The following is a 57,114-nucleotide window of genomic DNA, read 5'->3' as shown; positions in this document are numbered from 1 at the left end:
GGCGAGCGCGCCGCACCGGCCGACCCGACGCGCCGGCCGCCACCGTTCGCCGCGAGCCACACGGGGCCCGCCGCAGCCGTTGCCGTTGCCGTTGCCCCGCTAGACTGCACGCCATTCTCCCGACGATTCGCCTGCGACGCTCCCGCCGTCGTGACAGGACGCGACGGCCGCACGTGCGTCCTGCCGCCGTGCGCGACGCGCGCCGGGTGCCACGCACGGCGTCTCCCCGACTGCGCGCTTGCCGGCGCGCGGCGGCAGCCGGCACGCGACGCAGACGGGATGCCGGCGCAGTGCGTGGCGGTAGGTGATGAACGCCGCGCCGCAATCGCGGCATTGCGCGATGTCGAGCACGCCCGCGTCGACGAAGCGCACCAGCATCCACGCTCGCGTCAGGTCCAGCGGCAGCGCGAGACCCACGGCATCGCCATGTTCGGCGTACAGCGTATAGGCCTTGACGAGCGCCTCGAGCCGCGGGCAGCCCGCCCGGTTGCGCAGGAAGCGGTAGATGCTGTGGAACAGCGATGCGTGGATGTTCGCGAACCACGTCATGTACCAGTCGGTGGACGACGGCAGCAGCCCCTTCGGCGCGGCGCCGCCGCGCACTTCGCGATACAGGCGCACGAGACGGTCGCGCGGCAATCCGCACTCGATCTCCAGCATCTGCAGCCGCGCGCCGAGCCGGATCAGCGCCGCCGCGTGCATCGTCAGCTGCGCATCGTCCGCGAGGCCGTGCCGCCCGGCGTGGCCGCTCACGATGTTTCCTCGTCGGGTAGCGCAAGGCCGGCCAGCACCATCGCGGTATGCACGCGCACGAGATCGACCGGCGGCGTCGCACGGGTCAGCGCCGACAGCACGCCGTACCGTCCCGGCCGCAATGCGCAGATCAGCTGCCCCGTCGATGCGAGCTCGTTCATGTGCTTCATCGACAGCGCGGCCAGCGCGGCGGCGACGTCGGCGGTCACACCCAGGCGGAACATGCCGGTTGCGCGATCCGACTGCAGCAGCCGCTGCGCAAGCCAAAGATACGACATGTTCAGTTCCCACATTGCATCACTGTCGTTGGCAACCTTCATCGTTCACCTCGATTCATGCGCGATCAGGATCAATGATTCACCGTCAGAATACGTGCCGATAATGCGGTTATTACGAACCGTTATTTTTTCGTTCGGCGTGAATAACCGAAATTCACCGTCGCCGAACGACGCGCAGGATGCGCGTGCATCGCGCCGCCATTCAGTCCTGAAGCGGCCGCTTGCTTAGTCGTTCACATCGCGGCGATGCGGCAACACATCGTATGGCGTGCCCGCATTCGCCTGCATTGCGAACTGTCGTGATTGAGTCTCGGCGATATTCCGCTGAATGTAAACGCGACGTTAGACGCAAGACAAATGCCCGATAAACACGACTTTAGTATTAAGACTTTCGTCTTGTACAATCCGGTACATTCTTGCCGGTCCGGCCCCGGCTTTTCTTATTTAACCGTCCTCATGAAAATTCTGATCGTCGACGATCACGCCATCCTGCGGGACGGCGTGGAGATGCTGTTGCGCCGGGGTGACGGCGATACTGTCGTCGTCCAGGCGAACAGCGCCGACGACGCGGTGCGGCTGCTCGACGAGCATGCCGACCTCGACGCCATCGTGCTCGACCTGAAGCTGCAGGGCATGGACGGCCTCGACGCCCTCTCCGTATTCGCGACGATGCGCCCCGGGCTCCCGGTCATCGTGCTGTCGTCGTCCGAGGATCCCGGCGCCGTGCGCAGCGCGTTCGCGCAGGGCGCGATGGGCTACGTGCCGAAGTCCGCGAGCCCGCGCACGCTGCTGTCCGCCATCCGGATCGCACTCAACGGCGAACGCTACGTGCCGCCGCTCCTGCTCGACGACCCCGCGCCACGGCCGCCTGACGGCGCCGCTGCGGCACGCGGTTCGACGCTGACGCAGCGTCAGGTCGAAGTACTGCGGTATCTCGCGGAAGGCGTGCCGAACAAGGTCATCGCCGACAAGCTCGGCCTGTCGGAAAAGACCGTCAAGGCGCACATCACCGCGATCTTCAAGGCGCTGAACGTCATCAATCGCACCCAGGCGGCGGCGGCCGGCAGGAAGGCCGGCCTCCTCTGATCCGACGCCCGCACGCGTCGCGACATTGCCATGTCGCCGCGGAACGCCTAAATTTTTCCCATCTCCCCCGCCCGTTCGAGGAGCGTGCGCATGACGCGTGTCGACGAGCCGCCCGAAGCGCCGGCCGAGCATGAAGTCCCGTTCGACCTCGCCGCCGACGTGATCGCGCGCTGGCAGCGCCTCGTCGACCTGATGGCGGAAATCGTCGGCGTGCCGGCCGGGCTGATCATGCGTAACGTCGGCCGCGACATCCAGGTGCTGGTGGCAAGCCGCAACACCGGCAACCCGTTCTATCCGGGCGAATCGGCCGAGCTGCACGGCTCCGGCCTCTACTGCGAAGCGGTCATCGCGAGCGGCGACACGCTGGTCGTGCCGGATGCGCGGCAATCGGCGCAGTGGCGCAACAACCCGGACCTGCGCGTCAACATGGTCTCGTATCTCGGCCTGCCGATCCGCTGGCCCGACAACACGCCGTTCGGCACGATCTGCCTGCTCGACTGCAAGGAGAACGCGTATTCGGAGCGCTACATCCGGCTCGTCGAGGAATTCCGCGACCAGATCGAGATGCAGCTGCAACTGATCCGCGCGCAGCGGATCGCCGAACGCGAACGCATGCGCGCCGCGCAGCTGGCCGAGAACTTCCGGCGGCAAAAGGATCTCGCGACGGAGGCCGTGCACGTCAAGTCGAGCTTTCTCGCGGCGGCGAGCCACGACCTGCGCCAGCCCGTCCACGCATTGAGCCTGTTCGTCGGCGCGTTGCGACACGTGCCGATGCCGGCCGACGGCACGCTGCTCGTCGATCGCATCGACCAGTCCGTCAACGCGATGGATGCGCTGTTCACCGCGATCCTCGACATCTCGCGGCTCGACGCGGGCGTCGTGCCCGTCCATCGCCGGCCGTTCGCGATCGGTGCGGTGCTGGAACGCGTGTGCCGCGAAGTCGCCGCCGACGCGCACGGCAAAGGCCTGTCGCTGTCGTACGTGCGCAGCGCCGCGGTGGTCGATTCCGATCCCGTGTTGATCGAGCGCATCGCACGCAACCTGCTGTCGAATGCGGTGCGCTATACCGACGCCGGACGCATCGTCGTCGGCTGCCGGCGCACGCACCAGCACGTGCGCCTGCAGTTCATCGACACCGGGCGCGGCATTCCGGCCGACCAGCAGGCCCGCGTATTCGACGACTACTACCAGTTGCGCCATCGCGACGGCGACCACGAACAAGGCGTGGGCCTTGGACTGGCGATCGTGCGGCGCCTCGCGGGGCTGCTCGACTGCCCGCTGACGCTGCGCTCCGAGCCCGGGCGGGGCTCGTGCTTCGAACTGCAGCTGGTGCGGCTGGACACGGCCGTGCAGCCGAGCGTGGCCGCCGACGAGATCGCCGTCGACGAGGCGGCTGCCGCTGCGCACCTCGTGGTCGTGATCGACGACGAAAGCGCGATCCGCGCCGGCATGTCGATGCTGCTCGAACGCTGGGGCTACCGGGTCGTCACGGCCGCGTCGGTCGATGACGCGATCGCGTGCCTGGCATCGTGCGAGGTACGGCCGACCCTGCTGATCTGCGACCTTCACCTGCACGGCGACCAGAACGGGATCGGTGCGATCGCGCGGATTCGCGACGAATACAACACGGCGATTCCCGCGATGCTGATCACGGGCGACACGACCGCGCGGCGGCCCGGCCGGCTGAAGCACGGCGGGTTCGTGCTGCTGCACAAGCCGGTGCCGAGCGACAAGCTGCGCGCGGCGATGGCACGCCTGCTGCATGCGAAGGCGCCCGGATAGCGGTGCCGGGCCGGCACGCTGCGTCGCGCGAACCCTCCCGCCCGCCGGCCGCATGCAAAAACGGCGGGCACGTAGCCCGCCGCCGAGTCTGCGCACTCGCACCGCGTCAAGCATGGCGCGAGTGCGAGCCGCCGCTTACTTCAACCGCGTCGCGATCTCGTTCGCCATCGCCTTCATCGCCGCCTTCGTCGGCGCATCGTTGGCCAGTGCGTTCAGCAGGCCGAAATCGTGGATCGTGCCGTCGTAGCGCGTGGTCGTTGCCTCGACACCGGCCGCGTCGAGCTTGCGGCCGTACGCTTCGCCTTCGTCACGCAGCACGTCGAACTGCGCGACCTGGATCAGCGCGGGCGGCAGGCCCTTCAACTGCGCGGTGCTCGCGCGCAGCGGCGACGCGTAGATCTCGTTGCGTTGCGCTTCGTTCTTCGTATAGGCGTCCCAGAACCACTTCATCATCGGCCGCGTCAGGAAGTGCCCCTGCTGATATGCGTTGTACGAACCTGTGTTGAAGTTGTGGTCCGTCACCGGCCACATCAGCCCCTGGAAACGGATCGCGGGGCCGCCCTTGTCCTTCGCCATCAGCGCCACCACGGCCGCCATGTTCCCGCCGACGCTGTTGCCGACCACCGCGAGACGGCTGCCGTCGACGCCGATCTCGGCGCCGTGCGCGGCCACCCACTTCGTTGCCGCATACGCCTGGTTGATCGCGACCGGGTAATGCGCTTCCGGCGACGGCGTGTAGTTCACGAACACCGCGACGGCGCCCGATTGCACGACGAGGTCGCGCACGAGGCGTTCATGCGTCGGGAAATCGCCGAGCACCCAGCCGCCGCCGTGAATGAACATGAACACCGGCAGCGTGCCCGTCGCGCCTTGCGGGCGGACGATCGTCACCGGCACGGACAAGCCGTCCTGTTCGATCGTGCGGTTCGACACGTCGATACCCGACAGGTCGACCTTCGTGCCGTTCTGCGCATCGACCAGCACCTGGCGCGCCTTCGCGGGGCTCAGCGTTTCGAGGCCCGGGCCCTTCTGCCCGTTGAGCGCGGCGAGGAATGCGCTCGTCGTCGCATCGGGCCGCACGGCGTCGGCACCGGTGCCCGCGGCGAACGCGGTGGACGTGACGGACAGTGCGGCGGCGACGGCGGCAGCGATCAGCAGCGGCTTGACGATCTTCATGATGTAACTCCTTGGCTCAACCTGTGAATGACGATGTGACGATGGATGATTCGCAATGCGTACGATCAGACGAGCGTGAGCGTGACGTCGATGTTGCCGCGCGTCGCATTCGAGTACGGGCACACGAGGTGCGCACGATCGATCAGCGTCTGCGCGACATCGCGATCGAGACCCGGCAGCGAGATCTTCAGTTCGACTTCGATGCCGAAGCCGTTCGGGATCGCGCCGATGCCGACGCTGCCTTCGATCGCGGCATCCGCGGGCATCGCGATCTTGTCGCGCGCTGCGACGAACTTCATCGCGCCGATGAAGCACGCGCTGTAGCCGGCGGCGAACAGTTGCTCGGGGTTCGCGCCTGCGCCGCCCGCGCCGCCGAGTTCGCGCGGCGTGGTCAGCTTCAGGTCGAGGTTGCTCTCGGGCACCGTCGCACGGCCGTCACGGCCGCCGGTGGCTTTTGCATGGGCGCGGTACAGCACTTTTTCGATCGACATGACAGACTCCTTTTCATCAGTGAGTGAAACAGCCTTACAACCCGGGACCGCTTGCCGGCTGCTCCGCAACCGGCATCGCGTTTGTTTATCTACTCATAGATAGACAAACATCCCCGAAAAATGCAGGTGGTTGATCCACCTGCCCATTTTATCTATCTATCACCAGATAGATAACAAAACCCAACAAAAGGCGGCGAACCGCCCGACTGCCTGCGCGGCCCGTCAGGACCGCGTTTTCCAGACCGCCTCGACATCCTCGAGACGCGCCCGCGTGTGAAACAGCCGGCTGGCCAGCACGCTGCCCTGAAACGCCGCATACAACGTACGCGCGGCCGTTTCGGGCTTGCCGCTGTACTGCAGCGTGCCTTCCTTCGCGCCCTGCGCCAGCAATTCCGCGAGCCAGCTCTCGTTGGCCTTGAAGAATGCCTGCACGGCCTGCCGCACGTTCTCCGGCAACGATTCGATATCGGCCGCCAGCATCCCGCACAGGCAGATCATGTTGCCGTCGCCGAGCGTGCGGCCGAACATCTTCGTGTACAGGCTCAGCTTCACGTCGGCCGGCAGCGCCGGATCGATCGCCCGCATGGCCGAGAGGACGTCGTCGCTATAAACCGACACTGCTTCCAGCACGAGGTCGTCCTTCGACGGGAAGTAATAGTGGATGCTCGACGTCTTCACGCCCACCAGGTCGGACAGGTCTCGATAGCTGAAGCCGTTGTAACCGCGCAGCATCATCAGCGTGATCGCGTGGTCGAGAATCTGTTCGCGGACGGTCGGTTTCGTTTCCATGGAGCGAACTTTATCTACTCATAGATAGACAGTCAAGGACTTTTTTAAGGGCGCGATCTGTGCCCTGCCCGGCGTCCCGCCCGCGCTCACCGGCTCAAGGCCGCCCAACGCATGCATCGGGCTCGGATAGCGCACGTCCACCGGCCCCGCCACCCTTATTGCGGCTTCAACATCCGCTGAATGATCGTCCGCAGCATCGCCCGGTGTGCGCGCGGCTTGAACCCCGGCTCGAACACGACGCGCCCGACCGCGCCTTCCGCGAGCGCGAGCAGCCAGGTCGCGACCAGATCGGGCTTCAGGCTGCCGTCGATCTTCCCTTGCGCGACGCCGCGCTTGATCAGCGCGACCATCCGCCCTTTCACCTGCGCCTCGTTGGCCGCGAACAGCGCGGCGACATCCGGATTGCGCGTCGCCTCCGCCGCGGTCTCGACGCTGATGCGCGCATAGACGGGATCGCTCGACAATTCCATCAACGCCAGCGCGATCTCCTCGATCGCGGTCAGCGCATCGTCGGCGTTCGCATGCCGCGCGAACAGTTCGGCCATCTCGCGCTGGTCCTCCTGCGCGACCGCCTCGATGATCGCCGCCTTCGTCGGGAAATAGTGGAACAGGTTGCCGGGGCTCATGCCGGCCGCCTTGCAGATCGCGGCCGTGGACGTCGCATGGAAGCCGTCGCGCGCAAAACAGTCGATCGCAGCGTCCAGGATCTGGCGCCGCTTCGCTTCCACTCTTTCAGGGTCGATTTTTCTCAACAGGAACTCCGAACTCGACGATCACTCAAATCTTTATTAGACTGATTAGTCGATCTATTATCATGGCGACGCCCCGCAGGCGTCAAGGTACCGTACCGATGTACGTGCCGCCTGCGACGTCCGCCCACACCACCGCACCGAGGGCCTCTTGAAACGAATCGTCATTGCCGGCACCGCGCTCGTCCTGCTCCTGCTGGCCGCGGTGGGTGCAGTCGTGTTGCGCGGCCTGTCCGATTTCGAGTTGAAGGGCGCGGAAGTGTCGACGCTCGCATTCCGCGCGGGCGACGCCGACCTCGTCGGCACGCTCGCATTGCCGGCCCACGCGCCCGATGCGCCGATCGTGCTGCTCGTCCACGGCGACGGGCCGCGCACGCGCTTCTCGGACGACGCGATGCTGCCGCTCGTCAACAGCCTGCTCGACGCCGGCATCGGCGTGTTCGCATGGGACAAGCAGGGCACCGGCCGCAGCGGCGGCGACTGGCTCGCGCAATCGATGCAGGACCGCGCAAACGAAACGATCGCCGCGATGGCGCGCGTGCGCGCCGCCGTCGGTCCCACGCCGAAGATCGGCCTGCTCGGCTTCTCGCAGGGCGGCTGGGTGATTCCGCGCGTCGCGAATGCGGTGCGGCCCGCGTTCTCGGTGATCGTCGGCGGCGCCGTCAGCTGGCGCCGGCAAGGCACTTACCTCACGCGACAGCAGCTCCAGGCAACCGGCCTGCAGCCGGATCGAATCGATGCGACACTGGCCGCCGAGCGACGCGACAACGACGCGATCTTCGGCCAGGCGGACGTGCCGGCCGATCCGCGCCGCCGTCCCGACATCGAGCCGCGCCGCTTCGGCTTCATCGCGCGCAACTACCTGGAAGACGCTTCACAGGCGCTCGCGACGATGCAGGGGCCCGTGCTGGCGGTGTGGGGCGCGCAGGACCGCAATGTCGATCCGCTCGACGAGGCGAACACTTACACGCATGCGTTCGCGAACCAGCCCGACCGGCGCGTGGCGGTCGTGCCCGATGCGACGCATGCGCTGCTGCGCGCCGGCTGGTTCGACTACCAGCTCGAGTCCGACTGGCCGACATGGAAGCAGTGGCTGTACACGGCGCTCGGGCGCCATGCGTATGCACCGGACACGCTCGGCCCGATCGAGGCATGGATCCGGGCGCAGTGAACACGTGTGCAACACGGCGCCACAGCAAAGGGCGTCGTGCATGAAACGGGCAATACGGGCCGCGCCGGTCGGCGTGGCCGCATCAAGGAGAGGTTTCAATGTTTTCGTGGTTTGAACGGCGCCTGCCGACTTTCCCGCTCGAAGATCCCGTCACGCCGCCGCGGGGTTTCTTCTCGTTCGTCTGGGCGTGCACGAAAGGCGCGCGCAGCTGGATCCTGCTGATCGCGCTGACGTCGGCCGCGCTGGCCGCGTACGAAGCCGCGCTGTTCGCGATGATGGGCCGCGTGGTCGACTGGCTCGCGTCCGCGACGCCGGTCGATTTCGGCGGCCGCCACTTCGGCACGCTCGCCGGGTTCGCGGCGATCCTCGCCGGCAGTACGCTGCTGATCGCGCTGCATACGATGGTCAAGCACCAGGTGCTCGCGATCAACTTCCCGATGCGGCTGCGCTGGCTGTTTCACCGGCTGATGCTCGACCAGAGCCTGTCGTTCTACGCGAACGAGTTCGCGGGCCGCGTGACGACCAAGATCATGCAGACCGCGCTCGCGGTGCGCGATGCGTTGTTCATGTCGGTCGACGTCGTGATCGGTGTCGCCGCGTACCTGATCGGCATCCTCGCGCTCGCGGCCAGCTTCGACTGGCGGCTGATGATCCCGCTCGCGCTGTGGGCGCTCGGCTACGGCCTGGCGTGCGCGTATTTCGTGCCGCGCCTCGGTGCGGTCGGCAGCCGCCAGGCCGATGCGCGCGCGCTGATGACGGGCCGCATCACCGACGCGTATTCGAACATCACGACCGTGAAGCTGTTCTCGCACACGCGGCGCGAAGCCGACCACGCGCGGCGCGCGATGGAAGCGTTCAAGGCGACCGGCGACGCGCAGATGCGGCTCGTCAGCGCATTCGAGGTCGTCAACCACCTGCTGTCGACGCTGCTGCTGGTCGGCTCGACCGGCCTCGCGCTGTATCTGTGGATGCACGGCGAGGTGAGCGCGGGTGTCGTCGCGGCGGTGATCGCGATGGCGCTGCGCCTGTCGAGCTATTCGCACTGGATCATGTGGGAGATGACCGAGCTGTTCGAGAACGTCGGCACGATCCAGGACGGCATCAATACGCTGACGAAGGTGCGCAGCGTGGTCGACGCACCCGATGCGAAGCCGCTCGCGGTGCAGCGCGGCGGGATCGTGTTCGACAACGTGCAGTTCGCGCACGAGGACAACGACCGTGCGGTATTCGACGGGCTGAACCTGACGATCCGGCCCGGCGAGCGGATCGGCCTGATCGGCCGCTCGGGCGCCGGCAAGTCGACGCTCGTGAACCTGCTGCTGCGCTTCTACGACGTGGGCGGCGGCACGATCCGGATCGACGGGCAGGACATCGCGCACGTCACGCAGGACAGCCTGCGCAGCGGGATCGGGATGGTCACGCAGGATACGTCGCTGCTGCACCGGACGATGCGCGAGAACCTGCTGTACGGGCGCCCCGACGCGACCGAGCGCGAGATGCACGACGCGGCCGTGCGCGCGGAGGCGTCCGAGTTCATCGACCGGCTGCGCGACCGTCACGGCCGCAGCGGCTACGACGTCGAGGTCGGCGAGCGCGGCGTGAAGCTGTCGGGCGGCCAGCGGCAGCGCGTCGCGATCGCGCGCGTGATGCTCAAGGACGCGCCGATCCTCGTGCTCGACGAAGCGACCAGCGCGCTCGATTCCGAGGTCGAAGTCGCGATCCAGCGCAGCCTCGACGGCCTGATGCACGGCAAGACGGTGATCGCGATCGCGCACCGGCTGTCGACGATCGCGGCAATGGACCGGCTGATCGTGCTCGACGAAGGGCGGATCGTCGAGGAAGGCACGCATCAGCAACTGCTGCAGGCCGGTGGCATCTATGCGGCGCTGTGGGCGCACCAGAGCGGCGGGTTCCTCGGCGAAACGGCGGACGCGGAAGGCGCGGAGCAATAGGCGGAACCGCTGTGGCAACATGGCGGCGCAGCGATCGTCGGCAAACTCGACCGCGGTCGCTTTCCCGCCGGCCGGACGCCATCGCCCGGCCTCCTGTCGCCCGACGCAGTTTCAAGGAGCACGCATGACCACGCGACCGGATATCGCCACAGCGCTCGACGCGCCCGATTCCGTGCTCGACGAAGACGAGCAGCGCTTCGTGAACCAGATTCGCCAGCACGGATGGTTCCGCACGGAAGTGTTTGCGGAAGGGGACGACCCAGGGTTCTCGTTCACGACCGGGCTGTGGGTCAACCACGGCTTTCCGGAAATCATCGTGTTCTCGTTGCCGGCGCGCATCGTCCACGACGTGCTGTGGGACGTCTACCGGATGGTCGCGGCCGGCACGCCGCCGCCGGTCGGCGAAGTCACCGCATCCGTCTACAGCAACGCGAACGCGCTCCTCATGCCTGTCGAGAAAGCACACAATGAAGCTCATCTCGGCTGGAATCGCTGGTTCTACGGCAACGACGACTTCCCGTGCGTCCAACTGCTGTGGCCGGACCGCAACGGGATCTTTCCGTGGCGGCCGGAAGCAGACGACGCGTTGAATGCCGCGCAGCCGCGGCTGTTCGTATCGGGCGACGATCGACGCTGATCTGCGCACGGGATCGCGCGGCACGCCCGTCGCGATGCGCGCGTGGCCCGCGCCCCGGCAGCCCATCCGTTGCGCGCGCACCCATCTCCGCACCGCCTCATAACGATCCGACAATTTATTGGTTCCCTCGACGATGCGTCATCCGTATCGTTCACCGACTCGTCAGACCAATCGACCAACGGGGGAATCCAACAATGAAACAGATCCGTTCACTCGCACTGCTCGCGCTGCCGGCCGCGCTCTATGCCACCGGTGCGCACGCGCAAAGCAGCGTCACGCTGTACGGCATCGTCGATGCGGGCATCGCGTACGTGCACAACGCGCAGAACGCGAACGGCAGCAACGCGTCGAGCCTAGTCAAGTTCAGCAGCGGCAACCTGTCGGGCAGCCGCTGGGGGCTGCGCGGCACCGAGGATCTCGGCGGCGGCCTGGCCGCGCTGTTCCAGCTCGAGAACGGCTTCAACATCGGCACGGGCGCGCTCGGCCAGGGCTCGCGCGAGTTCGGCCGCAAGGCCGTCGTCGGCCTCGCGAGCAGCACGTACGGCACCGTGACGCTCGGCCGCCAATACGATCCGGTCGTCGATCTCGTGCAGGGCCTCACTCAGGACAACTACTTCGGCGGCGTGTTCGCGACGCCGGGCGACCTCGACAACTACGACAACAGCCTGCGCGTCAGCAACTCGGTGAAATACACGAGCCCGCTGATCTCGGGCTTCCAGTTCGAAGGGCTGTACGGCTTCGGCGGCGTCGCGGGCGCCACCGGCAGCGGCCGCACGTACAGCTTCGGCGCAAGCTACGCGAACGGCCCGCTGTCGCTCGGCGCCGGCTTCTTCTACGCGAACGGCGGCTCCACCGTCGCGAACGGCGTGCGCACATGGTCGAGCAGCTCGGACACGCTGTTCAACACCGTGATCAACCAGGGCTTCTCGAGCGCGAAGTCGATCCAGATCGTGCGCGTGGCCGGCCAGTACGTGGCCGGGCCGGCGACCTTCGGCCTCGCGTATTCGAATACGCAGTACGGCGCGGACACGCTGTCGGCCTTCAGCCAGAACGCGAAGTTCAACAACGGCTCGGCGTTCTTCAACTGGCAGTTCTCGCCGGCACTGCGCGCGGGCGTCGGCTACAACTACACGTCGCTGACGGGCCCGTCTTCCGCGCACTACAACCAGGTCAACCTCGGCGCGGACTATGCGCTGTCGAAACGCACCGACCTGTATGCGCTGTTCGGCTACCAGAAGGCGAGCGGCAACACGCTCAACGCGAACGGCGCGGTCGTGAAGGCCGCCGCGTCGGTCGGCTCGTACGGCGTGAACTCCGGCACCGATACGCAGGAACTCGCGATCGTCGGGATTCGCCACAAGTTCTAATCGCGTCGCCGCACGGCGACATCGACAACGGCGACAGCCGGCAGGCGCGCACCTCGGTGCGCGCCTGCCGCGTTTACACTGTCCGCGATCCCGTTCCGCACGACACAAGGAGGCCGGCATGCTGACCGTATGGGGGCGCCGCAATGCATTCAACGTCCAGAAGGTGATGTGGCTCGTCGACGAACTCGCGCTCGCGCATCGGCACGTGCCGGCCGGCGGGCAGTTCGGCGTGCTCGACACGCCCGCTTTTCTCGCGATGAACCCGCACGGGCGCGTGCCGGTGATCGACGACGGCGGCACGGTCGTCTGGGAATCGCACAGCATCCTGCGCTACCTCGCTGCGCGTTACGGACGCCCCGGCTTCTGGCACGACGACCCGGCCGAACAGTCGCGCGCCGACCGCTGGATGGACTGGTCGCAAACCACGCTGCAGCCGACGTTCCTGAACGGCGTGTTCCGCGGCTACTTCCGGACGCCACCCAAGCAGCGCGACACGGCGCGCGTCGAGCAAAGCATCGCGCAGTGCGCGCGGCACTTCCAGGCGCTCGATGCAGCGCTGGCCGGGCAGCCGTTTCTCGCGGGCGACACGCTCACGCTCGCCGACATCGCGGCCGGCACGCATCTGTATCGCTACTTCGAACTCGACATCGCACGGCGGGACATCCCGCACGTGCAGGCGTGGTACGAACGGCTGAAAGCGCGCCCCGCGTATCGCACGCACGTGATGATTCCGTTCGACGACTTGCGCGGGCGGCTCGATTAGCAGATGCGCTGGCGGCGGATCCGCCCGGAAACGCCGCCTAACAGCGCCTAATGTCGCCGCATGCCGCCGACTCCGCTCATGCCACCGAACTGATGCATGCCGCCGAATCCGTGGCCGACGGTGCCCGCCGGGGGCATGCCATGGTGAAAGCCGGCGCCGATCGGCACGCCGAAGCGGCGATGGTCCATCCCGTTGAAGTGGACGACGTGATCGAAGTGGTGGAAATGGTGGAAGCGATGGAAACGATCGACGAACACGAAGCCCACGCCCGCGCCGATGAACAGCGGCGGCCCCCAGTACCACAGGTCGGCATACGGATAGTCCACCGCCGGATACCATAGAACACTACCATCGGGACTCTGCACGAACTGCCATGTGCCGTCGTCCTGCAGGCACGCACGCCCCACGATTTGCTGCTCCGTGCCGTCGATGTTCGCCTGCGCGACGACCGCCCGGCAGTTCGTCGTGTTGTCTGCCAGATCGTCGTACGTTTGCGCGAACACCGCCGCGGAACAGCCGAGACAGACGATACCTATCCCGGATCGAAACCAGTTGCACATGATCGGCTCCTGCCTGATTGCCCCCGACCACTCGATCGCGGGCGCCGCTGGCGGCGCCCGGCCGATCGGATTGCCCGTGCACGATTCACCACGCGGTGCTAACGTGCCGCCGCTTCATATCGGGTCTCCTGACGGCTAAACGATGCAGTGCGCCGGCTTATTCCAGGGGTCTGGTGCAATTGACCGACGCGGGCAACTTCGGCAATCGTTGCAGCAGTTGGCGTCCGGCCTAGCGTCTCGCGAGGCGGTAGGCAGCCGCTGCCGTGACCCCGAATACCAGATGGGCCACGAGCGTGATCGCGCCGCGAACCGGGATGAACCACGGGAAGATCGCGGTGAAGGCGTACAGGTTGACGCCATACAGGATGAGGCCGAACGCGCCGCCTGCGAGTAGCGCGGCCGCGAGCGACAGGTTGCGAATCGCCTTCGCCAGCACGGCCGCATAGACCAGCGACAGCACCAGGTGCACGAGGGTCGCCACCGCCATGAGCAGCGGATCGAAGCCGGCGGACGCGCCGAGCACGCCGCGCCCCATCACGATGGCCGCCGTGAGGCGTGTGTCGCGCAACAGGTTGCCGATGGCGTCGTCGCCGACGATCGGCCAGAGCAACAGCTCGACGACGGTTGAACCGACCGCGGCACCGAACGCTGCCCAGAGAACCGGGACGAAACTGGCTCGTTTCAATTGGCGCTCCCGTCGCAGCCGGCCGATGCATCGGAGCGGCATGCGCCCCACCCGTTCCGATTCCGGCCGGGCAATGGTTGCCCGCGATACCGAACCGGGCGGCCACGCAAAATTACGATGCCCCTTCGCAATCCGTCCAGTACGCGAAAGGATCGCGATGTTTCGGATAGTTCTCGTCGAGCCATTTCAGCAACGTCGCCCGCGCATTGTCCATGTCGGCTTTCAGCGACGAGGTCGTCAGTTCGTGCACTTCGATGGACTTTTCGCGATCGATCACGAAGCAGTTCCAGTCGGGGCCGTCCAGATCCGGATCGTCGGACGCCTTCGACGACTTGCCCCAGCCGAACCCCTTGCGGGCGTCGATGTAGTACCGCGGATGCACTTTCAGGTACGACATCTCGCCGCCCTGCAGGCTGCTCTCCGCGCGCAGCACGTCGTGACCGTCGACGATCTGCGTGACTTCCGGAAGCCGGCGCGCCCGCCATCCGACGGGCAGCGTCGCGATGGCCTTGACGCTGTCGTACATCCCCCACTCCAGCCCCCAGGCTTCGGCCATGCGCTTCATGAATGCGTTCGCATTCGGATAGCCGCGCAACTGGATCCGGGTCGACAACGTGACTTCGATACCGCCGCGCCCGCCCGTGCCGGCGGATGCGTCGTCTGCGTTCGCTTCGAACGGATTGCCCGGACGCGACGCGCGCGTCGCATCCGCAGGCGCCATGCCCGAAAACAGCTGGTCGAGCGCGGCACGCGCTTTCGACGACTTGTCCGGCTTGTTCATTACTGACCTCGCTTGCATCCGCACGGATGCATACATTTAATCTCGTTCATCTCTCCACCTCATCGTTTTTCGCGGTCGCATTGTCGTCGATCCGACGGCCCGAGCCTAGTACCGCGTATCGCACAACACTTTCTTCGCCCCCAACAGCGTACGGTGGCGGGCCGTCACGATACACCAACCCGGGCTAGCCGCCTGCCCCCACCGCCGCCCGCATCCGCTCCATCAACGCCAGCACCTCCGGCCGATTCTCCCCCTTCGCGTGCACGAAGTAATACCGGAGCACCGAATCGACCTCATGCCGGCTCACGCGCACGAGTTCGCTGCGCTTGAAATAGGCGTCGGCGAGCGGCACCCGTGCCAGCGCCACGCCGAGCCCGGCCTCGGCCGCGGCCAGCACGAGGTTGTAATCCTCGAAACGGCGATCCTGCGCGCGCGGCTTGAACGGCACGCCCAATGCATCGAACCACGTGCGCCAGCCGGTCACATCGGAATCGTGCAGCAACGGCAGGTCGAGCAGCGCGGCATCGCCGCGCCGACGGCGCTCCTTCGCCAGTTGCGCGGCGAGCCGCGGATGCGCGACCGGATAAAGCCGCTCCGGCATGAACGCGCGGGTTTCGAGCTGACGCCAGTTGCCGCGCCCGTACCGGACCGACAGGTCCGCTTCGCCGCCGGCGATATCCACGTTGCGAAGGTCGATGCCGAGTTCGATCCGCAACGCGGGCGCCTCGCTCTCCAGCGCATGCTGGCGCTCGAACAGCCAGAGCTGCGCGAAGGCCGGCACCACGCTCATCCTGACCAGCCGCGGCGTACGCGGCGAGCGCCACTGATCGGCCGCACTGTCGATGATCGCGAATGCCTGCTCGATCCGGCCGACGAAGCGCTGGCCGTCCGGCGTGAGGCGCACGCCGCGCGCATGCCGTTCGAACAACCTCAGGCCGAGCCAGTTTTCGACAGCGGCCACCCGCCGGCTGATCGCGCCGTGCGTCACGCCGGAGACGGCGGCCGCGGCCAGGAACGAACCCTCGCGCGCAACCGTGCACACCGTCTCCAGGCTCGCGAGCGGCGGCCGCGAACCCGGCGCCGGCGCTGCGGCGGGCGACGCCGCTGGCGCGCGCTTCGCGCGGGTTGAAGCACCGGCCGGCCGCCGGCTCGAGCTGTGAATCATGGTCATACCTGCGTGCTGATCTGTGCGCTAGCTTAGCATCTTGCCACGCCGCATCATTGCCGCATGAACACACTCTCCACACCGTCGTCGCGCCCTGCGCGGCAGCCGCTGGTCGCGGCCGGCGCGGTTGCCTTCACGATCGTTTCGTGGGCGTCCGCTTTCCCGTTCATCCGGATCGGCCTGCACGGCCTGACGCCGCTGCAGCTCGCGGCGGCGCGCTTCGCCACTGCCGCCGTGCTGATCATCGCGTGGCTGGTGGCGCGACGGCCGCGCGTGCCGACACGCGGCGACGCGCTGCGCTTCCTGCTGTGCGGCTTTCTCGGCATCGCGCTCTACAACGCGCTGCTCAATACCGGCGAGCAGACCGTATCGGCCGGCGCCGCAAGCTTCATCGTGAACACGCTGCCGATCTTCACGGCGCTGCTGGCCGCCGTGTTTCTCGGCGAGCGCTTCAATCGCTGGGGCTGGCTCGGCTCGCTGGTCAGCCTCGCCGGCATCGCGGTGATCGCGCGCGGGCAGCCGGGCGGCCTCGTTCTCGGCGCGGGCAGCACGCTCATTCTCGGCGCGGCCCTGTGTTCGGCCAGCTATTTCGTGCTGCAGCGTCGGCTGATTCCTGTGTACGGCGCGCTGGCCTGCACCGCGTACACGCTGCTGGCCGGCGCGCTGCTGCTCACGCCGTGGCTGCCGGGCGCGCTCGTTGCGCTGGGCAGCGGGTCGCGCGATACGACGCTGGCAGTCCTGGTGCTCGGCATCTTCCCCGCTGCATTGGGCTACGCGACCTGGACTTTCGCACTCGGCTACTTCGGCGCGGCGCGCGCCGCCAACTTCCTCTATCTGACGCCGGCGGTCGCGACGGTCCTGTCGATGGCGCTGACAGGCGAGCGGCCCGGTATCGAGACGGTGTGCGGCGGCCTGCTGGCGATTGCCGGCGTGATCTTCGTGGCGCTGCGCGGACGTACCTAGGATCGCAGCCGCACCGGGGCGGCACGATCGGCCCGGCGATCCGCAGGCGAGCCGGTCGGGACGACCCCGGCATCTGCAAAGCGGAGTGCGTAGCGTGGGCTGTCGCTCTGCACCAGTTTGCCGACGCTGCGGGGCTTGACCGTTAGTTGCGTTAACACGATGACATCGATCCCGATGAAACATGGCCCTGCAACCGGATGCGCAATCGAAATCGTCCAAACTGTGCAGACAAATCGACCGAACAGTTCCGGATTGACCGTACATCAGTGTCCATGGCTTCGTCCCGGCCGCCGGCCGAATAATGGATGCGGCCGTAAGGCCGTCGACAGCGAATCGCAGCCTGTGGCCTGCCGCGGCGCACGATTTCCGGCATCCGGCGCCTTCGAATGTCGGGCGCCGGACGCGCCGCAGCCGCCCCGCTACGTGATTCGCTGCAGCGCGCAAAATCGGCTTCATATATATTCATACGAATTGCACCGTATCAGGCCCCGATTCGCCCGCTTTCCCGGTCGGCACATCGCGGGGCAGGACGCGACGCAAGTGAAGCCCATGACGGGTACGGAGACTCGTCCGATCGCCCCGACCTCGCCGTCGGCCGGTCGAGACGTCAATAGCAAGAAAATTCAATTCGGAGATGGCAGATGGAACGAAGCACTGTCGGCATGCGCTGCAAACCCCTGATCACCGTCGTACTGGCTGCCGCCGCGTTCGCGGCCGCATCGACCGCGATGGCCGACCAGGTCGTGAAGATCGGCAGCGTCGAACCGACGACGGGCGGCATCTCGCACCTCGGCAAGGACAACGAGAACGGTGCGCGCCTCGCGGTCGAGGAAATCAATGCGAAGGGGCTCACGATCGGCGGCAAGAAGATCACGCTGCAACTCGATGCGCAGGATGACGCGGCCGACCCGCGCCAGGCCACGCAGGTCGCGCAGAAGCTCGTCGACGACAAGGTCGTCGCCGTCATCGGCCACCTGAACTCGGGCACGTCGATCCCGGCGTCGAAGATCTACAGCGACGCGGGCATCGTGCAGATCTCGCCGTCGGCCACGAACCCGACCTACACGCAGCAAGGCTTCAAGACGACCTACCGCGTGGTCGCGACCGACGCGCAGCAAGGCCCGGCGCTCGCGAGCTACGCGCAGTCGAAGGGTGTGAAGAGCGTGGCGGTGATCGACGATTCGACCGCGTACGGCCAGGGCCTCGCGAACGAGTTCGAGAAGAAGGCGAAGGCGCTCGGCCTGAAGGTGCTGTCGCACGACGCGACCAACGACAAGGCAGTCGACTTCCGCGCGATTCTCACCAAGGTCAAGGGCGAGAACCCGGACGCGATCATGTACGGCGGCATGGACGCCACCGGCGGCCCGCTCGCGAAGCAGGCGAAGCAGCTCGGCCTGCGCGCGAAGATCCTGTCGGGCGACGGCGTGTGCACCGACTCGCTGGCCGATCTGGCCGGCCCGGCGGCCGACAACGTGCTGTGCTCGCAGGCCGGCGCGGCGCTCGAGAAGATGCCGGGCGGCGCGGACTTCCTCGCGAAGTATCAGAAGCGCTTCAACCAGGGCATCAAGTTCGATGCGCCGTTCGCGTATGACGCGGTCTACATCGCGGTCGACGCGATGAAGCGCGCGAACTCGACCGACCCGGCGAAGATCCTCGCGGCGATGCCGTCGACGAAGTACGAAGGCGTGATCGGCACGACGACGTTCGATTCGAAGGGCGACCTGACGCACGGGATCATCTCGATCTACGGCTACAAGAGCGGCAAGAAGACCTTCCTCGACCAGGTGAAGATGTAACCCGCCGCGGCGCCGGCACGACGGGAACGCCACCCGTCGGCGCCGGCGCCGCGCGGGCCGATTTCTGATTCACGGAGACGAAGCATCATGTGTGCAATGGCGTATGCGGAATTCCAACAGGAGTTGAAGAAGGCACAGCTGACGGCGCGCGAGTTCGCCCGGCTGATCCGGATGAACGAAAGCTCGATCACCAACTATTCGAGCAAGGGCACGGTCCCGTCCCACCTCGCGGTCATCGCGAAACTGATCGGCACGATGGCTGCGCACGAGATCGATTTCCGGCGCGTGATCCGGCAAATGCGGATCGAACCGAAACGGCCGCGCGGCGGCGGTGCGTTTCCTGCGGCGGAAAAGCCGCGTTCCGAAACGACCCACGACGTCGAGTCGTGAGCTGCGGGCGGTTCGTTCCGCGCCGATTGCAGTTGCCAGTGCATCGTCGCCGCTAAGCGACACGTGATGGCGTATCGCCGCGGGATTCCTGACATCGTCATTCGCAGATCAAAATGAAATAGTCCCCGATTGCGAAGTAAAGATGTCACTTGCCGCCTGACATTGAAGGCAAGGCGCGAAATCGCGGTGCAATCATGGTATTACGCGTCGCAGATTGACGTTGTCACTGGCCGCGGCGTCGCGAAGCCCCCGGTCAACTCGTCACCACTCTGTCGCGGCCAGCGCGATCGTGGTCACGCGTTTCCCGGATCGCCAGTTTCGGCTCACGACCATACTGGCGTGATAGCAAGGCTTCTCATCGTTCGAAACTCTTCACTCTCACCTCCGACCTGACGTCGTCGGGGACTTCGAGCTGCAACAGCCACGCGCGCCAGGCCGCCACACGCTGCCCGATATCGGCCGGCTGGCTGCCCATCCTCGAGACATGAGATCGGTTGCGACGGCAAGGACACGAACAGACCGAGCTTCTTGAGGTGTTTTTCGCAGAGCGGCGTGTTGGCCGCGCGGCCGAAATGGCGTCCACACGTCTGGCAGTCGAACATCGGCAGCCGGCCGATCTGACAGGCTTAGAAGCCGGCGCTGACAATGTGGCCGCCGCCACAGCGGGGGCGCGGTTCGCGGACAGGATGGCGGAGATCTGTACTGTCAGAAACACCGTCAGTCCCAGGTCCTCGCCTGTCGCCTCGGCGTAGTGGGCGGTCGAGCGGCTCGAGCGCGTCTTCATCAAAACTGGGCCGTCAGTTGAAACCCTAGCGTCACCCGGGCTGTCGGGAAACCGGAGGGCTTGTACACCGGCGTGCCAGCGAACAGGTCATAGCCGTAGCCACCGAAGCGCGTCGCGACGCTGCCCTTGACGCCGATCACCGCCCCCGCGAGTTGCGTGCCAACCAGCGCGATCGGCTGCGGGCCCCATACTCGTCCGTAGTCGAGGCCCGCGTAGGCCGCCAGCCCGGTCTGTCCGATCGGCATTTGCAGCTCGTTGCGCCAGTAGAGGCCGCGCGCGGCCGCCAACATCGTTTCGCCGTCGAAGCCGCGCACCGTATAGCGACTACCGATGGTCAGGTCATCGATGTAGTAAAGCGTATTGCCGGTGAACTGGCCGTGAATCGATCCGACGTAGCGGAACGGCTGCTTGCCGATCGCGAATGGGACCGACAGGTTCGCATCTACGACCGCCATCTTGTATCGGTAGGTCGGGCCGCCGCCTGCCGCGAGCAGGTCGTCTCGTGCACCGAATGCGCCAACGCCCTGACGGTACGCGAGTGTGCCGTCGAACTGCGCGCCGGCGAAGTAGTGGCGATCGGTCAGACCGAGTTCAACAACCGTATTGTTGCGGCGCTGCTGTGGAATTTCCGTTGCTTCGATGAAGCTTTCGCCGAAGCGGCGCGACAGCCGGACGTAGGCGCCGAGTACGTCGTTCTGACTACGTGCGAGCACGCGGGCCAGTTTGAAATCGATCGTTTTTGAATTGCCGCTCGCCACGAACGTCTGGTTCACACCGGCAATCTGCTGATAGTAGGTGTTCGTGTACGCAGCCAGCGTCGCGGTCCAGTAGCCCCATGGAATCGAATAGAAGCCGTTCCAGCCGTGCGAGCCCAAACGCTTGTCGCCGAATTCGAGATCTTGACTCACGCCGACATTGAAAATGTCGTTCAGGCCAAGCGGGTTGTCGATGCCGATCGACAGGTTGCCCTGCAGCCTGCCCGTCGCGCGCGTGCCCGAATTGTCGATCGACGCGACGACGGTCCAGGGTTTGCCGCGCTTCACATCCAGCACCACGTCGCTTTCGCCGGGCAGGTCCGCCGGCACAATTTGCATCGACACGTCCTGGCTGGTGACGCGCTTCATTTGTTCCAGGCCTTGTTCGAGGTCGCGCAGGTTCAACAGGTCGCCGTCACGCGTCGGGAATGCCGTCTTCCAGGTGCCGCGCAATTTCTCGTCGGCGAAGCGGACATGCCGGATCGTGCCGGGCACCAGTGCAAGCTTCAACGTACCCGTCGTTAAGTCTTGTTCCGGCAGCAGCACACGCGTCGTGATGTAGCCGCGCGCCAGGACCGCGCGAGACAGACCCTTGACGATCGTATCGATACCTTGCTTGCCGACGCACTGGCCCGCGTAGTGGGCGAGCCATTCACGCGCGAAGGCGAAGCGGTCCATCGGCAGGGCGGATGCCCCGATTGCCTTGGCGGCATCGGGTAACGAATCCGGCACGTCGAGCGCAAACCGATCGATGCGGAAACACGGCTGTTCGGCCGGCAACGTCGGATACGTTTCGATCTGCGGCACGTCCGACCGGACGGAAGGGGCACGCACCACAGCTTCACGCTGCTGTGCGTCACGTTGTTGTTGCGCCTGTCGGTCCTGTTCGGCGTTCGCGCGCGCGGCAGCGGCTTGATCGGCGGGCGTTGGCGCCTGTTGCGCTTGCGCTGCGATCGACACCAGCGCCGAAATGGGCAACACCATCAATTGCCGTTTTAATTTCATTTATTCTAAATTTATCCAATAAAACAAGCAAAATCTCATGTGCGCCGACGATCAACTTTAAAGCAATGCGATCAACTCAGAATCGGTCATGCTGGCATCGCCGAAATGGAAGAGATTGACCAAGGCAGCCGCAACTTCAGTATAGATTGCCTCGCTGGAGCCCATTAATCCATGCGCCGCGCAGTTGATGACAAGTTTTCCTGTTGCTACTGAATCGATGCGCGAGCAGGCAGCATCAATGCCAGCGATAACCCCACCAACATACTCAGCAGGCAAGCCTACGCGTACTTCATCGTTCAGACCTGCCAAATTCTCAGAAAGGATTCGCTCAGAAGAGGATGACAAGTAAATCTCGACAGACAAACTATCACTCTCTACTGGCTCAAAATACCCACCGACCAACCCGTACATTGATCTGGCGCCAAGCGGAACGAATAGTTCGACCGCGCCGCTCCGAACTTTTGCGAGCCCCGGATTTTTCACTGTGACGACGTGAGAGGCCATATCCAATGGGTGGTATGTGGCATCAGGAAGCTCGTTAATCCAAAGTCGGGCTTTCCGAAATTTCTCGAGATTAAATGTCTTCATTTTTTAGGGGGAAGGCCAGCGGCGGCTCTCCAGGCGTTATTAAACAAACTAGGATTGGCATCAATTACTTCGGGGGCATATAGCTGGAATGGCGAAACACCATATTTCGTCACTGCCGCTGCGTGTGCCACATCATAACTCATGCCTTGCCGCATGAGGGTTGACTCTGTTAACTCGTGCAGATAGAAATTTGCATCAGCACCCGTAACACTTTGACCGTTGGCGAAAGCGCTTTGCAAGCGCTGCAACATACCCGCATTTGCTGCATCGTCACCAAATTGGCTCAGATGGCTAGAAACGATCTCCAACCCTTTTTTCGAAACGGCCACGCTCTCAGCACTTACTCCCGAGACAAGTTGCTTAACAGCATTTCCTTCACCGAAGGTTAGAACACCTAGAGCGGCATCACCAATCGAACCAACTGCCAGCGCGACCCCCATACCCACGTTGCCGTTGGCAAGTGCCGTCTGAGCTTGGGTCGCCATCTTGTGGCCAGGCACTATCTCAAGAGCGGCGTTACCGAACTGTTTAGCGTAGCTCAGTCCCTTGTCAAGGAACTCACTCCCAGTTCCTCCCGTACCCGTAGCGTTGCTCTGGTCGCGGTTGTACAGGTCAGCATTCGTTGCCGTGAACGCGCCCGACGTTCCGCCGATCAAAGCGCCGCCGGCACCGGCTAGCACGTTCGACAGAACGTTGCCGGTCAGCATCGAACCTGTACTATTGCCGACCGAATCGGCAAGACTGTTCAGCTTGCCTGCTACTGCCGACGAAAGGGCAGCACCTGCGGCACCCGCAAGCGCGTTACCGCCGCCCAATCCCGCAAGGGCCGCACCACCAGCCGTATGCATCAGTACGCGATTCGTGCCGCCTTCTGCCCATGAATCCGCCTCGGCTTGATAGGCGGCCTGTGCCGTCGTGTCGCCCGCTGCCTTGGCGGCATCGGCCGCGCGTTGTGCGTCTTTCTGCTTCGTATCCGCATAGGCCCCGATACCTTGCGCGACGACCTGACCAGCCGCCTGTCCCGCATTCATCAGGTCCGCCTGCCGGTCCAGCAGGTTTTGCACGTCCGGTGTCTTCGATACGCTTCCGTTCAGGTTCGACGTGTCGCGATTCAGGTTTGCCACGTCCTGCGTCTGGCCCGCCGGATTCGTGATATTTATCGTGCCCGCGCTCACGCCGCTACGCGTGGTCGCGTTCTCGCTACCGCTGTCCGACTGCGAAATCATCGGCGTGACGCCGCCCGAACCGCTGACCGACCCCGGTCCGATGGCCTTGCCGGTGACCCCGACTCCGGCACCCGCGCTCAGGCCGCTGCTGTCCGCGTTGTAGGTTGAATGGTTTTCGATATCGCGAGTGGTCAGCGTGCCCGTCGTCAGCGAGTTTTTCGACGCGTCGGCCGTGCTGGCGATCTTCGCGCCCGTCAGGTCCGTATTGTCCTTGACGTTCACATTGAAGCCACCGTCGCCCGCCTGAATCCCGGCCTGTTCGTTCACGCCCGCGTAGTCGCCGTTCGCGTTCCCCTTTGACGAACTGAAGCTGGCACTGCCGCCCATCGTGCTGACACTGAGGCCGCCGCCTGCGCTGCTTTGATGCGCGCTGCTGACGGTCGTATCCTGCACGCTGCGCATGTTCAGATTGCCGCCCACGTCCGCCGTGACCGTCCGGCCCGAGACAGTCGAGCCAATCACGTTCGTGTCGCCGCCGCTGATCATCGTCACGCTGTTCGCGCCGGTCACGTGCGAGTTGTTCTGCATCACGGCGTCGCTGTTGCCGTCGCCGTGTGCGCGCGACATGGCTGCTGACACCCCGATACCGTTCGTGCCGATCGATACACCAACGCTCGCGCTTGATGACGAATTCGAGCTGCGCGTTGAATCCGTGTTCGTCGTGTTTTGCAGGTCGATCTGATTCTTCGCGGCCAGCAACACGTCGTTGCCCGACACGTTCGAACCCGCCACCGTGATATTGCCGCTACCCGGCGTGCCGTTGCCGGTTGCAATCAGCGAAGTGGTGCCGCCGGCCGTGACGTTCGAGCCGCGCTGCGTCGTCTGGCTTTCCGACGTATCAAGACGGCTGTGACTCGATCCGACGCTGACCTGAACGCCAATGCTCGGGGTGCCGCCGCCCGCGAGTGCGCCACCGGTCAGGCCGGCCACGCCCATCGCGGCATTTCCGGCCGCTGCAAATGCATGCAGGGCAGTGGCACGGCTGTCGCCGCTACCGCTCCTGGCCGCCTGCGCCTGCTGATACGCACCATTGATCGCATCGCCGACGCTGCCCGACAGGCCGAGCGTGACGCCGCTACTGCTGGTTGTCTCGCTATGCGTCTTGCTGCCGGTATCCGTCGCCGAATCGATCACGATGTTCGATGCCGTACCCGCCAGGTTCTTGCCGGCGATCAGGTCGCTACCCGTGACGTGCAGAGTATCGCCCGCCGTCACATTCAGGTTGCCGTTGAGCGAACCCACCGTGCTCGCATTGTTCGTGACGGACGACGCGTGATCCGTGTCATTCTTCTTCTGTGTGCCGATACTCACGCTCAGGCCGCTCGTTCCCAGACCCGAATGGGTTTCGCGGTAATAGCTGTCCTGGGTGGTCGTGTCCTTGGACGTCGTGATATTGACGTTGTTCGTCGCGCTCAGATTGACATCGTTCGTGCCGACGATCGTGCTGCCTTGCACCATCAAATCATGTCCCGCCTGGACATTGACAGTATTGCCCGACACGGTACTGCCGACGCCGACATTCGAATGCCTGTCTTGCATCGAATCGGTCTTCGTGCTGCTGACGAAACTACCGCGCTGAACTTGCACCGACTGATACGCGTCGTGTTCCTCGCGTGCTTCGTTGATCGTGACGTTGCCTGTCGCCCCGATGTTCGCCGCACCCGCACCGTTCTCGACACCGTTCGTCATGCCAGCGGTGACGGACGAACCCGTGAGCGTCACATTGCCTTTCGACGCGTCGGCGCTCGCCGCCGCAAGCGTGGCGTTACCACCCGCCGTGAATTGCGTACCAACGGCGTGTTCGTCGTAGTTGTGATCGACTTCCTTGCGCGTCTTGCTGTCCGCCGCGACGTTATCGAGCTTCGCGGTATCCGTGACCGCCGTCGCCACCATGTTACCGCCTGCGAGCACCGACAAATCCTTACCGGCCGAAACGGTCGCACCCTTGAGCGTCGTATCGTTACCGCTTTGCATCCCCAGGCTGCCGCCTGCGGTGACGCCGCTCGTCACGTTCGTCGTCTTGGATTCTTCCCAATGATGCTGGTCGTTCAGATACATCGACTGGTTCGTAGTCGACTGCACCGTATCGACGTTGATATCCCGGCCCGCCGTCACAAGGGCATTGCCGCCGGCCGACAGGTTCGCGCCGTGCAGCGTCAGGTCGCGACCCGCTTGCGCGGACAGATCGCCGGTTGCCGCAATGGTGCCTTGCTGGCCGATCAAGCTCGTATTGACCTGGCTCGCCCCTGAAGCACCAGTGGCGCCCACCGCATCCACCAGTGTCGTATTGACGATATCGCGACCGGCCGACACGGCAACCCGGTTGCCGGTGATCATGCCCGACGCGTTCACGACATCATTGCTCGCCGACACGACCGTCGTGCCGTTCGTGCCGCTACTCGAAATCGTGCCGCCTCGATTCAGGATATCGGTGGCAGAAATGACGGTCTTCGTACCACCCTTGATGACACCCGAATTGGTCGTGCTGCCGATCGTATGAATTTCCACATCGTCGGCCGCGATCAAGCCGCCAGTCGGCTGCAGGTCGTTCGCATGCGTCTGCGCCATATAGACGACCGGGGCCAACACGTGCGTCGTGCTGCCGTCCGGAAGCGTCACGGCCTGGTCGACCAGCCACACGATATCGCTCGTCAGCGCATCCATTTGCGCGGCCGTCAGTGCCATGCCCGGCACCAGGCCAAACTCGTTCGCGTAGTTCGCACCGTTCGTCATCAGCGCCCGATACTCGTCTTCGGCGCTTGCGTAACCCGGCAGGAAAGTGCGCCCCGTCAACTGCGTAATCTGGTTGCGCACCATTTGCTGTTCATACATCCCGTCGCCCAGCCGCTTTTCGATGCTCGCGGGGTTCAGGTTCAACTGGCCGAGCATGTAATCGCTCGAGATGAAATTCGTATAGCTCGTCAACCGAGGATCGGTCACGACCAGATAGGGCTGGCCCGGTGCGGAATGAATCGAGTACATGCCGCTCGTCGGCAACGTGATCGACAATGCGCCGGTTGCACTTGCGACCGATTGCAGCGCTGGGACCGTGGTCGAACCGCTGGCCGTGCTGACCTTGGTCAGGTTGCCGCCCGACACGCCTTGATTGGCCGAATTGTTGCCGAGCGTGCCGCCCGTCGCGCCGGTTGCGGAATTCTGCGCGGCGACGTTCTGGTTATTGACGCTCTGCGCGTCGATCGACACCGACTGATTCGCGATGATCGTGCCACCGGTTCCGCCGATGGCCACCGGCGTGTGGACCACGGGCGGTTCAACGATCGTGCCGCGATCCTGCGTCGTGTCTTCGTTCCACGCATACATCGACACGATGTTGTCGGTCTGGTACTGATACAGCGTTCGGCCAACGTTGTTCACGACCGTGCCGCCATAGCTGCCGCTACCAACGGCCCCGTTTTGCTGCGTGCTACCGATTTGAATCGACTTGCCGGCCGCGATCGCGCTGTAGTCGTTGTTGATCGTGCCGACGTTCGCCATCGTGATGCTGCCGCCCGCGACGAGTTGCGCTTGCTGTGCCTGACTCGTCACCTTGTCCTGCTGAGTGGTGGAAGTCGTATCGCGCCAGATTTCGACCCGCTGATAGCCGTTGTGGCCGTCGCTGCGCGTCGTGTATTCCGTATCCGGGACGTAGTTCACGTGCGGGTCGTATGCGTCCCAATAGTTGACCGTAACCGATCCGTCCGCGTTGGTCGTCAGCGTGTTGTAGTAAATCGTCTGCTGCTTGCCGTTCACGTTCACGACCAGCACCTTGTCGGTCGCGTTCGGTCCGGACGATTCTGAGACAACCTGCGAAGGGCTATAGCTCGAAGTGAGAGGCGTCTTATAACCGTTCACCCACATCGCCTGCGAGCAGCCACCGTTCGGGTCCGCATTCATCGTCGCGCAAACAATGTATTTCTGACGCTTGGTTTCGTGCGTGGTCGTCGTACCGGTCGTTTCGGTCGTCACCGTCGGCGCGGGGCGCGTATTGGTGAACGTGCCTGCCGCGAGCTCGATGTTGCCCTGCGCTTCGATCGTGGATTGATCGTTCAGCACGTTTTGCGTGCGGTTCGCGAGCAAGCCGTTGGTGTCGCGCTGGCTGTTCGCCGCGATATTGATATCGCCAACGCTGTACAGGTTTGCGCCACCCGTGTTCGACAGTTGGTTCGACGCATACAGGTTCAACTGATTCGCGGCAGCAAAGACGGCAGCGGCCCCCGTGTTGTTGATCGTCGCCGCGTTCGCCGTGACGTTGTTTCCGATCACGGTTCCCGTATTATTCAGCGTCGCGCTGTGGGTCGTGACCGTATCGCCTTCGATACGGCCGGCGTTATCGATCGTGCCGCCATTCGCGTTGACCGTCGTGCTGGCAGAATTCAAATCCGCGCCGCTCTGGTTCTCAACGTTCGCAGCGCTCACCGTGAGCGCGCCGTTGGCATCCATCACGCCTTGGTTCGTCAACTTGCCCGACGTGGTGAAATTCAGATCACCATTCGCGTGCAGCTTGTTCGCGGCTGTCTGCGTGTAGTCGCCGGTAAGCGAAACCGAACCGTTGCGACCGGCAACAATCGAACCGTCGCCCGTCAGCGTGCCCGCTGTCAGCGACAAATCCTGATCGCTGCCGATCGCACCTCCCGAATTCGACAACGTACCTGTTTGAATCGCAATACTGCCGCCGCTGCCGGCGTCATTGCCGATCTTGCCCGACGTGTTGTCGATCGATGCCGTTTGCAACGAAAGCACACCGTTGGCGTGCACCGATCCGCCCTGATTCGACAGAGCAGCGTTCGCGCCGGTGAGCGTCAGCTTGTTCGCGGCCGACAACACGCCGTTCCCATTATTGACGCTGCTTGCGACGATCAACGCCAGGTCATGCCCGGCCAGCGTCTGACCGCCTTGCGCGTTCGTGAGGGCTTGTGTCGTCAGCGACACATCGCCGTTGCCGCCGATCGTGCCTGCGCCGGCCTTGCCCGATGCATTCGTGTTGGTGATCGAGGCGCCGCCGTCGATCGTCGTCGCCCCGGTGCCGATATTGACGATGCGGCCGTCGCTGTTGTCGATGGTCGAACCCGACAATTGGAGCGTCGCCGTTGTGCCGTTGGCTTCGATTTCGCCGCCCACGTTGCTCACCGCACCCAGGGCCGCGACCTTCAGGTTGCCGTTCGATTGAACGAGACCCGCCGCGTTCGTGAACGAACCGTTCGACTGCACGGACAGCGATTGTGCGGCCAACAGCGACCCATTCGAATTATCCGCACTACCAGCCTGAATCGACACGTCGCCGTTGCCGCCGATCGTGCCGCCTGCTGTATTGGTCAACGCGTTCGTCGTCGTGACGGACAGCGCATCCGTCCCGAGCGCCTTAATGGCACCGCCGTCGTTTGCCAAGCTGTCGGCCGCGACCGTCACACCGTGGTTCGCCTCTACCGTACCCGCACGGTTGTTGATCGCCCCGTGCGATTTCAACGTGATGCTGTCGGCACCGATGTAACCGCCCGCACTGTTGTCGAGCGATTGCACGCCAAGCGTGGCCTGCCGTTGCGCGGACAAGGTACCGGCCTGATTCGACAGGGCAGCGGCGGTCAGCGCAAGCGCACCGTTGGTCGCGATCGAACCGCCTTGGTTCGACAATGCACCGGTTCCGATGGTCAGCGTCCCGCTCCCGGCGTGCGCGATTCTGCCGTGGTCGTTGATCAACGCGGCAGGTGTGAGGCTCAGGTCGGTGCTGTTCGTCTGCACCGTTCCCGAACTATTGTCGAGCGTACCGGAAACGGTGACCGTGGTCGGGTTCGTCCCGGTCTGCATGATCGAGCCTGACCGGTTTTCAAGGTCGGTCGCCGTCAGCGACAACCGGCTGGCCTGTATCGCGCCTGAACTATTGTCCAAATTGGCCGCGCGAACGTTTGCCTGCGCGCCGGCAGCAATGCTGCCGGATGCATTAGCCAGGTACGCGCCCGCATCGATCGATGCGTTCTGCCCGGCTGTCAGCGAACCGCTGCCGTTGTCCACGGATTGCGCAACGACGGTCAGATCGGTTGCGGCGCTGATCGATCCGTGATTGGCAAGGCTGCCGGCCTGTACCGACACATTGCCGTCGCCGCCGATCACGCCGCCTTGCGCGCCGTTCACGGTCGTGCCCGCTGCGTTCGTCAGTTGGCCGCTCGTCGTGACGGACAGGCCGTCGCTGTTCAACGACGTTACCCGCCCGGCGGCATTCTGAAGCGAAGCACCGGCCACCTTCATTTGACCGGCGCTTTGGAGGATGCCTTGCTGATTGTCGATCGCACCGCCTTCCACGTCCGCGGTGTTCTGCGATACCAGTGTGCCGGCCTGATTCGAAAGCGCTCCGGTCGTGCGAACGGTCAGTGGCCCCTGCGACGACACCGTGCCGCCCTGGTTTGACACGCTGCCCGCCGTCAGCGTCGCGCTGCTCTGGCTCGACAGATTGCCGTGGTCGTTGATCAACGCCCCCGATGCGCTCGCATTGAGCGGGCCCTGTGCGCTTGTCGTCGCACGCGAGAGGTTCAGGTCGCCTGCGTTTGCGTTCAAGGCGAGGCTGCCGTTCGCCGCCGTTTGACTGCCAGCGAGATTGACTCCGCCGCCCGTGAGGGTCGCATTGCCACCCGCGAGGTTTTGGCCGGTCGCGTTCAACTGGCCGGTCGTCGTGATTTGCAGGTTGCCGGGTTGCGTGACCGCGCCGTTGCTGTCGACGCCGGCACCGATACCGCCCGTCGAATTCAGCGATCCCGCATTGATGCCGACGTTTTGTTGCGCGGCAAGCATGCCGGTGTTCGTCACGTCTGCGCCGGTACTTACCGACACCGATTGTTGACTGTACGTCGTGCCGCTGTTCTGGACGCCGCCTGCCGCGGTTACGGCGACGTTGCCAAGCGAACTGATCTTGCCGGACTGCATCAACCGCCCATCGGTCGTGAGCGTCATGCCGGCCGCGTCCGCCGAAAGAGTGCCGGCATTCTGGACACCCACGGCGCTCCCCGAGCTCACCAGAAAGATGCGGTTACTGTACATGCCGCCGAGCTGGCCCACGTCGATCGCAACCGCCGGAGCCGCGCCATCGCCCTGAATCGGGCGCGCCGCGAGCGTGTCGTGATTGACCTGGTTCGCACCGGCGATCACATTCAGATTTTTGGCGTAAATCGCGGCATTCGTTTGAATCGCACGCGATATAATGTCGACCTGATCGATATTCGATGCGTTCAGTCCCGATCCTGCGACAGTGACGAGACCGCGATTAACATTAAATCCGGCCAGCGAGCCGTCGGAACCGTAGTACGGTACGCCCGTGGTCAGGACGGCGCGTGAGGTATTAACAAAGCCCGCCCCATCCAGAAAAATCCCCGAAGGATTCGCAATCACCAGTTCGGCTTTCTGGCCGGCAATCTCGATCGCGCCGCGAATTTGGGATGCGTTCGGGCTGTTGACCTGGTTGACGATGATGCGCGCCGCATCGTTCGGTCCGAAATTCGGGTTGCCGTTGATATAACCCGCTTGTTGCGTGTTAACGATGGTGGGCGAGTTATTGAGTATCGCGCCGGGTTTTTGTACGTCGAATTGATTATAGGTGTTTAATGAAACACCTGAACTTCCAGGCTTATTGATATTGACTTGTGGCAATCCATTTTGCGTTTGGATCACTGACGGCGCATTCGCGCCGCCGCCCACAATCTGTGCATTCGCCCAAATCGGCGTCGCGCCCGCGGCGACCAGTACCGCGAAGGCGGCATGCCGTAATGCAAATCGCGCGCGCGTGTGCGGTACGTGCGCCACGACACGGGCTTCGCCTCGGCATGCCTTACCAGACGTGCTGGCGGTTTCTTCAACGGCAACCAGCATACCGCGAACACGACTGAAGACCAGTCGGTAGTTATTCTTGTTCATTCTGGTCTCTACTCGCGAATCGCACTTCGGATTATTTGACGGTGCATCATCTCGTAGAATGCACGTCCGCGTCTCGCGCAGGTAAGTTAACAATTGTCAAACGTGCCGTAAGCGGGACTCAAGTGCCGCTTTTAACATGCATCCGATTGACCTGCGCGTGCCGCCCATCACAGTAGTGCGCAAGCGCTTGTGCATCTATCGCCATCGATTGGATTACGGCGTTATTGGTTGGCTCCACTTCGCATAATGCGTATTCGCCCAATTTGATTCAGACACCGGTGAATCGACGAGATTGTTCTGGTGGAGCTGTCAATAAAACCCTCAACTCAGGGGGCGAACGCCTTGATCGACGGAGATCCTGGCGCGGCGGAACCAATTTGCTTCACGCCATTCGCGCCGATCGCGATCCCGCGACAACCCCGTCGCACCCTGCCGCGCGGAAGATGCGAAACCGCCCCTCCGCGCCGCGCCGCCACTCGCCTGCCTGCGTCGACCCGACGCTAGTGCGGAGCGAGATACGCTTTCACCGCCGGTAGCGCCGGCTTGCCATCGAACGTCGTGACGCCGGCCAGCCACGTGTCCAGCATCGACGTGTTCTTTTTCAGCCACTGCGCCGCGGCCTGGTTCGGATCCTGATGGTTCATGATCGGAATCATCAAATGATTCTCGAGCTCGGTCGTGAAGTGCAGGTTCGACGCGAACTTCGCGACGTTCGGGCACCGCGCCTCGTAATCCGGCGGCTCGACCGTGAACACCTTGGCCTCACCGTAGTTCGGGCCGAACACGTCATCGCCACCGGACAGGTAATTGATCCGGTATTGCGCATTCATCGGATGAGGCTCCCAGGCCAGAAACACGATCCACTGCTTGTCCCGAACGGCCCGGTTGAGCTCGACGAGCATGCCCGCCTCGCTCGACTCGACCAGCTTGAACTTGCCGATCCCGTCCTTGTTCTCCCGGATCATCTTGCCGATCAACTGGTTGCCGTCGTTCCCCGGTTCGATCCCGTAAATGCGGTTCTGCAGCTTGTCCGCATACTTCGGCAGATCCGCGAACGTCCTGAGCCCCGCCTGATACACGTAATCCGGCACCGCCAGCGTGAATTTCGCGCCTTTCAGGTTCGGCTCGGGAAGGACCTTGATCGAGCCGCTCTTGACGAACGGCGCGATGATCGGATCCATCGACGGCGACCAGTAGCCGAGGAAAATGTCGATCTGCTTGCTCTTGACCCCGGCAAACGTGATCGGCACCGATGCGATGGTCTTCGACGGGTTGTAGCCCAGCGCGGTCAGCATCGTGGTGGCCAGCCCGGTCGTCGCCGCGATGTCGCTCCAGCCGACATCGGCCATCCGCACGTTCCTGCAGGTCGCCGGCTCCGCCGCGCCGGCGGAATGGGCTGCCGCGGACATGCACAGCGCGGCGACCAGTGCAGCCATACCAGTTCGATTCATGGTGATACCTCGGGTTGCGTCGTTGAAATGATCGGGATCAGGCCAGCGCACCGGCCGATTCGCGGGCCCGGCGTTCGTGACTCGGTGCGTGTCCGAAAAAAGTGCGAAAGGCCTTGCTGAAATGCGTCACGCTCTGGAATCCGCAGGTCTTCGTGACGTTCGCGATCGACATGTTCGAGTAGCGGATCAGTTTCCGCGCACGCTTCAAGCGCAGGCCGACGTAGTACTCGTGCGGCGTCATGTCCAGTGCCTCCCTGAAGACGCGCTGCAGGTGGCGCATCGATACGCCTGTCAACCGGGCCAGATCCGGCACGGTCAGCGGCTCCTCGATATTCGCCTCCATCAGCCGCACCGTCTCGATCAGTTCCTCGCGTGAAAAACCCACCCGCGACGCGATGGGAATCGGCTGGGGATCGGTCACGGCCCTGACCCGCTCGATCGAGAATTGCTCGGAGATGTGCCGAGCCATCGGCGGCCCGAGATCCGACGTGATCAGGTGCAGCATCAGGTCCAGCGGTGCCGTTCCACCGGTGCAGGTGAGGCGATCGCGGTCGATGGCGAAGAGTTCGTCGACGAAACGGACGTCCGGAAACTCGGCATGCAGCTCGGACAGCACCTCCCAGTGAACCGCGCAGCGATAGCCGTCGAGCAGGCCGCTCGCCATCAATGCATAGGCCCCCGTGCACAGCCCGCCCACCGCGACCCCGCGCCCGGCCAGGGTCTGCAGCAGTCGTTTCGTTCCGTCGTCCACGGCGTCCCGGACGTCCCATCCGCCGCAGACGAACATCACGTCGGGCATGCTCGCGGCGAGGTCCAGCGGACACGCCGGCCCCGCGACGATACCGTTGCTGGCGCGGATCGCCGTTTCGTCGACCGAGTAAATCGTCCAGTCGTAGCGGGAGAAGCCGAGCAGCTGGTTGGCCATTCGCAGTGCCTCGATCGCACTCGTCAGCGCGATCATCGAATACTTTTCCAATATCAGGAATCCGAAATGACTGAATGTCGATTTCATCGCATCGATCCTCTCAACCTCTATTCAACCGGCATCATGCCTGCCGGACGGCGCCCGCTTTCACCCGCCGCCGGCCGCCCCTATTCCGTGCATTGCCCGACGATCCAGTCGCAGAAGATCCGCGCCTCCGGGCTCAACAAGGTATCGCTCGGGTGCAGCAGATAAAACCCGCGGCCGGTCCGCACCGAGGTTTCGATCGGCCGCACCAGCACCCCGGTCGCCAGCATGTCGTCGGCCAGATAGCGCCACCCCATCGCGATGCCCTGCCCGCCCATCGCGGCCTGCAGGACCGCCGGATAGTTGTTGATGTAGAGATCCTGCCGCGGTTCGGTCAGCGCGATGTCGTGATGCGCGAACCAGGTCGCCCAGTCCATCCAGTCCCAATGACGCGTCTCGAGATGGATCAGCGTCGCGCGCAGCAGATCCCGCGTGTGCGCCATCGGCGCGAGTCGGGCCAGATACGCCGGCGTGCACACCGGGAAGATCTCTTCCTCGAGCAGGAAGCGCGCGTTGCAGGCCGGCCAGTAGCCGTCGCCGAACTGAATCGCCAGGTCCGCGCCTTCCCGGATGTTTCGCGTGTCCTCGTCCGACGCATCGACGTGAATGATGATCTCCGGATGCTCGGCCCGAAACTTCGGCAGGCGCGGAATCAGCCAGTGCGACGCGATCGCCAGATCCGCCGACACCGTGACGGTCGACGTAGACGCCTGCACGCGCAGCTCGTACGCGGCGGCAGCCAGCAGATCCAGCGCCGCATTGACGGTCCGCTGAAACTTCCGCCCGCCGTCGGTGAGCGACACCGCCTTGTGAGACCGCACGAACAACGCGCAGCCCAGCGTTTCCTCGAGCAACCGGATCTGCCGGCTGATCGCGCTCTGCGTCACGCACAGTTCCTCGGCGGCACTCGTGAAGCTTTCGTGCCGGGCCGCTGCCTCGAACGCGGTGAGATACGACAGCGGCGGGAGGTGCTTCAAGCGGCTAACCATGTCGGGGGCTTCTCTCGGGACGGAAGTCGGTCGTATTGCGGCGCGTCGAAGCGGGCGGGCCGCCGCGCCGGCGCAACGCGCGTTGCCGCCCGAGCCGCGCAGGTTCATCGACGCGAACATCACTGCCCTTTCACCAGTGAAATGCCACGACCCGCCTGCACCGGCCAGCGGGTATCTCGCTGCGCGGCGAACAGCGCTTCGAGCCGCGCCAGCGTCTGCGCGCGAAACGCCGTGCTGCGCCGAAGCGTCATGTCGACGTGCAGCAAAAGGGCTTCCATCGTAGCAAAGTGTTCGGCGTCGATCGGGTGCCGCATGGTCAGGAAAACCCGACATTTCTTGCTGTCGTGCTCGAGCACGCGGGCCGTGACGACGAACGGCGCGCCCGTGCCGATTTCCTTCAGGTAATGAACGACGGTCTGCAGCGTATAGACCGACACCCGCTCGCGAGACCGGAATGCGTCGTCCATCCCGATGCTGTCCAGCCACCGGTCGATCGACTCGCTGAACACGCGCACGTAGCACGCGTCGTTCATGTGCCCGTTGTAGTCGATCCACTCCGCGCGTACCTGCCCTTCATGGACCACGAGTTCCGCGTGCATCTGGCTCCATCCTTCGACGTGTCGTCAACGTAGGCCGGGCGGCGGCTTCCCGGCCGGCGCCCGGCGGGTTTCATCGGGCCGCAACCTTCCGCTCGCCCACCACATCGATCGCGCGGGTCGGATACGCCGCATCCGTGATCGCCTTGCTCGCTTCGACGATCTTGCGGTCGCGCTCCGCCGCCAGGTCGTGAAACTGCCGGCCGTCTTCTTCCGCCTTCACGCCGTCGACCAGCATCTGGATCGTCTGTGGATCGAGCGTCGGATGGCCGAGATCGTCCCACCAGCGATGGAACGACGGCGCAAAACGCTCGCAGAAGACGCCGAGCCCGTGGCCGCCGCTGCCGAGGTTGAACAGCATGTGCGGCCCCATGACCGACCATCGCAGGCCCGGGCCGGCGGAGACGGCCTTGTCGACGTCGCCGACCGTCGCGACCCCTTCGACCACCAGATGAATCGCCTCCCGCCACAGTGCCGCCTGCAGCCGGTTCGCGACGTGGCCCGGCACTTCCTTGTTGACCCGGATCGTGATCTTTCCGCATGCGGCATAGAACTGCTCGGCGAGCTCCAGCACGCCGGGCTCGGTCTTCTCGTTGCCCAGCAGTTCGACCAGCGGAATCAGATGGGGCGGATTGAACGGATGCCCGAGGATGAAACGGCCCGGATTCTTCCAGCCCGCCTGCATTTCCTTCACCAGCAGGCCCGATGCGCTGGAGCAGACGATCGCGCGGGGATCGAGATGATCCTCGATGCGCCGGTACAGCGCGTGCTTGACGTCGATCCGTTCGGGCACGCTTTCCTGCACGAACTGCGCGCGGGCCACGGCTTCCTCGGGCGTCGCCACGAAGCGCAGCCGTCCCGGGTCGCCCCGCCGCGCCAACCCCAGCCGCTCCAGGCTCGGCCACGCGTGACGCACATAGTCGCGAACGAACGCCTCCCCTTCCGGCGACGGATCGTATACGTCGACCTCCAGCCCGGCCGCCAGAAACAGCGCGGCCCAGCTTGCGCCGATCGTGCCGGCGCCGAGAATGCCTACGACTTCGATGCCATGAGGCATGTCATGCAGCGTGCTCATCGTGCTCTTCCATCCTGAATTCGAGTATCGGGAGACAGGCGGCCGATATCCGCCCGCCGGGGTTTTTACAAGTCCAGCACCAGTCGAGGCGATTTCGACCGGGAACAACACACCGCCATCACGTCGTTCGCGCGCTTCTCGTCGTCGGTCAGGATGTGGTCGCGATGCTCCGGCACGCCGTCGACCACGTCGGTCAGGCATGCGCCGCACACGCCTTGTTCACAGACCGTGCTGATGTCGAACCCCGCCTGCTTCAACACCTGCAGAACGCTCTTGTCGGCGGGCACGTCCAGGTCCAGGCCGGATCTGCACAGATGAATCCGGAACGCCGTGTTCTTCGCTGCGTCTGCCGTCTCGGCCGCGAAGCGCTCGAAATGCACGGTTCCCGCCGGCCAGTGCGATGCCGCGGCTTCCACCGCGTTCATCAGGCCGCCGGGGCCGCAGCAATAGAGATGGCGGCCTTCCGTCACGTCGGACAGCAGCGACCGGACGTCGAGCCCCTTGCCCGGATCGCCCCCGTCGAAATGCAGGTGGACGTGCGCCGCGAACGGCACACCGCGCCGCAGGAGATCGACGAACGCCGCATCCTGCTCGCGCCGCGCGCAGTAGTGCAGCGCGAACGGCTGCCCTTCGCTGAACAGGCGAGTCGCCATCGACAGGATCGGCGTGATCCCGATGCCGCCCGCGATCAGCAGCGACGACGTCGCGCCGGCCGCCATCGGAAAGTGGTTGAACGGTCCGCTGATCCGCACCTGCGCGCCGACACCCACCTGGTCATGGACAAAGCGCGAGCCGCCACGGCTGGCCGGATCCTTCAATACGGCGATCCGGTAGGTGTTCCGGACCCCCGCTTCTTCATAAAGCGAATACTGTCGGGTGATGCCGTTTTCCAGATGGACGGCCACGTGCGCGCCCGGTTCGTAGGCAGGCAGGTCCGCATCGTCTTCCCTGGCCAGCGCGTAGCTGCGAATACCGTTGGCCTCGTCGGCCACGGCCCGCACGATCAGCACCTGCCGGTCCAGTGCGCCGCTTTGATGTTGCGTCATCGTTACCTCTGGAGAGTGGATGCCGGGTCGCCGCCGGTCCGCCGGCAGGCGATACCCGCTCGCCGAAAATCGTCCGCTACACGTGTGCGATCTGTACGTGCCGCACGGTCGTGTAGTTCTCGAGCGCGTAGACGGACATGTCGCTCCCGTATCCGGAAGCCTTCATGCCGCCGTGCGGCATTTCGGCTGTTGCCACGCCATGCGCGTTGATCCACGTGATGCCGCACCGCAGGCGTGACGCGACCGTCATCGCCTTGCCCACGTCGCGTGTCCAGATCGACGACGCGAGGCCATACGGGCTGTCGTTCGCGTGATGAATCGCCTGTTCCGTCCCGCTGAACCGCGTGATGGAAATGACCGGGCCGAACACCTCGCGCTGAACGATCTCGTCGTCCTGCCGCGCATTCGCGATGATCGTCGGCTCGTAGAAGTAGCCGCCGCCGGCAACTTCACGCCCGCCGGTCACGATCTCCACATGGCGCAGGTCGCGCGCGCGGTCCACGAAGCCGGCGATACGCCGGCGATGGCCTTCGGAGATCACCGGCCCCATTTCGGTACGCGAATCGTCCGGTGCGCCGAGCCTGATCGTCGCGACGCGATTCCCCAGATCCGCGACGAAGGTGTCGTAGATCCTGTCCTCGACGTAGAGCCGGCAAGGCTGCGCACAATCCTGCCCGGCGTTGAAGAACGCCGCGCCGCGTATGCCTTCGACGGCCGCATCCAGGTTCGCGTCGTCGAACACGATGACCGGCGCCTTCCCGCCCAGCTCCATGTGCGTATGCATCAGCTTGCGCGACGATGCCTCGAGAATCCGGCTCGCCGTCGCGGGGCCGCCGGTCAGCGACACGAGATCGAGCTGACGATGGTTGATCAGCGCGTTGCCCGTGGTGGCGCCGCGGCCGACGACCACGTTGACGACGCCGCGCGGAAAGATGTCGGCCGCGAGTTCCGCGACACGCAGCGACGTCAGCGGCGTGAGTTCCGACGGCTTCAGGACGACCGGGCAGCCGGCCGCCAGCGCCGGCGCCAGCTTCCACGCCGCCATCATCAGCGGATAGTTCCACGGCGCGATCGACCCCACCACGCCGACGGCATCGCGCCGGATCATCGACGTGAACCCGGCCACGTACTCGCCCGCGCTGGATGCCGACACGCACCGCGCCGCGCCGGCCATGAAGCGAAACACGTCGACGGTCAACGGAAGCTCGTCCGCCTTCACCGCGTGCAACGGCTTGCCGCAGTTCAGCGATTCGAGCGCCGCGAATTCGTCCGCGCGTTCCTCGATCGCATCCGCCAGCGCGAGCAGGCCTGCCGCGCGCACGCCCGGCGGCGTCGCGGACCACGACGGGAATGCCGCGGCCGCCGCCGCGACGGCCGCGTCGACCTGCTCGGCAGACGCATCGCGCATCGTGACGACGGTGTCGCCCGTCGCCGGGTTGACGACCGGAAACGCTTCTCCGTCGCCCGCTACCCGCTCACCATTGATCAGGTTCATCGTTTGCATGACTAATCGACCTGTTTGAGATCCGGAAAGATGTTCGACCGCCGTCAGAATCCGACCTGGTCGCGGCCCTTCAGGCCCAGCCGCGCGCGGGCTTCGGCAGGCGTCGCGACCTTGAAGCCGAGTTCCTCGACGATGCGCCGGATCTTGCGGACCTGGTCGGCGTTCGACGCCGCCAGCTGGCCGCGATCGATGTACAGGTTGTCCTCGAGCCCGACCCGCACGTTCCCGCCCATGACAGCCGACTGCGTCGCGAATTTCATCTGGTTGCGCCCCGCAGCGAGGACGGACCATTCGAAACCGTCGCCGAACAGGCGTTGCGCGATGCTGTGCAGATGGCTCAGGTTATCCGTATCGGCGCCCATCCCGCCGAGGATCCCGAAGATCATCTGGATGAAGAACGGCGGCTTCAGCAGCCCCTTGTCGACGAAATACGCGAGGTTGTACAGGTGGCCGAGGTCGTAGCACTCGAACTCGAAGCGCGTCCCGTGCGTATCGCCGAGTTCGCGCAGCGTGTATTCGATGTCCTTGAACGTGTTCTTGAACACGAAGTCGCGCGTCATGTCGAGGAACGCGGGCTCCCAGTCGTGCTGCCATTCGGTGTGCTTCTGCAGCATCGGGAAGATGCCGAAATTGAGCGACCCGCAGTTGAGCGAAGCCATCTCGGGCTTCGCGACGAGTGCCGCCTCGAGACGCTGTTCGAGCGTCATGCCGAGGCCGCCGCCGGTCGACACGTTGATGATCGCGTCGCTGTTCGCCTTGATGACGGGCAGGAACTGCATGAACACTTTCGGGTCGGGCGTCGGCCGCCCCGTTTCCGGGTCACGCGCATGCAGATGGATGATCGATGCGCCGGCTTCGGCCGCCGCGATCGATTCCGCCGCGATCTGCGCGGGCGTGATGGGCAGGTGCGGCGACATCGTGGGCGTGTGGATGCCGCCCGTTACCGCGCACGTGATGATGATGCTGTTCGACATGTTGATGGCCTTGACTGGGCAGGTTGGCCGGTGTTGCCGCGATCCCGTTCGCCACGACACACCGGTGTTCGCAATACGATTCGACCGCGCCGGCGTGGCGCGAACGCGTTACTTCAGCGCGTCCTGGTAGGCCTTCAGCACCAGCCCGTGGAAGTGATGAAGCGCGTGCTCGCTCATGCCCGACTGCTGCGGATCGCTCACGATCCGGCCGCTTTCGAACGCGGGCGTGCTCATCCCGCGCTGCACGCTCTCGACGAGGTCGATGTCCTCCTGCTGCAGCACGTCGCGGACGTAGTTGATCGCCTCGATCTCCTGCGGCGTCGGCTCGGCGGATTCGAAGTAGAAGTCGTAGGTCTCGATCGTGCGATCGGGCGCCACCGGGATGATGTTCAGCACGAGGAAATTCGCGCGGCCCGGGTAGCGCAGCAGGCACGTGTTGGGCCAGACCCACCACACCGCGTGGTCGTCGCAGGTCGCGCCTTCGACGCTGTAGGCCGTATTGCCGGCGTTGCCGCCTTTCGCCATGTGGCTCGAGTAGATCCCGTGCGTCGTCACCTTGTAGGTGTCGAACTGGAGCAGGCTCACGAAATCCTTGTGGGCGGTCGGGCAGTGGTAGCACTCGAGGAAGTTGTCGACGACGTTCTTCCAGTTCGACCGGATGTCGAACTGCAAACGGCGCGCGAACGTCAGCGTGCCGACGTCCGGCGCGAACCGGTCGATCTCGGCCTTCAGATCGCCGCTTTGCGACGCGAGCGATGCGGCGCCCGGGTCCATGTTCACGTACACGAACCCGCAGAACTCCTCGACCTGCACTTGCGACAGGCAGATGTCCTCTTTCCTGAAGTCGACCAGCGTCTCCGTCATCGGCGCCTGGCGCAGGCCGCCATCGAGGTTGTAGCTCCACGCGTGATACGGGCACGTGATCACGCGCGCCTTGCCTTCGCCGGCAAGCAGGTGATGCGCGCGGTGCTTGCAGACGTTGTAGAAAGCGCGCAGGCTGCCGGCCCGGTCGCGCACCACGGCGATGCTCCGGCCGGCCACGTCGGCCACATAGTAGGCGCCCGGCTCGCGCACCTTTTCCGCATGACACACCCACTGCCACGATCGGCGGAAAACGGCGTCCATTTCCGCGTCAAAGTACTTCGGGTCCGTGTAGCACTTCGCATTCAGCGTCGACGAGGCGGCGACGTCCTTCGCATTGAATGCACGGCCGGCGATCTCGAGGTCCTGCTGCGCGAGACATTCGCTCATTGCATGCTCCTGAAAGGGGGACGGGATTTTCGATTCGGCAAGTTGCGCTTCGGTGCTGAAGTTACGCATCGGCGATTGCCTTCGCAAACGATGAAAAAAAAGCCATTTGCCCCAAAAAAACTTGGGCAGGACGAACGCACGCGCGGCAACGTCACGAGCCGGCCGATTTTCATAACTTGATGTCGCAATTGCCGGTTTCCCGTTCCGGCGGCTTCGCTAGCATGGTGTGCAGCGCGGTTCCACTCTTCACGCGCGAACATGGGTGCCTTTCGAAACCGTTGCCCCGTCAATCCTTTCTCCCGGCCCGAACATGAAATCCAGAATGGCTCGCATGCTGACAACGCTGGTCCTTGCGTCGTCGCTGCCCGGCATGGCTTCCGCGCAAGACGACGCAGCGTGCCGGCCGGTGCGGCTCTCGAATATCGGCTGGACCGACATTACGGTCACCACGGCGCTGGCGTCGCTGCTGTTCGAGAGTCTCGGCTATCGTCCGGCGACGACGCTGTCGTCCGTGCCGATCTCCTTCGCCGGACTGAAAAGCCGGCAGATCGACGTGTCGCTCGGCTATTGGTGGCCCATTCAGGACAAGCAGATCCAGCCGTTCCTCGATTCGCATGCGTTCGTCAAGCTCGAGCCGCCGAACCTGTCCGGCGCGAAAGAGACGCTCGCCACGGTCGATTACGCGTACCAGCGCGGCCTCCGGTCGTTCGACGACATCGCGAAGCACCGGGCCGAACTCGACGGCAAGATCTACGGGATCGAACCGGGCAGCAGCGCGAACGCCACGATTCAACGGATGATCGACAACAACGAGCACGGCCTGCGCGGGTTCAAACTCGTCGAATCGAGCGAAGCCGGGATGCTGGTCACCGTCCAGCGCGCAGTGCGCGAAAAGAAGTGGTTGGTATTCATCGGCTGGGCGCCTCACCCGATGAACATCCAGGTGCCGATCCAGTATCTGTCCGGCGGCGACGCATCGTTCGGCCCGAACTACGGGGAAGCCAGGGTGTATACGCTGACGGCCAACGGCTTTGCGCAACGCTGCCCGAATGCCGGGCGGCTGGTGTCGAACCTGCGCTTTACGACCGACATGGAAAACCGGTTGATGCTCGACGTGATGAACAAGACCCGGCCGGACGACGCGGCAAGGGCATACCTCCGGCAACATCCCGACGTGCTCGACGGCTGGCTCGACGGTGTCACGAGCTTCGACGGCAAGAGCGGGCTTGCCACGGTGAAAGCAGCGCTCGGGCTATAGGCCATGGATGGCGCGGGCGACAGACATCGCCCGCTTCGCAAACGGAACACCGGAGAAAACGATGGCCGATCGATGGAAGGGTTTCCTGCTCCGCCTGCCGGCGCTTGCCATTCATTGCGCAGCGCTGCTCGCCCCGCATCCGCTGGAGCGGTGGTGCTCGATGGTGGACGAAGCAGGGAACCGGCGATAAGGCAGCGGGGCGACGCGGGGCAAGACACGGAGGCAGCATTCGAAGCCGTGCCGAACATTCGCCTCCCTTCGGCAGGCGCCGAGAAATCGAGGCTCCATGTGAATGCGCTGCCGGTCGGCAGCCGCATGTCTGCGGCGACGGACGGTTCCCCCGATCGTCACCCCGCCGCCCTTACATGATCGAGCAGCGCCTGCAACGGATGCCGCACCTGCTTCGACGACATCCGCTTCACCTGGCTGCGGCACGAATAGCCGGTCGCCAGCGCCTCGCCTTCGTCCTCCGGCCCGTCCACGTGCGCCGCCCACGACTGCGAGTAGATCGTCTTCGACATCGCAAGATTGCGCGCCTCGTGCCCGTAGGTGCCCGACATCCCGCAGCACCCGGCCGCCTGGACCTGCAAACGCAGCCCGCGCCGCGCGAACACCTGCGCCCATTGCTTGCCGCTGTCGGGCGCATTGGTCTTCTCGGTGCAGTGCGGCAGCAACCGGTACGACGCGGGCACGCCGCCGGCATTGTCACCGGCTTCCGGCAGCGCCTGCAGCAGCCATTCCTGCGGCAGCGCGACCTTCGGCACATCGGTGAGCCCCGTCACTTTCAGGTATTCCTGCCGATACGTGAGCGTCATCGCCGGATCAAGGCCGACCAGCGCGACGCCCGAGCGCGCCAGCGCGGCCAGCTGCGTCGCATTGCGGATCGCCACCTGCTCGAACGCGCGCAGAAAGCCCTGCACGTGCAGCGCCTTGCCGTTCGGCGCGAGCGGCGCGAGCCACACCTGAAAGCCCGTGCGCGCCGCCAGCTCGATCAGCGTCGCCAGTTGCTCGGGTTCGAAGTAGCGCGTGAACGTGTCCTGCACGATGACGACGCTGCGCGCGCGCTGCGCGTCGCTCAGCGCGGCAAGCGCCTGCGGGTCGGCCGGCTTCACGCGCCATTGACGGATCACGGCCGCGAGATCGAAGCGGCTCAGCAGCGGGCTGTCGACCATGCCGACGTGCCGCTCCAGCACCGTGCGCACCCATCCCGAGCGCATCAGCCCGTTGTACAGCGCGGGCACCCGCGCCATCCACGGCATCGTGAATTCGAGCGAGCCGATCAGGTAGTCGCGCAGCGGCCGCAGATAGCGCTGGTGATACAGCTCGAGGAAGCGCGAGCGGAACTCCGGCACGTTCACCTTCACCGGGCACTGCCCCGCGCACGACTTGCACGCGAGGCACCCTGCCATCGCGTCGTACACCTCGTGCGAAAAATCGGTTTCGCCGTTGCGCGCCGCGCGGCTGTTGCGCCAGCGCGCGGCAAGGCCGCTCAGGAACGGCTGCCGCGCGCGCGCCGCCGCGACGACGTCGACGCCGGCCTGCCCTTGCAGGCGCAGCCATTCGCGCATCAGCGACGCACGCCCCTTCGGCGATTGCACGCGTTCGCGCGTCGCCTTCCACGACGGGCACATCGCATCGTCCGGATCGAAGTTGTAGCACGCGCCGTTGCCGTTGCAGTGCATCGCGGTGCCGTAGCTCTGCCACACGCGCTCGTCGATCTGCCGGTCGTGGTCGCCGCGCGTCGGCACCTCGTCGATCTTCAGCAGCCGCATCGTGTGGTCCGGCGGCGTCGCGATCTTGCCCGGGTTGAACTGGTTGTACGGATCGAACGCGGCCTTCAGTTGCTGCAGCGACGGATACAGCTCGCCGAAAAACGCCGGCGCATATTCGGAGCGCACGCCCTTGCCGTGCTCGCCCCACAACAGGCCGCCGTGGCGCTGCGTAAGCTCGGCCACAGCGTCCGACACGGGCCGCACCAGCGCCGCCTGCTTCGGGTCCTTCATGTCGAGCGCCGGCCGCACGTGCAGCACGCCCGCGTCGACGTGCCCGAACATCCCGTATTGCAGCCCGTGGCCGTCGAGCAGCGCGCGGAATTCGGCGATGTACGCGGGAAGGTTCTCGGGCGGCACCGCGGTGTCCTCGACGAACGGCTGCGGGCGCGCCTCGCCCTGCACGTTGCCGAGCAGGCCGACCGCGCGCTTGCGCATCGCATACACGCGCTTCACCGCGTCGTCACCGGCCGCGAGCGTGTGGCCCAGGCGCTCCACGCTCGTATCGGTGCGCAGATGGACGACGAACGCGCGAACGCGCGCGTCGACGTCATCCGCATCGTCGCCGCTGAATTCGATCAGGTTGATGCCGAGCGTCGGCCGAGCGTCGTCCTGCGGGAAATACTCGGACACGCTGCTCCACACGAAGTCCTTCATCGCCAGCATCAGCACCTTCGAGTCGACCGTCTCGATCGACAGCGGCTCGTGCGCGAGCAGCGCGCGCGCGTCGCGCAGCGCGTCCATGAAGCCCGCGTAGCGCACGTTGACCAGCACCGAATACTTCGGGATCGGCAGCACGTTGAGTTTCGCCTCGACGACGAAGCCGAGCGAGCCTTCGGCGCCGCACAGCACGCTGTTCAGGTTGAAGCGGCCGTCGGGTTCGCGCAGGTGCGCGAGGTCATAGCCGGTCAGGCAGCGGTTGAGCTTCGGGAACTTCGCTTCGATCAGCGCCGCCTTGTCGTCGCTGATGCGCCGCGCGGTGCGGTACACCTTGCCGATGCGGTCCTCGCGCGCGCAGCGGCGCTCCAGCTCGTCGCCGGCGAGCGCGTCGCTGTGCAGGTGCTCGCCGCCCATCAGCACGAAATCGAGCTCGAGCACGTGGTCGCGCGTCTTGCCGTACGTGCAGCTGCCCTGCCCGCTCGCGTCGGTGTTGATCATCCCGCCGACGGTCGCGCGGTTCGACGTCGACAGTTCCGGCGCGAAAAACAGCCCGTGCGGCTTCAGCGCCGCATTGAGCTGATCCTTGACGACGCCCGCCTGCACGCGCACCCAGCGCTGCTCGACGTCGATTTCGAGGATCCGGTTCATGTTGCGCGACAGGTCGACGACCACGCCGTCGGTCAGCGACTGCCCGTTGGTGCCCGTGCCGCCGCCGCGCGCGGCCACCGCGACGTCGCGATGCGCAGGCTCGGCGAGCAGCCGCGCCAGCAGCCGCACGTCGTCCGCATGCGCGGGGCAGATCACCGCTTGCGGCAGACGCTGGTAGATCGAGTTGTCGGTGGCCTGCACCGTCCGGTTCGCATGGTCCGCGCGGATTTCCCCGGCGAATCCGGCGGCCTGCAGCGCGGCGAGAAAGTCACGGTACGCATGCGCGGGCGGGCTGGCGGGGCGGGGCAACGGGGCGATCGACATGGGGTAAAGGCGCAGTGTGGGTGGAGCCGGCCGGTTCGCGTGGCCGAAACATGATTTTTTAGCAAGTTTCCACGCGACCGGGAATTCCAGTATCTTTGGATACTTCGCGAGAAACAAACGAATTCTGCTCCGCCGAATATTGCATAAAATTCATGAATTACCGTCGCCTCACCCCGTCGATGTCGCTGCTGCTCGTGTTCGAGGCCGCCGCGCGACATGAAAGCTACACGCGCGCGGCCGAGGAGTTGTCGCTGAGCCAGAGCGCGATCAGCCGGCAGGTCCAGACCCTCGAGGATCAGCTCGGCGTGCCGCTGTTCCGGCGCGAGGGCCGCTCGGTGAAGCTGACCGAAGTCGGGCGCCGCTACTTCACCGAGCTGAGCGGCGCACTGGGGCGCATCCGCGGCGCGACGCTGCAGGCGATGTCGCACCAGGCGGGCGCCGGCACGCTGCGGCTCGCGACGCTGCCCACATTCGGCTCGAAATGGCTGCTGCCGCACCTGCACGACTTCTACGCCGCGCATCCGGGCGTGACCGTGCACCTCCATTCGCGGATCGGCGGCATCGACTTCCTCAACGACGACCTCGATGCGGCCATTACCGTCGGCGCGGGCGACTGGCCGGGCCTGCATGCGCACCGGCTGTACAACGAGTTCCTGATCGCGATCGCGCCGCCGGACACGGGCACCGGCAGCCGCCGCAAGGCCGACGTGCGCACGCCCGCGTGGGCCGCAAAGCAGACGCTGCTCGGCGTGACGAGCAACCAGCAGGCGTGGGCGGAATGGTTCTCGCACTATCGGCTCGACCATCGGCAGATGCGCATCGGCCCGAGCTTCGAGCTGACGTCGCACCTGATCCAGGCCGTGCGGGCCGGAATGGGGATCGGGCTGGTGCCGAAGGTGCTGGTGGAAGACGAGCTGAGCCGCCACGAACTCGTGTCGATCGGCGACGCGATCACCAGCCAGCGCAGCTACTACCTCGTCTACCCGCCGGGGAACGAGACGCTGCCGTCGCTCGTCGCGTTCCGCGAATGGCTGCTGAAGTCGTGCTGAAACGCGGCCGCCGGCGGGCCGCTCAGGTGCGCCATTCACCGAGAATCTGTTCGGCCAGGTAGTCGCACGGCGGGCGCGCGGACTGCGCACTGCGCGCGAGCACGACCTCCATTTCGCCGAGCGGCGGCAGCCCGTGGCTTTCCGACAGTTGCACGAGATGATCCGGAACGCAGCAGCGCGCCAGCGGCGCAACCGCGAGCCCGGCCTCCACCATGCTGAGCAGGCCGAGGTGGCTCGGGCTTTCATATGACATCCGGTACGGGATCTTCCGCCGGTTCAGCGCCTTGACCGCGTGATCGCGCGCCGCGCTGCCGCCGTGCGTGAAAAAAGCCACCGGCAACGGCCGCTCTTCCCATACGTTGCGCTTCGGCGACCCGGCCCAGACGAGCGGTTCGAGCCGGATCAGCTCGCCGGTCACGCCCTTGATCCGCGTGAGGCACGCGAGGTCGACCGTGTTGTCCTTCAGCATCGGCACGAGCGCGCTGCTCGGCTGGCCGATCACGCGTATTTCCACGCGCGGATGCATCGCGGCGAACTTGCCGAGCACCTGCGGCAGCAACGAAGAAATGTAGTCGTCGGGCACGCCGATCGTCACGCGGCCGCGGATCTCCGGGCGCACGACCGACGCCCATGCCTCGTCGCGCATCGCCAGCATCCGGCGGCCGTATTCGGCGAGCATCATGCCGTCGTCGGTCGGCGTCACGTTGCGCGTATCGCGGATGAAGAGTGGCTTGCCGAGCGCATCTTCCAGCGCCTTGATCTGCATGCTCACAGCCGACGGCGACCGGTGCACGGCCTGCGCGCCCTGCGCGAACGATCCGGATTCCGCCACGGCCACCACCATCGCGAGCACATCGAGGTCGAGCTTTTTCATCGTCTTCAGAAAAACTGATCAATCAATTCAGTTTATCCCGTTTTACTGTTCTCCTCCACGGTCGGACAATGAATCCCGTCAGCCCTCACTCGTTGCAGGAATCATCAGACATGCATACGTCCGGATCGCTCTACGGATTTCTCGTCATCGGCGGCATGCTCGCGGTCACGCCCGGACCGAACATGGTCTACGTGATGTCGCGCTCGATCGCGCAAGGTCGCACGGCGGGGCTCATCTCGCTCGGCGGCGTGATGATCGGCTACCTGTTCTACATGTTCGGCGCGGCGTTCGGCATCACGACGCTGTTCATGAGCGTGCCCTATGCGGGCAGCGCGTTGGCTGTGGTCGGCGCGGCGTACCTGCTGTATCTGGCGTGGCAGGCCGTCAGGCCCGGCGGCCGCTCGCCGTTCGAGGTGCAGGCGTTGCCGAGCGAGCGCCCGCTTCGGCTGCTCGCGATGGGCGCGACGACCAGCGTGCTGAACCCGAAGCTTGCGATGCTGTTCATTTCGTTGCTGCCGCAGTTCATCGACTACCGGAACGGCAGCGTGCTCGGGCAATCGCTGTTTCTCGGTTCGTTGCTGATCGCCGCGTTCGCTTCCGCGAACGGGCTGGTGGCGATCTGCTCAAGCAGCATCGCGAAGTTCCTGCACGGGCGCCCGACGCTGCTCCTCGCGCAGCGCTGGGCGATGGGGCTCATTCTCGGTGGGCTCGGCGTGCAGATGGTGATCGATGCGTCGAGGATGGCGGGTATGGCGTGACGGCCGCGAACGGGCCGCCGAACCGGAAGCGGCTGGCCGGCAACGTCGCCGACCAGCCGTAGCGCCAGGAACCCGCCTTCGGCGCAACCCGGTCACTTCGTCAGCAGCTCGGCCTCCAGCTCGCGCAACCGTTCCGGAAACCGGACGCGCAGCACCAGGAACCACCCGAGCCCGATCGCCAGCAGCGCGACGAACACATAAGGCAGCCACGCATAGACACCCGCCGGCACCGGATACATGCTGCCAACCAGCGGAATCGCGAGCAGCACGACCGCGACGACGCTGATCGCCACATGACGCGCGCGCAGCCGGCGCTGGCGGTGCAGATAGAGCGGCGCGCCGATCGCCACCAGCACGTACGCAAGCAGCCAGCCGTAGGTCGCGATCGAACTGAGATAGCCGTACGAATCGAGCAACGCGGTGCCGCGCGCGGTGAATACCAGCGCAGTCGCCAGCGCGAGCACCGCGATCAGTGCCACCGCGACGTGCGGCGTCGCATTCCGCTCGTGCGCTTGGCCCGTCGACGCATGCAGCACGCCCTGCCGCCCGAACGTATAGACGATCCGCGCCGCCGCATTGATCGACGAGAAGAACGCCGCGAAGAAGCTCAACGCCACACCCGCGTCGATCAGCACGCCGACCCAGCCGGCCCCGAGCCGATGCGCGAGCACCGCGAGCGGGCCGTCGACCTGATCGAGCGGCGGCGTCTGCCCGTGGAACGCGCTCACCATCCCGTACGCGCCGATCACGAACAGGATCGCCGGCCCGACGACGCTGATCAGCACCGCGCGCGGAATCGCGCGGAACGGGTCGCGCGCCTCGGCGCCGAGCACGGTCGCACTCTCGAACCCCGTGAAGCTGAAGAATGCGAGCACCATCCCGAGCTGCAGCTGCGTCGGCTTCACGCCTTCGAGCGTCAGTTGCGCGCGATCGACCGGATGCCCGCCGAACGCGATCGTCCCGATCACGACGACGGCGATCAGCAGCAGCGTCGCGAGTTCGACGAACAGCGTGAAGCGCGTGGACAGCCGGATATCGCGAAACGCGATGTACCACGCGGCGAACGCGGTGACGACCGTGAGCCCGAGCACGGCGCCGAGCGGCGTCGCGCTGCCGAGCAGCCCGGTCTCGCGGCCCAGCACGAGAAAGGTGTTGATCGTCCCCTGCAGGATGCCCGCGGCGGCCACCGCATACGCGATCAGCAGCGACCAGCCGCAGATCGCGCCCCAGACCGGCCCGATGCCGGCCGACACGTACGCATACAGCGCGCCCGGCGACGCCGAGTCGCGCGCGAACACCGAGATGCTCCACGACGCGAACAGCAGCGCGACGATCGCGAACAGGTACGCGAGCCACGTGCCGTTGCCGGCCGTCGCGAACACGGCGGGGATCAGCACGCCGATCCCGCCCGACACGCCGACGAGGCCGATCGACTGCGCGATCAGTTCGGGCAGGCTCAGGTAGTTGCGCCGCAGGCCGCCTGCCTGCGGCGCGGCATGTTGCGCAGGCAGTGCCTGCGCGGTGCTGGCTGGATGACTCATCGATTTACCTCGTCAGGAGCGGATCAATTCCAGGAATGGCGCGCGGGCTTCACGCCGTTGAGGTAGTAGTTGCCGATCGCGTGATACTTCCAGCGCACCGGGTCGTGCAGCGTATGCACGCGTGCATTGCGCCAGTGGCGGTCGAAGTTGTATTTCGCGAGCGTCGACTTGCTGCCGCCAAGCTCGAACAGCTTGCTCGCCGCAAGCAACGACACCTCGGTCGTCGCGATCTTCGCCTCGCCGACCGCGATCGCGGCCTGCGCGACCGTTTCCTCGCTCGGCTCGCGCTTCGCCGCGTCGACGAAGCGCCCCGAGCGCGCGAGCAGCGCCTCGGCCGCGTGCACGCGGTACGCGATGTCGCCGATCTGCGCGACCGTCAGCGGATCCTCGCTCGCGCGTTCGACGCCGCTGTCGATCCACGGGCGCGCATGCTGCTGCACGAATGCAATGGTGTCCTGCAGCGCCGCGCGTGCGATCCCGAGATCGATCGCGGCGGTCGTGATCTGCGCGAACGGGCCCGCGAAGGTCGGGCGGTCGTACGAACGCTGCGTGTGGAAGATTTCGAACGGGCTCACGCGCACATTCTCGACGATCACCGTGCCGCTCGCGGTTGTGCGCTGCCCGAAGCCGCTCCAGTCATCCACGACGGTCAGCCCCGGCGCACCCTGCCGCACGAAGGCGAGCACGGCCTGGTCCGACTCGTCGAGCGCGAGCACCGGAATCCAGTGCGCGAACAGCGTGCCGGTCGAATAGAACTTGCGGCCGCTCAGCACGAACGCGTCGCCGTCGCGGCGCACGCGCGTCTGGATGTCGAGCACGTTCTTGCCGCCCGCTTCGGAAAACGCATTCCCATAACGTGCTCCCTTCAGCACGAGATCGAAGAAGAAGCGCTTCTGCGCATCGCTGCCTTCGAGGCGGATGTCCTCGATCAGGCAGTAATGGTTCTGCGGGATCTGCCCGACCGACGGGTCCGCCTCCGAAACGATCGCGATCACTTCCGCGAGCGTCACGTTCGACACCTCCGCGCCGCCGTATTCGCGCGGCACGGTGATGCCCCACAGGCCGCTCGACGAGAACAGCTCGATCTCGTCGTACGGCAGCTTGCGCTCGCGATCGCGCAACGCGGCGTGCTCGGCCAGCCGTGCGGCGACCTGATGCGCGACCTCGAGTGCCTCGGCATCCGAGCCGATGACGGGAACAGGCGTGGCGCCCGCTTGCGGTTGCACGTTTTCTTCGATGATTTCCGTAGACATGTCAATTCCGGCAAAACTCATGAACCGGCCGGCGGTGCCGCGAAGCATCCGCCGACCTCCTGTTTCGATATCCGAAACGTCAAACCGGGCTGACCCGCGAGAACCGTCGGTGTCGCCCCTTCGATCGGCCTTCGCACGACACGCGTGAGCGCCCGCCGCGCACCGGCCTGCGCGTCACGCGGCAACCGCCTGCCGCTGCGCCTCGAGTTCGCGCACGAGCGGCAGCACGCGCTTGCCGAAGTACTCGACTTCCTCGATGAAATGCAGGAACCCCGCGAGCACGAGATCGACGCCGATGGCCTTCAGCGCGACGATGCGTTCGGCGATCTGCTGCGGCGTGCCGATCAGGTTCGTGCGGAAGCCGTCGTTGTACTGCACGAGATCCTCGAACGTCGATTTGGCCCAGTTGCCCTCGCCTTCCGGCGACGCGCTGCCGGCTTGCTTCACCGCATCGCCGAACGCATGCACGGCCTCGACGTGCGCGTGCCGGATGATGTCGTCGAGCACGGCCTTCGCCTCTTCCTCGGTATCGCGCGCGATCACGAACGCGTTGACGCCGATGCGCACACGATGGTTGTTCGCCGCCGCCTTCGCGCGGATGTCGTCGATCTGCGCCTTCAGGTTCTCCGGCGTATTGCCGTTCGTGAAGTACCAGTCCGACACGCTGGCCGCGTTGTCGCGCGCCGCGCGCGAGCTGCCGCCCTGGAAGATCTCCGGATGCGGTTTCTGCACCGGCTTCGGGCTCAGCGTGTAGTCGTTGAAGCGGTAGAAGTCGCCCTTGAACGTGAAGTTGTCCTGGGTCCAGATGCCCTTCAGCGCCTGGATGAATTCCTTCGAGCGCCGATAGCGTTCGTCGTGCTCGAGCCACGGCTCGCCGATCGCGGTGAATTCGCCCTTGAACCAGCCGCTCACGACGTTGATCGCGATGCGCCCGTTCGAGATGTGGTCGATCGTCGCGAGCTGCTTCGCGACCACGGCCGGATGCCACGGCCCCGGCAGGATCGCGGCGAGCACCTTGAGCTTCGTCGTCGCATGCAGCAGCGCCTGGCTGAACGACACCGACTCGTGCTGGTATTCGGCGCCGTAGCCGGCCGTGAAGCGGATCTGGCTCAGCGCGTATTCGAAGCCGGCCGCTTCGGCCGTGCGCGCCAGTTGCTGGTTGTATTCGAGGCTCCAGTCGGTGCGTTGCTCGATCGTGCTGACGACGAGGCCGCCGCTGACGTTCGGCACCCAGTAGGCGAACTTGACGCCGTCGGCAGTAGGGTCGGTGTGGCTCATGAGTGTGTCCTGGTCGAGAAAGAAAACGCAGGCGGCCTACGCGGCCGCGACGGAAAGCGCATGCGGGCGCAGTTGCGGCACCGCGCGATCGACGGCGAGTGCGATGCGCGCGCGCAGCGCCGGGTTCGTGATCTGGTACTGGTCGAAATCGCTTTCCGACGCGTACACGCCGATCGGCAGCGTGCGGGCCTGGAAGAAGCTGAACAGCGGGCGCAGCTGATGGTCGATCACGAGCGCATGACGCTCGCTGCCGCCGGTGGCCGCGAGCAGCACGGGCACGTCGATCAGCGCTTCGTGATGCACGAGGTCGAACAGGTGCTTGAAGAGGCCCGTGTACGACGCGCGATACACGGGGCTCGCGACGACGAGCGCATCGGCCGTCTCGATCGCGCGGATCTGCGCATCGAGATCGGCCGGCACCTGCGCGCGCGTCAGCGCGCCGGCCAGGCGGCCGCCGATCTCGCCGAGTTCGATCAGCCGCGTATGGATCGGCAGCGCGGCGCCGAGCGCCGCGACGATCGCATCGGTCAGCGCCAGCGTGCGCGACGGCCGTTGCAGGCCGCCCGATATCGCGACCACGTTGATTGCATTGCTCATCGGTTGCATTCCCATTGTCGAGTCGGGTGCCGACGCACCCGTCACGTCATGGGTCAGCAAGGAACGTGCCATTTCGATGATCGCGATGGAGAACGATCGTCTGCATGACGAAATGCATCGCGATCGACGGCCTGTCGTGGCATCCCCAACGATCGCCGCACGTTGATAAGCGTGCCAGACACGGCATCACAATCATATTCCGCAACGCGATGAACTCGGGGAAACAACGCTGCTGATGCGCTGCTGCTTGATCAGCAGCGCGGTGTGTTGCAGGCGCGCTTTTCCGCTTCGACACGGATTCCGGCACGCGCGCGGCGTCCTTCGGCATGCATTGGCGTCCGCTTTCCGCATTCATGCGCCTGCGCGGCACGTCGCATCCTTGCAGTAGCGTCGACATGGCTGTTGCGTCGTCACGTTGCGTGCCGCGGATCGCTGCAACGCGCGACATCGCCACGCGCAACTGCGTCCAGCGCAGCAATCCGGCATTGGTTATCAGAAATCGATGTTTCCCGCGTTGCGCGAAACGTTGAACACTCTGCTGATCACGCAGCACCCGGTCAGCAACGCCCGCCGCGGCCTGACCGTTTTCGTGCAGCAACCCGACGCATTCATCGCCATGACATCCATTTCCGTATCGCCCCGCGCGGAAAGCCTGCGCGTCGTCGCGCCGTCCCGCGACGAACCGGCTCCGCCCGACGCGCTGCAAACCGCCGAGCGCCTCGCGGCCGGCTTCGCGCGCACCGCCGCCGAACGCGACCAGCAGGGCGGCACGCCGAAGGCCGAGCGCGACCAGCTGCGCGACAGCGGCCTGCTCGCGCTGAGCATCCCGGCCGCCTACGGCGGCCTCGGCGCGAGCTGGCGCACGACGCTCGACGTCGTCCGCGTGCTCGCGGCGGCCGACAGTTCGCTCGCGCACGTGTTCGGCTTCCATCACCTGATGCTTGCGACCGTGCGCCTGTTCGGCGCGCCCGCGCAGTGGGAATCGTGGTTCGAGCGCACCGCGCGCCAGCAATGGTTCTGGGGCAATGCGCTGAATCCGCTCGACGAGCGCACGGTCAGCCGCTCGCGCGGCGCGTGGCACGAATTCAGCGGCCAGAAGAGCTTTTGTTCGGGGGCGCTCGATTCGCAGATGCTGATCGCATCCGCGCACGATGCCGACACGCGCGCGTTCCTGATCGCCGCCGTGCCGACGCAGCGCAGCGGCATCTCGATCGCGGACGACTGGAACAACATCGGCCAGCGCCAGACCGACAGCGGCACGGTCACGTTCGAGAAAGTGCGCGTCGAGGATCACGAGCTGCTGACGGACCCCGGCCCGCTGTCGACGCCGTTCGCGTGCCTGCGCCCGCTCGTCGCGCAGCTCGTGCTGACGAACGTGTATCTGGGCATCGCCGAAGCCGCGTTCAACGACGCACGGCACTACACGCTGCACGAAGCGCGGCCGTGGCCCGGCGCGCAGGTCGCGAGCACCGGCGACGATCCGTACATCCTCGGCCAGTACGGCGAATTCTGGGTCGGGCTCGAAGCCGCGCGCGTACTCGCCGACCGCGCGGCGGACCGGCTCGATGCCGCATGGTCGCGCGATGCGGCGCTCACGCATGCGGAACGCGGCCAGGTCGCGCTCGCCACGGCCACGGCCAAGGTGTCGGCCGCGCGCACCGGGCTCGATCTCTGCACGCGCATGTTCGACGTCGCCGGTGCACGCGCGACGCACGGCGCGCTGCGGCTCGACCGGCACTGGCGCAACCTGCGCACCCATACGCTCCACGACCCGCTCGCGTACAAGATTCGCGAGATCGGCGAATGGGCGCTCAAGCGAACCTATCCGACGCCGGGCTTCTACTCGTGAACCGTTCCCCTTCCGATGCGTGGCCCGACGCCGCGCCCGTCCTCACGCTGCCCGACCGGCCCGCGCTTGCGACGTCCATTCGTGCCCGCGCGCAGGTGTTCGTCGATCCGCGCTCGGTCGCGCTCCTCGAACGGATTCGCCTGGTTGCGCCGAGCGATGCGAACGTGCTGATCGTCGGCGAGACCGGCACCGGCAAGGAGCTGATCGCGCGGCACGTGCACGGCCTCAGCCGCCGCAGCAACGGGCCGTTCATCGCGGTGAACTGCGGTGCCTTCTCCGAAACGCTCGTCGAGAGCGAACTGTTCGGCCACGAAAAAGGCGCGTTTACCGGTGCGTTCAGCGCGAAGCCCGGCTGGTTCGAAGCCGCGAACGGCGGCACGCTGTTTCTCGACGAGATCGGCGACCTGCCGCTGTCGATGCAGGTCAAGCTGCTGCGCGTGCTGCAGGAGCGCGAGGTCGTGCGCCTCGGTTCGCGCACGGGCGTGCCGATCGACGTGCGCGTGGTCGCCGCGACCAACGTGGATCTGCAGCAGGCCGTCGCGAACGGGCAGTTTCGCGGCGACCTGTTCTACCGGCTCAACGTCGTGCAGCTCGCGGTGCCGACGCTGCGCGAGCGCCCGGGCGACATCCTGCCGCTCGCGCGCCACTTCTTCGACGACTACCGGAGCCGCCTCGGCTACGGGCCGCGCAGCATCGACCCGCGCGCCGAACGGCGGCTCGAGGCACACGGCTGGCCCGGCAATATCCGCGAACTCGAGAACGTGATCCATCATGCGCTGCTCGTGAGCCGCCACGACGCGCTACAGGAGGCCGACCTGCATATCGCATCGTCGGGCGTGCCGACGGCCGCCGTGCACACGCCAGGGCACGACCCCGACCCGGCCGCCGGCGCGCAGGCCGCGCTCGAACGCGCGCTGCGCGACCTGTTCGACGAGGATCACGGCAACCTGTTCGAACGCATCGAGGACACCGTGATGCGTGTCGCGTTCGAATTCAGCCACCGCAACCAGATCCAGGCCGCGCGGCTGCTCGGCATCAGCCGTAACGTGCTGCGCGCGCGGCTGATCCGCGCGAAGGAAATTGCGGCGATGAAGTAGCCGCGTATGGGAGCGCGCCGCCTTGCTCCGGCGTGATCGCGCCGCGTTCCGCGCCGCAACGTCCGAACCTGATGTATCTTGGCGCGAAGCGTGCGCCTCGTCCCCCTCCCGCATCCGGTCGTCCGTCATACGGCCGCCTGTACCCGGCGACAGCGCGCCCGCACGATCCTCCGCAACACGCAAGGCCGTCCGGCGCCCGTGCGGGCCCGGCCGAGCCTCGTTCACCCGTCCGGAACCCGTCGCCATGAAAAAGCTTGTCAACCGCCCGTCCGATGTCGTGCGAGAAATGCTGGAAGGCATCGCGCGGCAGTCGCCGCATGTCGCGATCCTAGGCGACGAGCACGTGCTCGTCCGCCAGCCGCTGCCCGAGCCGGCGCAGCGCCCCGTCGCCGTCCTCTCCGGCGGCGGCAGCGGCCACGAACCCGCGCACGGCGGCTATGTCGGCGAAGGGATGCTGAGCGCGGCCGTCTGCGGCGAAGTGTTCACGTCGCCGTCCACCGACGCCGTGCTCGCCGCGATCCGCGCAAGCGCCGGCCCGAACGGCGCATTGCTGATCGTGAAGAACTACACCGGCGACCGGCTCAATTTCGGGCTCGCCGCCGAACTCGCGCGCGCCGAAGGCATTCCGGTCGAGACGGTCATCGTCGCCGACGACGTATCGCTGCGCGGCCGCGTA

General features: G+C 65.4%; 46 protein-coding genes. 17 read left to right on the top strand and 29 right to left on the bottom strand.

Annotated elements, in window-relative coordinates; translation table 11 throughout:
- Positions 1-99 precede the first annotated feature (99 nt).
- Complete coding sequence (locus G3O06_RS21260) at positions 100-753, bottom strand: FlhC family transcriptional regulator (protein ID WP_346779544.1); 654 nt, start codon at positions 751-753, stop codon at positions 100-102.
- Positions 750-1,073, bottom strand: a complete 324-nt coding sequence (locus G3O06_RS21255; protein WP_174972724.1) for a flagellar transcriptional regulator FlhD — start codon at positions 1,071-1,073, stop codon at positions 750-752. Before G3O06_RS21255 ends, G3O06_RS21260 begins: the two co-directional genes overlap by 4 nt.
- Positions 1,074-1,388: 315 nt before the next feature.
- On the opposite strand from G3O06_RS21255, the gene G3O06_RS21250 reads away from it, so the two are divergent.
- Together G3O06_RS21250 and G3O06_RS21245 are read left to right on the top strand one after the other, a co-directional pair.
- Positions 1,389-2,117, top strand: coding sequence for a response regulator transcription factor (locus tag G3O06_RS21250; RefSeq protein ID WP_241020172.1), 729 nt, complete (start codon positions 1,389-1,391; stop codon positions 2,115-2,117).
- A gap of 90 nt (positions 2,118-2,207) precedes the next feature.
- The gene (locus G3O06_RS21245; protein WP_205817421.1) at positions 2,208-3,899 is read left to right on the top strand and encodes a hybrid sensor histidine kinase/response regulator; all 1,692 of its coding nucleotides are present in this window, start codon (positions 2,208-2,210) and stop codon (positions 3,897-3,899) included.
- A gap of 135 nt (positions 3,900-4,034) precedes the next feature.
- On the opposite strand, the gene G3O06_RS21240 is transcribed toward G3O06_RS21245, so the two are convergent.
- The 4 genes from G3O06_RS21240 to G3O06_RS21225 all read right to left on the bottom strand — a co-directional run bounded on the left by G3O06_RS21240 (position 4,035) and on the right by G3O06_RS21225 (position 7,107).
- A complete protein-coding gene (locus tag G3O06_RS21240) occupies positions 4,035-5,075 on the bottom strand; it encodes an alpha/beta hydrolase (RefSeq protein WP_174972720.1) in 1,041 nt (346 codons plus the stop codon).
- A 65-nt stretch (positions 5,076-5,140) separates the two neighbouring features.
- Positions 5,141-5,566, bottom strand: a complete 426-nt coding sequence (locus G3O06_RS21235) for an organic hydroperoxide resistance protein (protein ID WP_175003955.1) — start codon at positions 5,564-5,566, stop codon at positions 5,141-5,143.
- 222 nt (positions 5,567-5,788) lie between these two features.
- The gene (locus tag G3O06_RS21230; protein WP_174972716.1) at positions 5,789-6,355 is read right to left on the bottom strand and encodes a TetR/AcrR family transcriptional regulator; all 567 of its coding nucleotides are present in this window, start codon (positions 6,353-6,355) and stop codon (positions 5,789-5,791) included.
- Between the two features lie 155 nt (positions 6,356-6,510).
- A complete protein-coding gene (locus G3O06_RS21225; protein WP_174972714.1) occupies positions 6,511-7,107 on the bottom strand; it encodes a TetR/AcrR family transcriptional regulator in 597 nt (198 codons plus the stop codon).
- Between the two features lie 148 nt (positions 7,108-7,255).
- Between G3O06_RS21225 and G3O06_RS21220 the strand changes: the two genes are divergently transcribed.
- From G3O06_RS21220 to G3O06_RS21200, 5 genes are all read left to right on the top strand, one after another.
- On the top strand, positions 7,256-8,275 hold the full coding sequence (locus G3O06_RS21220; protein WP_205817420.1) for an alpha/beta hydrolase: 1,020 nt from the start codon (positions 7,256-7,258) through the stop codon (positions 8,273-8,275).
- Positions 8,276-8,373: 98 nt separating this feature from the next.
- Positions 8,374-10,227: an ABC transporter ATP-binding protein gene (locus G3O06_RS21215; protein ID WP_205817419.1), complete on the top strand. Its 1,854-nt coding sequence runs from the start codon at positions 8,374-8,376 to the stop codon at positions 10,225-10,227.
- Between the two features lie 124 nt (positions 10,228-10,351).
- Positions 10,352-10,864, top strand: coding sequence for a DUF4262 domain-containing protein (locus G3O06_RS21210; RefSeq protein ID WP_205817418.1), 513 nt, complete (start codon positions 10,352-10,354; stop codon positions 10,862-10,864).
- A gap of 194 nt (positions 10,865-11,058) precedes the next feature.
- Positions 11,059-12,231 (top strand): porin, encoded by a 1,173-nt coding sequence (locus tag G3O06_RS21205; RefSeq protein ID WP_174998538.1) that lies wholly within the window; start codon positions 11,059-11,061, stop codon positions 12,229-12,231.
- Positions 12,232-12,349: 118 nt separating this feature from the next.
- A complete protein-coding gene (locus G3O06_RS21200; RefSeq protein WP_205817417.1) occupies positions 12,350-12,994 on the top strand; it encodes a glutathione S-transferase in 645 nt (214 codons plus the stop codon).
- Between the two features lie 47 nt (positions 12,995-13,041).
- On the opposite strand, the gene G3O06_RS21195 is transcribed toward G3O06_RS21200, so the two are convergent.
- The 4 genes from G3O06_RS21195 to G3O06_RS21180 all read right to left on the bottom strand — a co-directional run bounded on the left by G3O06_RS21195 (position 13,042) and on the right by G3O06_RS21180 (position 16,191).
- Positions 13,042-13,554, bottom strand: coding sequence for a hypothetical protein (locus G3O06_RS21195; RefSeq protein ID WP_205817416.1), 513 nt, complete (start codon positions 13,552-13,554; stop codon positions 13,042-13,044).
- 229 nt (positions 13,555-13,783) lie between these two features.
- A complete protein-coding gene (locus tag G3O06_RS21190) occupies positions 13,784-14,239 on the bottom strand; it encodes a sodium:proline symporter (RefSeq protein WP_174982030.1) in 456 nt (151 codons plus the stop codon).
- Positions 14,240-14,351: 112 nt separating this feature from the next.
- Positions 14,352-15,020, bottom strand: coding sequence for a nitroreductase (locus tag G3O06_RS21185; RefSeq protein ID WP_174982032.1), 669 nt, complete (start codon positions 15,018-15,020; stop codon positions 14,352-14,354).
- Positions 15,021-15,204: 184 nt separating this feature from the next.
- Positions 15,205-16,191, bottom strand: a complete 987-nt coding sequence (locus tag G3O06_RS21180) for a LysR substrate-binding domain-containing protein (RefSeq protein ID WP_205817415.1) — start codon at positions 16,189-16,191, stop codon at positions 15,205-15,207.
- 57 nt (positions 16,192-16,248) lie between these two features.
- Between G3O06_RS21180 and G3O06_RS21175 the strand changes: the two genes are divergently transcribed.
- The 3 genes from G3O06_RS21175 to G3O06_RS21165 all read left to right on the top strand — a co-directional run bounded on the left by G3O06_RS21175 (position 16,249) and on the right by G3O06_RS21165 (position 19,334).
- On the top strand, positions 16,249-17,148 hold the full coding sequence (locus tag G3O06_RS21175) for a DMT family transporter (protein WP_205817414.1): 900 nt from the start codon (positions 16,249-16,251) through the stop codon (positions 17,146-17,148).
- Between the two features lie 641 nt (positions 17,149-17,789).
- Positions 17,790-18,944 (top strand): branched-chain amino acid ABC transporter substrate-binding protein, encoded by a 1,155-nt coding sequence (locus G3O06_RS21170; protein ID WP_205817413.1) that lies wholly within the window; start codon positions 17,790-17,792, stop codon positions 18,942-18,944.
- An 87-nt stretch (positions 18,945-19,031) separates the two neighbouring features.
- Positions 19,032-19,334 carry an XRE family transcriptional regulator gene (locus G3O06_RS21165; protein WP_205817412.1) on the top strand — a complete coding sequence of 101 codons (303 nt, stop codon included), beginning with the start codon at positions 19,032-19,034 and terminating at the stop codon, positions 19,332-19,334.
- A 783-nt stretch (positions 19,335-20,117) separates the two neighbouring features.
- Here the strand turns inward: G3O06_RS21165 and G3O06_RS21160 are convergent.
- From G3O06_RS21160 to G3O06_RS21105, 12 genes are all read right to left on the bottom strand, one after another.
- On the bottom strand, positions 20,118-21,878 hold the full coding sequence (locus tag G3O06_RS21160) for a ShlB/FhaC/HecB family hemolysin secretion/activation protein (protein ID WP_205817411.1): 1,761 nt from the start codon (positions 21,876-21,878) through the stop codon (positions 20,118-20,120).
- A gap of 57 nt (positions 21,879-21,935) precedes the next feature.
- Positions 21,936-22,466, bottom strand: coding sequence for a hypothetical protein (locus G3O06_RS21155; protein ID WP_205817410.1), 531 nt, complete (start codon positions 22,464-22,466; stop codon positions 21,936-21,938).
- A complete protein-coding gene (locus G3O06_RS21150) occupies positions 22,463-31,588 on the bottom strand; it encodes a hemagglutinin repeat-containing protein (RefSeq protein WP_241020171.1) in 9,126 nt (3,041 codons plus the stop codon). The genes G3O06_RS21155 and G3O06_RS21150 overlap by 4 nt, the downstream gene beginning before the upstream one ends.
- Before the next feature lie 500 nt (positions 31,589-32,088).
- Positions 32,089-32,997 (bottom strand): choline ABC transporter substrate-binding protein, encoded by a 909-nt coding sequence (locus G3O06_RS21145; RefSeq protein ID WP_241020173.1) that lies wholly within the window; start codon positions 32,995-32,997, stop codon positions 32,089-32,091.
- Positions 32,998-33,076: 79 nt separating this feature from the next.
- On the bottom strand, positions 33,077-34,051 hold the full coding sequence (locus G3O06_RS21140; protein WP_205817408.1) for a GlxA family transcriptional regulator: 975 nt from the start codon (positions 34,049-34,051) through the stop codon (positions 33,077-33,079).
- A gap of 80 nt (positions 34,052-34,131) precedes the next feature.
- The gene (locus G3O06_RS21135; RefSeq protein WP_174982046.1) at positions 34,132-35,025 is read right to left on the bottom strand and encodes a LysR substrate-binding domain-containing protein; all 894 of its coding nucleotides are present in this window, start codon (positions 35,023-35,025) and stop codon (positions 34,132-34,134) included.
- A gap of 131 nt (positions 35,026-35,156) precedes the next feature.
- Entirely contained in the window at positions 35,157-35,636 is a 480-nt protein-coding gene (locus G3O06_RS21130; protein WP_205817407.1) for a thioesterase family protein, read from the bottom strand.
- 70 nt (positions 35,637-35,706) lie between these two features.
- On the bottom strand, positions 35,707-36,708 hold the full coding sequence (locus G3O06_RS21125) for a 3-hydroxyacyl-CoA dehydrogenase NAD-binding domain-containing protein (RefSeq protein ID WP_205817406.1): 1,002 nt from the start codon (positions 36,706-36,708) through the stop codon (positions 35,707-35,709).
- 65 nt (positions 36,709-36,773) lie between these two features.
- Complete coding sequence (locus G3O06_RS21120; RefSeq protein WP_205817405.1) at positions 36,774-37,754, bottom strand: PDR/VanB family oxidoreductase; 981 nt, start codon at positions 37,752-37,754, stop codon at positions 36,774-36,776.
- Between the two features lie 76 nt (positions 37,755-37,830).
- Positions 37,831-39,258, bottom strand: a complete 1,428-nt coding sequence (locus G3O06_RS21115; RefSeq protein ID WP_205817404.1) for a gamma-aminobutyraldehyde dehydrogenase — start codon at positions 39,256-39,258, stop codon at positions 37,831-37,833.
- Between the two features lie 44 nt (positions 39,259-39,302).
- The gene (locus G3O06_RS21110) at positions 39,303-40,232 is read right to left on the bottom strand and encodes a 3-keto-5-aminohexanoate cleavage protein (RefSeq protein ID WP_174982056.1); all 930 of its coding nucleotides are present in this window, start codon (positions 40,230-40,232) and stop codon (positions 39,303-39,305) included.
- Between the two features lie 108 nt (positions 40,233-40,340).
- Positions 40,341-41,483 (bottom strand): SRPBCC family protein, encoded by a 1,143-nt coding sequence (locus G3O06_RS21105; protein WP_205817403.1) that lies wholly within the window; start codon positions 41,481-41,483, stop codon positions 40,341-40,343.
- Positions 41,484-41,814: 331 nt separating this feature from the next.
- On the opposite strand from G3O06_RS21105, the gene choX reads away from it, so the two are divergent.
- Together choX and G3O06_RS49770 are read left to right on the top strand one after the other, a co-directional pair.
- The gene (choX, locus tag G3O06_RS21100) at positions 41,815-42,741 is read left to right on the top strand and encodes a choline ABC transporter substrate-binding protein (RefSeq protein WP_241020170.1); all 927 of its coding nucleotides are present in this window, start codon (positions 41,815-41,817) and stop codon (positions 42,739-42,741) included.
- A 61-nt stretch (positions 42,742-42,802) separates the two neighbouring features.
- Positions 42,803-42,931 carry a hypothetical protein gene (locus G3O06_RS49770; RefSeq protein WP_277403740.1) on the top strand — a complete coding sequence of 43 codons (129 nt, stop codon included), beginning with the start codon at positions 42,803-42,805 and terminating at the stop codon, positions 42,929-42,931.
- 157 nt (positions 42,932-43,088) lie between these two features.
- Here the strand turns inward: G3O06_RS49770 and G3O06_RS21095 are convergent, their stop codons facing one another.
- On the bottom strand, positions 43,089-46,142 hold the full coding sequence (locus G3O06_RS21095) for an FAD-binding and (Fe-S)-binding domain-containing protein (protein WP_205817401.1): 3,054 nt from the start codon (positions 46,140-46,142) through the stop codon (positions 43,089-43,091).
- Between the two features lie 152 nt (positions 46,143-46,294).
- Here G3O06_RS21095 and G3O06_RS21090 point away from each other — a divergent pair, with 152 nt between their 5' ends.
- Entirely contained in the window at positions 46,295-47,191 is an 897-nt protein-coding gene (locus G3O06_RS21090; protein WP_205817400.1) for a LysR substrate-binding domain-containing protein, read from the top strand.
- Positions 47,192-47,213: 22 nt separating this feature from the next.
- On the opposite strand, the gene G3O06_RS21085 is transcribed toward G3O06_RS21090, so the two are convergent.
- Entirely contained in the window at positions 47,214-48,065 is an 852-nt protein-coding gene (locus G3O06_RS21085; protein WP_205817399.1) for a LysR substrate-binding domain-containing protein, read from the bottom strand.
- Positions 48,066-48,175: 110 nt separating this feature from the next.
- On the opposite strand from G3O06_RS21085, the gene G3O06_RS21080 reads away from it, so the two are divergent.
- The gene (locus G3O06_RS21080) at positions 48,176-48,823 is read left to right on the top strand and encodes a LysE family translocator (protein ID WP_174982067.1); all 648 of its coding nucleotides are present in this window, start codon (positions 48,176-48,178) and stop codon (positions 48,821-48,823) included.
- A 92-nt stretch (positions 48,824-48,915) separates the two neighbouring features.
- On the opposite strand, the gene G3O06_RS21075 is transcribed toward G3O06_RS21080, so the two are convergent.
- From G3O06_RS21075 to G3O06_RS21055, 5 genes are all read right to left on the bottom strand, one after another.
- Complete coding sequence (locus G3O06_RS21075) at positions 48,916-50,364, bottom strand: APC family permease (protein WP_205817398.1); 1,449 nt, start codon at positions 50,362-50,364, stop codon at positions 48,916-48,918.
- A gap of 23 nt (positions 50,365-50,387) precedes the next feature.
- Positions 50,388-51,617: an SfnB family sulfur acquisition oxidoreductase gene (locus G3O06_RS21070; protein ID WP_205817397.1), complete on the bottom strand. Its 1,230-nt coding sequence runs from the start codon at positions 51,615-51,617 to the stop codon at positions 50,388-50,390.
- A 174-nt stretch (positions 51,618-51,791) separates the two neighbouring features.
- The gene (sfnG, locus tag G3O06_RS21065) at positions 51,792-52,895 is read right to left on the bottom strand and encodes a dimethylsulfone monooxygenase SfnG (RefSeq protein WP_174998527.1); all 1,104 of its coding nucleotides are present in this window, start codon (positions 52,893-52,895) and stop codon (positions 51,792-51,794) included.
- A gap of 36 nt (positions 52,896-52,931) precedes the next feature.
- The gene (gene msuE, locus G3O06_RS21060) at positions 52,932-53,492 is read right to left on the bottom strand and encodes an FMN reductase (protein WP_174972657.1); all 561 of its coding nucleotides are present in this window, start codon (positions 53,490-53,492) and stop codon (positions 52,932-52,934) included.
- Between the two features lie 46 nt (positions 53,493-53,538).
- The gene (locus G3O06_RS21055; protein ID WP_205817396.1) at positions 53,539-54,090 is read right to left on the bottom strand and encodes a hypothetical protein; all 552 of its coding nucleotides are present in this window, start codon (positions 54,088-54,090) and stop codon (positions 53,539-53,541) included.
- Between G3O06_RS21055 and G3O06_RS21050 the strand changes: the two genes are divergently transcribed.
- The 3 genes from G3O06_RS21050 to G3O06_RS21040 all read left to right on the top strand — a co-directional run.
- A complete protein-coding gene (locus G3O06_RS21050) occupies positions 53,995-55,341 on the top strand; it encodes an acyl-CoA dehydrogenase family protein (RefSeq protein WP_241020169.1) in 1,347 nt (448 codons plus the stop codon). The two genes, G3O06_RS21055 and G3O06_RS21050, sit on opposite strands and share 96 nt — an antisense overlap.
- Positions 55,296-56,438, top strand: coding sequence for a sigma 54-interacting transcriptional regulator (locus tag G3O06_RS21045; protein WP_205817395.1), 1,143 nt, complete (start codon positions 55,296-55,298; stop codon positions 56,436-56,438). Before G3O06_RS21050 ends, G3O06_RS21045 begins: the two co-directional genes overlap by 46 nt.
- A 244-nt stretch (positions 56,439-56,682) precedes the next feature.
- Positions 56,683-57,114: dihydroxyacetone kinase subunit DhaK (locus tag G3O06_RS21040; RefSeq protein WP_205817394.1), on the top strand; the 432-nt coding region annotated here is incomplete at its 3' end.

It is taken from the genome of Burkholderia sp. Ac-20345 (assembly GCF_017104825.1).
Classification (GTDB): domain Bacteria; phylum Pseudomonadota; class Gammaproteobacteria; order Burkholderiales; family Burkholderiaceae; genus Burkholderia; species Burkholderia lata_B.
This window is presented reverse-complemented; position numbering and strand designations above follow the sequence as displayed.

Bases quoted from the DNA above. Each gene is read 5' to 3' on its own strand.
- G3O06_RS21215 (WP_205817419.1), top strand. From the start codon at position 8,374: ATGTTTTCGTGGTTTGAACGGCGCCTGCCGACTTTCCCGCTCGAAGAT.
- G3O06_RS21120 (WP_205817405.1), bottom strand. From the start codon at position 37,754: ATGACGCAACATCAAAGCGGCGCACTGGACCGGCAGGTGCTGATCGTG.
- G3O06_RS21050 (WP_241020169.1), top strand. From the start codon at position 53,995: ATGTTTCCCGCGTTGCGCGAAACGTTGAACACTCTGCTGATCACGCAG.
- G3O06_RS21145 (WP_241020173.1), bottom strand. From the start codon at position 32,997: ATGTCCGCGGCAGCCCATTCCGCCGGCGCGGCGGAGCCGGCGACCTGC.
- G3O06_RS21170 (WP_205817413.1), top strand. From the start codon at position 17,790: ATGGAACGAAGCACTGTCGGCATGCGCTGCAAACCCCTGATCACCGTC.
- G3O06_RS21165 (WP_205817412.1), top strand. From the start codon at position 19,032: ATGTGTGCAATGGCGTATGCGGAATTCCAACAGGAGTTGAAGAAGGCA.
- G3O06_RS21210 (WP_205817418.1), top strand. From the start codon at position 10,352: ATGACCACGCGACCGGATATCGCCACAGCGCTCGACGCGCCCGATTCC.
- G3O06_RS21155 (WP_205817410.1), bottom strand. From the start codon at position 22,466: ATGAAGACATTTAATCTCGAGAAATTTCGGAAAGCCCGACTTTGGATT.
- G3O06_RS21070 (WP_205817397.1), bottom strand. From the start codon at position 51,617: ATGTCTACGGAAATCATCGAAGAAAACGTGCAACCGCAAGCGGGCGCC.
- G3O06_RS21140 (WP_205817408.1), bottom strand. From the start codon at position 34,051: ATGAAATCGACATTCAGTCATTTCGGATTCCTGATATTGGAAAAGTAT.
- G3O06_RS21080 (WP_174982067.1), top strand. From the start codon at position 48,176: ATGCATACGTCCGGATCGCTCTACGGATTTCTCGTCATCGGCGGCATG.
- G3O06_RS21255 (WP_174972724.1), bottom strand. From the start codon at position 1,073: ATGAAGGTTGCCAACGACAGTGATGCAATGTGGGAACTGAACATGTCG.
- G3O06_RS21235 (WP_175003955.1), bottom strand. From the start codon at position 5,566: ATGTCGATCGAAAAAGTGCTGTACCGCGCCCATGCAAAAGCCACCGGC.
- G3O06_RS21095 (WP_205817401.1), bottom strand. From the start codon at position 46,142: ATGTCGATCGCCCCGTTGCCCCGCCCCGCCAGCCCGCCCGCGCATGCG.
- G3O06_RS21205 (WP_174998538.1), top strand. From the start codon at position 11,059: ATGAAACAGATCCGTTCACTCGCACTGCTCGCGCTGCCGGCCGCGCTC.
- G3O06_RS21230 (WP_174972716.1), bottom strand. From the start codon at position 6,355: ATGGAAACGAAACCGACCGTCCGCGAACAGATTCTCGACCACGCGATC.
- msuE (WP_174972657.1), bottom strand. From the start codon at position 53,492: ATGAGCAATGCAATCAACGTGGTCGCGATATCGGGCGGCCTGCAACGG.
- G3O06_RS21105 (WP_205817403.1), bottom strand. From the start codon at position 41,483: ATGAGCGAATGTCTCGCGCAGCAGGACCTCGAGATCGCCGGCCGTGCA.
- G3O06_RS49770 (WP_277403740.1), top strand. From the start codon at position 42,803: ATGGCCGATCGATGGAAGGGTTTCCTGCTCCGCCTGCCGGCGCTTGCC.
- G3O06_RS21115 (WP_205817404.1), bottom strand. From the start codon at position 39,258: ATGCAAACGATGAACCTGATCAATGGTGAGCGGGTAGCGGGCGACGGA.
- G3O06_RS21250 (WP_241020172.1), top strand. From the start codon at position 1,389: ATGCCCGATAAACACGACTTTAGTATTAAGACTTTCGTCTTGTACAAT.
- choX (WP_241020170.1), top strand. From the start codon at position 41,815: ATGCTGACAACGCTGGTCCTTGCGTCGTCGCTGCCCGGCATGGCTTCC.
- G3O06_RS21245 (WP_205817421.1), top strand. From the start codon at position 2,208: ATGACGCGTGTCGACGAGCCGCCCGAAGCGCCGGCCGAGCATGAAGTC.
- G3O06_RS21180 (WP_205817415.1), bottom strand. From the start codon at position 16,191: ATGACCATGATTCACAGCTCGAGCCGGCGGCCGGCCGGTGCTTCAACC.
- G3O06_RS21125 (WP_205817406.1), bottom strand. From the start codon at position 36,708: ATGAGCACGCTGCATGACATGCCTCATGGCATCGAAGTCGTAGGCATT.
- G3O06_RS21195 (WP_205817416.1), bottom strand. From the start codon at position 13,554: ATGTGCAACTGGTTTCGATCCGGGATAGGTATCGTCTGTCTCGGCTGT.
- G3O06_RS21085 (WP_205817399.1), bottom strand. From the start codon at position 48,065: ATGAAAAAGCTCGACCTCGATGTGCTCGCGATGGTGGTGGCCGTGGCG.
- G3O06_RS21150 (WP_241020171.1), bottom strand. From the start codon at position 31,588: ATGAACAAGAATAACTACCGACTGGTCTTCAGTCGTGTTCGCGGTATG.
- G3O06_RS21175 (WP_205817414.1), top strand. From the start codon at position 16,249: ATGAACACACTCTCCACACCGTCGTCGCGCCCTGCGCGGCAGCCGCTG.
- G3O06_RS21075 (WP_205817398.1), bottom strand. From the start codon at position 50,364: ATGAGTCATCCAGCCAGCACCGCGCAGGCACTGCCTGCGCAACATGCC.
- G3O06_RS21160 (WP_205817411.1), bottom strand. From the start codon at position 21,878: ATGAAATTAAAACGGCAATTGATGGTGTTGCCCATTTCGGCGCTGGTG.
- G3O06_RS21130 (WP_205817407.1), bottom strand. From the start codon at position 35,636: ATGCACGCGGAACTCGTGGTCCATGAAGGGCAGGTACGCGCGGAGTGG.
- G3O06_RS21240 (WP_174972720.1), bottom strand. From the start codon at position 5,075: ATGAAGATCGTCAAGCCGCTGCTGATCGCTGCCGCCGTCGCCGCCGCA.
- G3O06_RS21200 (WP_205817417.1), top strand. From the start codon at position 12,350: ATGCTGACCGTATGGGGGCGCCGCAATGCATTCAACGTCCAGAAGGTG.
- G3O06_RS21090 (WP_205817400.1), top strand. From the start codon at position 46,295: ATGAATTACCGTCGCCTCACCCCGTCGATGTCGCTGCTGCTCGTGTTC.
- G3O06_RS21110 (WP_174982056.1), bottom strand. From the start codon at position 40,232: ATGTCGAACAGCATCATCATCACGTGCGCGGTAACGGGCGGCATCCAC.
- G3O06_RS21045 (WP_205817395.1), top strand. From the start codon at position 55,296: ATGGGCGCTCAAGCGAACCTATCCGACGCCGGGCTTCTACTCGTGAAC.
- G3O06_RS21185 (WP_174982032.1), bottom strand. From the start codon at position 15,020: ATGAACAAGCCGGACAAGTCGTCGAAAGCGCGTGCCGCGCTCGACCAG.
- sfnG (WP_174998527.1), bottom strand. From the start codon at position 52,895: ATGAGCCACACCGACCCTACTGCCGACGGCGTCAAGTTCGCCTACTGG.